We start from the raw sequence: 57,671 nt of genomic DNA on the forward strand, positions 1-57,671 counted from the left end.
AACTTTACACATACCGTCATAAAACTGTCGCAATTCTATAAAATTTTTCTCTTCTGCATATCTGATAATCATAGAAATCTATCCCTCCAACTTCTAATTTGTACCATCCATTTCAAAATAAGCTTTTACATACTCAAGTAGTATTTCATCCGAATAATCGCCCCCGGTAGAATATGCTATATTCATTATTTCTAATGTAGATTCATCTAAATTCTTGTCATTATTTGTAAATTCTGAAACTATTTTTTTTATATTTTCAAAATCATCTTCATTTGCTCCATACGGCAATTTCATCCGGTCATCCTTTCTGCAAAAGCTACCTGCTTTACACTTTTAAATTATACACCTATATGTTAAAATATAACAGGTTAACTTGGAGATTTATTCAGGTTTTATTGTGAATATACTTATTCAAAGCAAAAATATTTTAAAGAAGGTTTTTATATGAAACTAGGAATTGTTGGCTTGCCGAATGTAGGCAAGAGTACATTATTTAACTCATTGACAAAGGCAGGTGCTACTGCCGCAAACTATCCTTTTGCTACCATTGACCCTAATGTAGGTGTTGTAGCGGTACCGGATGACAGATTAAAAGAACTTGGCAAATTATATAATACAAAGAAAGTTACACCTGCACTTATAGACTTCGTAGATATCGCAGGTCTTGTAAAAGGTGCCAGCAAAGGTGAAGGTCTTGGAAACCAGTTTTTATCAAATATTCGTGAATGTGATGCCATCATCCATGTGGTAAGATGTTTTGATGATTCAAATATCATCCATGTAGAAGGAAGTGTTGATCCTATCAGAGATATCGAAACTATCAACTTAGAGCTTATATTCTCCGATATTGAGATTTTGGAGCGAAGAATTGCAAAGACTAAAAAAGCTGCTATGAATGACAAAGCCTTAAAGCATGAGCTTGATATCCTTTTGGAACTCAAGGATATACTTGAAAATGACAATATGGCAAGCAGCTACACATCTTCCGATGAAGAGGACTTAGCATTCGTAAAGTCACTAGGACTTATCACATATATGCCTGTTATCTTTGCCGCAAATGTAGCTGAGGATGACCTTGCTGATGACGGTGCTTCAAATGAGTATGTAGCTAAGGTAAAAGAATATGCCGCAAAATCAAACGCAAAGGTATTTGTTGTATGTGCAGCCATTGAAGAAGAAATTTCACAGCTTGATGATGAGGAAAAAGCTGAATATCTTGATGCTCTTGGAATCTCCGTATCAGGTCTTGATAAGCTTATTGCAGCCAGCTATGATCTGCTTGGACTTTTAAGCTATCTTACAGCCGGTGAGGATGAGTGCAGAGCCTGGACAATAAAGAAAGGCACAAAGGCTCCTGGAGCGGCAGGAAAGATTCACTCAGACTTTGAGCGTGGATTTATCAAAGCTGAGGTTATCAACTATCAGGATCTTCTTGATTGTGGCTCTACATCTGCTGCCAAGGAAAAAGGCTTGGTACGTATAGAAGGTAAAGAATATGTAGTACAGGACGGAGATGTAATACTCTTTAGATTTAATGTGTAAAAAGTTTATATAAAGGGGGTTTATATGAAAAAGAATACATTACCTGTTTTTGGTGTCGGTCCTATTTATGCCGTCAGTTGTTTTCTTCTAACCGCCTTCGGGCTTTTCTTAAAAAAGAATGGATTTCTAAATGGCGGAGACCTTCCGGGCTTAAAGTCTGTAGCGATGATTATAGGCTTTCTGCTTATTTTTATCGGAGTCGCATTGTGGATATATGCTGTAATCATTCAAAGAATCAGTAGAGAGATAAGCAGTGGGAATCTGGTAACAACCGGAATATATTCTATTGTCAGAAACCCTATATATCTTGCATTTTTATGTGTGTGTACCGGTATTCTGGTAACAGCACATAATGTGTACTTGCTTATATTTCCGGTAGTTTTTTATATATTCTTAACTGTACTGATGAAGCAGACTGAAGAAAAGTGGTTGCTTGATAAATTCGGATCGGAATATATAGAGTATTGTAAACATGTTAACAGGGTTATACCTTGGTTTAAACATTAATATATTTATGCCATCACCTGTGATGGCGGAATGGAGATTATTATGGCGTTAATGGATTTATTTAAAAAGGCTTTTATGGGAGCAACTGACGAGGAAAATCGTAAGAACAAAGCCAGAATGAGAGAAATATTTAACAGCAGTGTTGCAAACGGTGATGATTACAAGCTTATTTATTGCCATATGGAAAACTGTACCAATGCTGTTATAGTTAAGGTTACAAGACATAGTAACTTTATTGTAGGGTACAAGGAATGCGAAGTTGTAGTTATTCCTGTAAATGCCGAACTTACAGAGTATGGAGATGCAATGGTATTTAATAAAGCAAATGAAAGCTTTACTAAGACATCTCTAGGCTTTTGTTTTGTAGGAAATTCTGAAGTTTCTCTGCAATTTGTTCCTATGACATATGAACCGGGTATAACTGCCGGTGCAAGACATTCAGTTTCAATCACTCAATCATCTGCAGAAGTGGCCGAGTTTAAAAATTTCTTTAAAAAGGGATTACAGTAATTTGTAAATGTAAGAATTATGAATAAAGAAGATATAATCATCGCACTAAAAGAAGCGGTAATACCAGATGAAGAGTATTATATTGATAATGAAATAATAGATGCAATGCTTGAGTATCCCGACCCGTTCCAATTTGTGAAACCTATCTTGGATATAATATCACAAAACCCGAGTGTCGACTTCGGATCTCCCGGAGAATTGGTCCACTTTGTAGAAAAGTTTTATAAAAAGGGCTATGAAGAAGCACTTATTGAATCGGTAAAGAAAAATCCTACATTTCATAATATATGGATGATTCATCGTTGCTACAATGATGCAAACTGTGCTTTCCATAATGACTTTTTATCACTGATAAATGAGATTAAAGAAAACCCTTCTACATCTGCTGATATTATAAAGGCAATTGAAATGTTTAATTGGTAATTATTTAATAAAAAATCTTGGAGCCGGCAAACGCCGATTCCAAGATTTTTTTGTTTTATCCAACCACTATATTTATAATCTTCTTCGGAACATAAATTTCTTTTCTTATTGTTCCCTCAAGCTTTCCGGCTTCTGATAAAGCTTTCTTACCTGCCTCTATAGCATCTTCCTTGCTTACATTGGCATCAAGCTCAATAACAAGCTTTGTCTTTCCGTTTATCTGAACAGGAACCTCTATTGTATCCACTTCCTTATGGCTCTCATCAAATGTAGGCCACTCTGCATGGAATACCGAGCCGCTTTCTCCAAGCTCTTCCCAAAGCTCCTCACCTATATGAGGTGCAAACGGTGCCAGCAATATGGTAAATGCCTTTAATGTTTCCTTATCCACACCGTTCTTTTTACTAAGCTCATTAAGCTTATTATTGTACTCCATAAAGCCTGCAATAACTGTATTTAAGCTGAATGCATTAAATCTTTGCTCAATATCCGAGATAAGATTTGCGCGAACTCTTAAGAGCTCTCTGTCAGCCTCTACATTCTTATCCTTATTGTCCATTACAAGCTTATAGAACTTATTTAAAAATCTTGAAACGCCCTCAATACCTCTGTCATCCCAGTCGGCATCAAGCTCAGGCGGTCCTACGAAAAGCTCATACATTCTGAGAGCATCACAGCCGTAGTCACGAACAAGATCATCAGGTGAAACTACATTTCCCTTACTCTTACTCATCTTCTGTCCGTCACTGCCGTTTATCATACCCTGATTGAAAAGCTTTGTGAAAGGCTCATCAAAGTCAACTACACCAATATCATGTAAGAACTTTGTATAGAATCTTGAATAAAGCAAATGAAGTACGGCATGCTCAACACCGCCGATATACATATCTACAGGGAGGTATTTATCCGCCATCTCCTTACTTACAAGTTCCTTATCATTGTGAGGATCCACATATCTTAAGAAATACCAGCTTGAACCTGCCCACTGCGGCATAGTGTTTGTCTCACGCTTTGCAGGTCCGCCACATACAGGACATGTTGTATTTACCCACTCGTCAATAGCCGCAAGCGGTGACTCACCTGTTCCGGTAGGCTGGTAGCTCTCTACCTTAGGAAGCTCAAGAGGGAGCTGATCCTCAGGTACAGGTACGTTTCCGCAACATGGACAATGTACTATAGGAATAGGCTCACCCCAGTAACGCTGTCTTGAAAATACCCAGTCACGAAGCTTGTAGTTGGTAGTCTTCTTACCATATCCCTTCTCCTCAATCATCTGCGGAGCTTCAAGCTTTAACTTGGCACTTTCCATACCGTTCCAGTCACCTGAATTTATCATTGTACCTACAGCATCTGTGTAGGCTTCTGTCATATTTTCAATTTCTTCACCGTCTTTTGTGATAACCTGAACTATAGGAAGGCCGAACTTCTTTGCAAAATCAAAGTCTCTGTCATCATGTGCAGGTACACACATAATAGCTCCTGTACCGTAGTCGGCCAAAACATAGTCTGAAAGCCAGATAGGTGTCTTCGCTCCGTTTAGCGGATTGATTGCATAAGAACCTGTAAATACACCTGTCTTTTCCTTTGACTGCATTCTGTCGACATTTGACTTCATAGAGCTGTCAAAGATATACTTCTCAACAGCCTCTCTTTGATCATCGGTAGCAAGCTTCTTTGCAAGCTCATGCTCAGGTGAAAGTACCATAAAGGTAGCACCGTAGAGAGTATCGGGTCTTGTAGTGTAAACAACTATATTGTCATCGCTTCCGTCCACCTTGAAGTTTACCTCGGCACCGTAGCTCTTTCCTATCCAGTCCGACTGCATCTTTTTAACCTTCTCAGGCCAGTCAAGCTTGTCAAGGTCATTAAGAAGTCTGTCCGCATACTTTGTAATTCTAAGCATCCACTGACGAAGGTTTTTCTTGGTAACAGGAGTTCCGCATCTCTCACATTTTCCGTCTACCACCTCTTCGTTTGCAAGACCTGTCTTACATGAAGGACACCAGTTTATCGGGAATTCCTTCTCATATGCAAGGCCTTTTTTGAACATCTGAACAAATATCCACTGTGTCCACTTATAGAACTTAGGATCTGTAGTATTTACCTCTCTGTCCCAATCGTATATTGCGGCAATCTCATTTATCTGTCTTTTGATATTGGCTACATTCTCGGCTGTAGACTTTGCAGGATGAACTCCCATCTTTATAGCGTAGTTCTCTGCAGGAAGTCCGAATGCATCCCAACCCATAGGATGGATTACATAATGTCCCTTTAATACCTGATATCTGCTCCATACATCCGATATTACATATCCTCTCCAATGTCCTACATGAAGTCCCGAACCTGAAGGGTATGGGAACATATCCAAGCAATAGTACTTAGGCTTCTTTCCGTCATCTACATTTATAGGATGCTCTTCCCATCTTTTCTTCCATTTTTTCTCTATTGCACTATGATTATACTGTGCCATAATCTATTCCTTTCGCTACCTGTTTAAAGTTGATTAGAGCTTCCCTCCACAAATGTGAAGTTAAAGCTCTACTCAAAATAAGTTAAATTTTAAAATCTGAATTTGTCCTCAAAATAAGCCTTAAGCTCTGAGATAGGTACTCTTACCTGCTCCATACTGTCTCTGTCTCTTACAGTTACAGCATTGTCATTCTCGGAATCAAAGTCGTAAGTGATGCAGAACGGTGTACCGATCTCATCCTGTCTACGATATCTCTTACCGATATTTCCTCTGTCGTCAAACTCTACATTGTAGTACTTTGACAACTCTTCAGAAATCTTAAGAGCGCCCTCATTAAGCTTCTTTGAAAGAGGTAAAATACCGATCTTAACAGGAGCAAGTGCCGGATGGAAATGAAGAACGGTTCTGGTATCCCCACCCTCCAGTGTCTCCTCGTCATATGCCGCACAGAGGAATGCTAAAGTTACTCTGTCCGCTCCAAGTGAAGGCTCTATAACATATGGAATATATCTTTCACTTGTCTCATCGTCAAAGTATGAAAGATCCTGTCCTGAAACTTCCTGATGACGATTAAGGTCATAATCCGTTCTGTCCGCGATTCCCCAAAGCTCACCCCAGCCGAACGGGAATAAAAACTCTATATCCGTTGTAGCATTTGAATAGAAACTGAGCTCTTCCTTATCATGGTCTCTGAGTCTCATCTGCTCCTCTTTGATACCTAGCGCTATAAGCCAGTCTCTACAAAAACCTCTCCAGTAGTCAAACCACTCAAGGTCCGTACCCGGCTTACAGAAGAACTCAAGCTCCATCTGCTCAAACTCTCTTGTTCTGAATGTGAAGTTACCCGGTGTAATCTCGTTTCTGAATGACTTACCTATCTGTCCTATACCGAAAGGAACTTTCTTTCTTGAAGTTCTTTGTACATTCTTAAAGTTTACAAAGATACCCTGTGCTGTCTCAGGTCTTAAATAAACCACATTTTTGGCATCCTCTGTTACACCCTGGAAAGTCTTAAACATAAGGTTGAACTGACGGATATCTGTAAAGTTGTGCTTACCGCAGGTCGGACAAGCTATTTCGTGCTCGTCAATATACTTTTTCATCTCGTCATTTGACCATGCGTCCACACTTCCTTCTATAGTAATGCCGTTTTCCTGCATATAATCTTCTATTATCTTGTCTGCTCTGAATCTTTCATGACATTCCTTACAGTCCATCAAAGGATCCGAGAAGCTTCCCAAATGTCCTGAAGCAATCCATGTCTGCGGATTCATCAAGATAGCACAATCCACACCTACATTGTATGGTGATTCTTTTATAAACTTCTGCCACCAAGCCGCCTTAACATTATTCTTTAATTCAACACCTAAGTTACCATAGTCCCAGGTATTTGCAAGACCTCCGTATATCTCTGAACCCGGATATACAAATCCTCTTGATTTTGCCAGTGCTATGATTTTTTCCATGCTATATTCCATGAATATCTCCTTTATTTAAAAATGATATAATTAAAGCCATCTACCTTGGCAGTATTATCGTTAAATTCTATGTTGTTTGATACATATGTGATTTTACCGTCTGTATACACATCAGCCTTGCCGTCTATTACAGCAATATAATTGCCTTTGATTCCGTCAGGTATCTCTATTGAATCCATCTTTGATACATCAATATCGCTAAGCTTGTATACCTCTACAGAATTCAAATCAAAGCTGTTATCTTGAGTAAACTTTGCAAATTCCTGCATACACTCAAATGAAGTATATGAGAATACCACCTTTGCAATATCATTCTTTATCCCGGCTTCTTCCAGTTTTACCTGATTTGCGGAATTAAGCTTGTTAAAATCCTCCACTTCCGCATTTGCAAAATCTTTAAGTTCTTCACTTTTTGCCTTAGTATCTATCTTTTGCACCAAAGCCGACTTTAATGTACCGTCTTTAGATATAAATATAGAACTTTCATCAGGATTATATGAATATGCTTTTTTACCACCACAGCCGGATAAAAATAATATCATCATTATAGCTATCAGATATCCCTTTTTCATGAGTACTCCTCTTCTATATAATTTCATATGCCCCAAATCGAAGCAATGTAACAAGTAAAACTACATCAAAAGATATAAACCTGTCCCGGGCTTTTACATTAAGACATCAAAAATAAGTATGCCACAAATGACTGCCATTTTCAAGGTAGGAGAGATTTTTTATTATATTTTGTACGATATAAAAAAGCTCCGAATCAAATGCAATCGGAGCTTTTTATAATTAGTTGTTTATGGCCATATACAACAAGCCATATAATAAATACTGATAAAAAATGTTTTTCATACTATCATATTACTTAACTACCGGTGATGCATATTTACCGGGATCCTTAGCGGGTTTACAGTATTCTCTCCATTCATCAAAGCTATGAATATCATGCTCTTTTCCGTCTACTGAATTTTCAGCATTTATTTTAACTCCTTCAAAAGACACTTCTCTACCCTCAGGCAGTATAATTGACATTATTTCCTCTTCACTTGGATTACCTGTAAGTATTATATCCACAGCCATATTTGCCCTTACTTTATCTTCATTATTTTTCTTTATTTCATCATATAGTATCTTAAGTACAGGGAACATAGTGAACAGCTTTGTATTATTTTCCGTAATGTTTTCTATGTCAGTAAAATGTATCTGCCTACACCCTTCAAAAAAGCTTAATGTTCTTACTGAATTTGTATCAAAATCCGACCACAGCACCCTACCCATATTTTGTTTCATAAACTTACTAAATTGTGATGTGTATATTAAGTTTATTCTGTTTTCATCTTCCAAATCATCTATGATATCCTCATACTCTTTTTCAAACAGCTCTCCTGTCTCCACATCAATATATATCATCCTTTTTGTATTATTGTTCTTATCTTCATTTGACGACACTATATCTTCCGCTCCGAATACAAGGCAGGGCTTATTCTCATACATTCTTGTTGTAAACATAGTATAATCGGTAGGCATTATATTCATATTCTTTTCTTTTAAAATTTCAAGAACATCTATTTCATTTTTTAATTGCTTACCTCCTATACCATAAACCTTTACGTCAAAATTTTCTATATTTCTTTCTAAATATGTTTTATCTGTATTGACATCCCTCATTCTGTTTGAATGTACTGTCATATTCACTTCCACGGCATATTTTAAAGGTATATATAGCATATATCTTATTACAGGGTCTTCACTTTCTTTCATATCATTATCCTGTATCGCACAGAGGGCATTTCCGTCTTCACTAATCCAAATCCTTTGCAGATTATTTTTTATTCCCCATGTCAATGTGTAACCGTCATCTACAATCTTATGGGTTGTATTTTCATCCGCCTTTTTATCTTTACTACTACATCCGATGCAAAACATTATACAAAATACAAATAATAAAACAGCTCTCTTCATCCTTCTACTCCTCTGCCAATATATTTACCTGTTATCAGGTATAGGCTTATATCTCGACCTTTCCATCTCCTCGGGCTCAATATACTTTTTAAAGTCATCAAGGTTATTAATCTTATGCGGTAATCCGTCTACCGAATGCCTGCCGTCTACTACCACTCCGTCAAACGATATATCCTCCCCATTCTCAAAAAACATATCCGCTAATTCCTTATCGCTTATACTGTCAGGTAACATAAAGGTCACTCTGGCCTTCTCTCCTTCAGATATAAGTTTATCAAGGTTCTCCCTTAATTTTGGAAATAATTCATATAGTTTTTTATTATCTTTTGGAATTCTACCTATATCATATATATACACATCCATGAAACCTTCCCAATCTGAGAATGAACTAACAGTAATATATGAATAAAGTGAATTTTGCTTTAAAAGTATCTCATTAAAAATATCCCGTTTACTAACAACCGCTATCTTTTCACTTTTTTTACATCTGTCCCAAACATCTATTATCCAATCTTCAAAATATGTTTCATCTTCAATATTTATAAATACAGCTTTTCCCCTATCTTCATATCCATTTTCTATATCTTTACTTATTTTTTCAGACCACACCATAATGTACGGTTTCTCGTAATATTCTAATGCCATTGCTTTATATGGTTTGTCAGGCTTTATATTATCATCATTATCAAAGATACTTTTCACATCTATTGTTTTGAGCTTTTCCCCTGTTTTAATATCATATATATCAACATTAAATTTATCAAGCTCTGTAGTTTTCAAATTAAATCCCAAAGGATTTCCGTTTTCATCCCAAAAAGTATCCAAATATCTTCCCTGGAGGTCATTATCTGTAGCATATTTATTGGGGATTATATCATCATCCTCACCTCCCCATTCCATATTATCACCTACTCCATTATATAAATACATTACATATAATGCATCGTTATCCTCATTAATTTCACTTGCATAATAGCCGGTTTTATATGTAAGATCATATCCTCCTCTCTCAACCTTATCTGCTTTTTTAGTGCAAGCACATAAACACAGGCAAAGTAATATGCCTATAAAAATTTTATTTTTTCTCATTTATTTACCCCTCTACCGCCTTTTATCCATCATTATAAGCTTCTTAATAAAATTTGCTATTAGCTTTATAGTAAATATATCAAATATTAACAATAGAATCAATATATATTATTTATTCTTAGTTATATACTTACAAATTATTATGATTTATCTACAAAAACAATATTTTATGAAAGTCAGTACGTATGCCACAAATGACTGCCATTTTCAAGGTAGGAGATATTTTTTATTAACTATTTAAAGCTGCTTTATAAGATTTACCATCTCTATTGCAGACAATGCACAATCATATCCTTTGTTTCCTGCCTTACTGCCTGCACGTGCAATCGCCTGCTCTATATTCTCTGTGGTGATAATTCCGAATAATACCGGAACTCCTGTTGCAAGTTCAACCTGTGCGATTCCTTTAGCAGATTCATTGCATACCAAATCATAGTGAGAAGTATCCCCACGAATAACTGCGCCTACACAAATGATTGCATCATACTTTTTTGAAACAGCCATTTTTTGTGCCGTTATAGGGATCTCAAAAGCGCCCGGTACCCATGCCGCCGTGATATTTTCTTCTTTGACTCCATGCCTTATAAGACCGTCAACTGCCCCTCCTAAAAGCTTATTCACAATAATCTCATTGAATCTTGCCGCTACGATACCTACTCTCATTCCCTCAGGTGCTACCAGTTTTCCTTCTAATAAATTGATGTTTTTCATTTTTTCTCCTTAATAATCTTATAAATTAATTTCTTTAAAAATATGTCCCATTTTTTCCTGTTTTGTCTTCATATATTTTATATCGTACTTCTGAGGCTTGATCTCAAGCGGAACTCTTTCCTTGATTTTGATTCCGAATCCTCTAAGTCCGTATACTTTCTCAGGGTTGTTAGTCAAAAGTCTCAAAGACTTTACACCAAGATCTGATAGGATTTGAGCTCCTACCCAGTATTCTCTAAGATCCGGGGCAAATCCAAGCTTTACATTTGCCTCTACGGTATCATAACCCTGTTCTTGAAGCGCATATGCTTTTATTTTATTTATCAGGCCAATGCCTCTGCCTTCCTGTCTCATATAAAGGATAATACCTCTGCCCTCAGATTCCACACGCTTCATAGCTGTCTGAAGTTGCAAGCCGCAGTCACATCTTAGAGAACCGAATGCATCTCCTGTCAAACACTCGGAGTGTACCCTGCAAAGCACATCTTCTCCGTCTCCTATATCACCTTTTACCAATGCAATATGATGTTCTCCAGTAATGTCATTTATATATCCGTGCATTTTAAAATCGCCATACTGAGTCGGAAGGTCGGCAACCGCCTCTTCTTTTACATGTTTTTCATGTATTCTTATATAATCCTGTAAATCTTTGATTGTGATAAATGTAAGATTATGTTTTTTTGCCATCTCCCAAAGTTCCGGCGTACGCATCATATTTCCGTCTTCCTTCATTATCTCACAACATACACCGCATTCTTTCAAACCGGCAAGTCTCATAAGATCCGTTGTAGCTTCAGTATGACCGTTGCGAACCAAAACTCCCCCTCTTCTTGCAATAAGCGGAAATACATGTCCCGGTCTTCTAAAATCTGTCGGTTTTGAGTTCTCATCCACACATTTCATAATAGTAAAGGCTCGCTCCGTTGCCGAAATACCTGTAGTTGTATCTATATGATCAATCGCAACCGTAAATGCAGTACTGTGATTGTCGGTATTTTCGGCAACCATTGGAGGAAAGTTGAGTTTTTCGGCGATTTCTTCACTCATTGGTGTACATATAAGTCCCTTTGCATAGGTCGCCATAAAGTTAATATTTTTTTGTGTGGCAAATTCCGCCGCGCAAATCATATCGCCCTCATTCTCTCTGTCTGGGTCATCCGTAACCAGAATGATTTTTCCTTCTCGCAAATCTTTAAGCGCCTCTTCAACCGTATTGTAGTTATTATTTTGTTCCATAGTATCCTCCTGTTCTAAAACCCGAATTTCTCCAAAAACTCCATTGTAATTTCAGATTCCTTTTTTTCTTTTTTATTTCCAAGTAATCTCTCTACATATTTTCCTATTACATCATTTTCAAGATTAACAATATCTCCCGGATGTTTTGATAAAAGTGTTGTTTCTTCTCCTGTATGCGGTATTACAGATACTTTAAAACCTGTTTCACCAACTTTTGCCACCGTCAAACTTATTCCGTCAATGCAAACGGAGCCTTTTTCCACAATCAGATGCAGTATTTCATGTGAGGTTTCAATTGACACCCAAACTGCATTTTCTTCACGAATCATGGAGCTGATTACTCCGATACCGTCAATATGTCCGCTCACTATATGGCCTCCGAATCTCCCATTTGCGGCCATTGCGCGCTCAAGATTGACCTTACTTCCTCTCTTGCAGTTTTTAAAACTGCTTCTTCTGACAGTCTCCGCCATCACATCAGCCTTAAATCCGTCAGGAAATAAAGATGTGACCGTCAAGCACACTCCGTTCACCGCAATACTGTCACCGATTTTCGTGCCTTCAAGTACTTTCTTTGCTTTCACTTCCAAACTTCCCGATTCCCCTCTTATATTGATATAAGCGATTTCTCCCTGTTCTTCCACTATGCCTGTAAACATTATTCCTCCCCTTCTTTTTCATACAATTTACATGTGATTTTGATATCTTCACCGATTTGACAAATATCGACATATTTCAGTCTCACAGCCTCCGAAGGAAGATTTACACCGATACCCTCTATAGGAGTTTTGCCGTTTGCACCTCCAAATAATTTCGGTGCTATAAAAGCTTGTACTTCTTTTACGATTCCCGCTCTTACGGCACTTTCATTTAATGTGCCCCCACCTTCCAAAAGAATACTGTCAATACCTTCATTTCCAAGATATATCATCAGTTTTTTAAGATCTATTTGATTTCTCTCATCCGGGCAATATAATGTCTCCACCCCTAAGGAATGTAATCTTTCTAATTTTTCCTGAATATTTTGTGAATACGCATATACCACTATTGTTCTTTGATTAAAAGCGGTTTTTACAATTTGACTGTCTTCTTTGATCCTAAGTTTACTGTCACATATAATTCGTACAGGGTTTTTCTTATCCTTTACTCTGACATTTAACATCGGATCATCTGCAAGTACCGTTCCTATCCCGACCATAATACCCATATACCTGTGGCGCATATGCTGTACTTCCTCTCTCGCCTCTTTTCCGGTAACCCATTTTGATTCTCCTGTTTTTGTAGCTATCTTTCCGTCCAGGGTCATGGCATACTTCATCACCACATAGGGTATTTTGGTCTTAATATAATGAAAGAATATGGGATTTAATTTGTCACACTCTTCTCTCAAAAAGTCCTCCACTACACTGATCCCTGCCTCTTTTAAGATTTGTACACCTTTTCCTGACACTTTTGGATTAGGATCTTTAGAACCTATTACAACTTTTCCGATTTTGTGCTCAATGATTGCCTGTGTACATGGCGGAGTCTTGCCATAATGACAACAGGGCTCCATTGTCACATACATTGTTGCCCCTTTTGCAGATTCTTTAAGCGATGCAAAAGCATTTCTTTCCGCATGAAGCTCACCGTATTTTTTGTGATAACCTTCTCCGATTATCCTTCCGTCTCTTACAATCACAGCACCTACCATAGGATTGGGATTTGTCCATCCCTCTCCTTTTTTTGCCAGACTGATTGCTCTGAGCATATATTCTTTATCAGTCAACTCTATCCCTTCTTTCTTTTTAGAGATTTGGGTATAAAAAATCCCCTGAAAATATTTCCAGGGGTGGTGACAACTGTTATTTATGCCGTGTAAATATATTAAAAAGGCTCTGAAATGGTTCACCATCTCAGAGCCTTGATACTACATACATTTATCTACAAATTAACCGTATCAAAATCTTCTTTCATCCAGACTGTACTGTCGGCTCCGGAATCTCACCGGATCATGCCATAGGCTCGCGGGCTTTACCGCCGGTAGGGACTTTCACCCTGCCCTGAAGATATCTTTTCGTTAATCATAATACTTAATTTGGGATTTGTAAAGTATCTGCACTATAATTGTATGTTTTTTCATAGATTTTATATTTTATTTCAACAACTCATCCATTGTATGCCAGCCAAGTACTGCGCACTTTACTCTTGCAGGCATATGTGAGATATCTTTTAAGGCTCCGGCCTCGTCAAGCTCATCTATCTCTTCGTCAGTTGCCTCTCCCTTTATCATACGGAAAAACATATCTGAGAGTCTGATAGCTTCATCCTTTTCAAGACCTATTACCATATCAAGCATTATATCCGCTGAAGCCTGTGATATGGCACATCCGTCACCTACAAATGCTCCGTCTTCTATAATACCCTCGTCATTTACCTTAAGCTTTAAAGTGATATGGTCTCCGCAACTTGGATTCACACCGTCCAGTACAAGGTTTGCATCAGGCAAATCATGCTTGTGATAAGGTCTTAAATTGTGTTCTGTCAGAATTTCATTATAAAAGGCTCTGTTATCACTCATCGTATCCCATCTCCTTTCTTATATCTGATAGAGCTGCTGCGAGTGCATCTATCTCTTCCTTTGTATTATAGAAAGAAAGGCTTGCTCTTGTAGTTGAATTTATCTTGAGATGCTGCAACAGCGGCTGTGCACAGTGATGTCCGGCTCTTACAGCAATGCCCTTTGAATCAAGGATTGTCGATACATCATGCGGATGCACTCCCTCAAGTATAAAGTTAATTATACCGCTGTGCTTAGCAGGATCCTTTGAACCAAGTATTCTGACATACTTGTTCTTTGAAAGAACCTCAATAGCATACTCACTAAGCTCTCTTTCGATACTCTCTATCTTCTCATAGCCTATGCTCTCTATATAGTCGATAGCCGCCGCAAGACCTACCGCACCTTCCGCGTTTACAGTACCGGCTTCAAACTTGTGCGGAAGCTCGGCATATGTTGCCGAATCTCTTGTAACATACTCTATCATCTCTCCACCGCTGAGGAAAGGAGGCATAGCATCAAGCAACTCTTTCTTACCGTAGAGTACACCGATACCCATAGGTCCGCAAAGCTTGTGACCTGAGAATGCAAAGAAGTCAGCATTCAGTTCTCTTACATCTATTTTCTTATGAGGTATGCTCTGTGCACCGTCAACAACCGCTACTGCACCCACACTGTGAGCCTTCTCAATTATATACTCTATAGGTGTAGGAATACCCAGTACATTTGAAATCTGTGTACAAGCTACAATCTTTGTCTTTTCATTTATTTTTGAATCTATTTCAGCCTTTGTGATCTCTCCGTCTTCCTCGCAATCAAGGAATACAAGCTTGGCTCCTGTAGCTTTTGCCACCATCTGCCACGGAAGCATATTTGAATGATGCTCAAGTATACTTACAACTATCTCATCGCCTGCTTTTATATTGTTAAGACCGTAGCTGTATGCCACAAGGTTAAGGCTCTCTGTAGCATTTCTTGTAAATACTATCTCTTCACTTCCTGCCGCGCCTATAAACTTTGCAACCTTGGCTCTGGCATTCTCATAGTCCTCGGTAGCTTCAACACTGAGTTTATACACTCCTCTTAAAGGATTGGCATTGTGATGCTTATAAAACTCATTCATCGCATCAAGTACCACCTGTGGTCTTTGTGAAGTAGCCGCATTATCCATATATATTACATCACTTGATTCCAAAAGTGGAAAGTCGGCTCTATATACGCTCTTGCTCATCTTCGCTACCTCCCAGATAAACATTTATCTTCTCCTCAAGTGCCACATTCTCAAGCTTCTTGCCTATAGCATCTATTCTGGCTCTGGCTACCATCTTTGTAACACTTTCCTTATCCATACCTCTTGAAGTAAGGTAAAAAAGCATCTCTTCATCAAGGTTTCCTATGGAAGCACCATGTGTTCCGACCACATCTTCCTCGGCACAAAGTATTACAGGTATACTCTGATTGTGGATATTCTGACCTAAAAGAAGTACATCCTCACTCTCTTCACCTGTCGCATCCTTTGCACCTCGCTTAAAGTCGATTGTGCCTCTAAGGAGCTTGCCTGAATTGTCATTAAGTACTCCCGAAGCTATCATCTTTGAGTTTGTGGATTTTCCTATATGGTCGGCCACATAGTTAAGATCTATCTGATCCTCGGCCTTACCATAATATCCGAGATCTGATATGAACTCACTTCTTTTACCTACAAGGCTTGCTCTTGCTCCTGCAAATATCTTCTTACCGCCAAGTAAAAGCTGAACAAGTTCAAATGAAGCGTCCTTGTCAACATTTGCACCTATATCGTTAAGTGAGATATCACTGTCTGACTGAAGCCCTACCTGATAAAGCTTCACTTTTGCATTTTTTTCGGCATATACCAATGTCTGTACTGCAAGTGCACCCTCATTTTCATTATTTGATGAGTAATCCATCCATACACTTACATCACTGCCTTCCGCCGCATAGATATATACTCTTACCTTGGCAAGGTTTTCCTTGTCTCTGCATATATTTATATGAGTCTTTGAAACTTTTCCTGTAAGTGTATTTATAATAATATCCTCACTATTTTCACTCATAAGCTCTGACATAGTCTCGCCCATTCCTGTAGGCAGTGCATTCATCTTTTCGATATTTTCACTTGACAGTTCATTATTTGCATTCTCATTTAATACTTTTATATTTGCGCTGCCGGTTTCACTTGGTATTGAAATAGCAGTCTCATTCATCTTAAGCCATCTCCAGGTAAGGACCGGTATCTTATTTAAAACAATATCTTTCATTAACCAATACTTCCTTTCATCTCTAATTGAATGAGATTGTTCATCTCCACCGCATACTCAAGCGGCAACTCTTTTGATACATTGTCGGCAAATCCGCTTACAATCATTGCTCTGGCATCTTCCTCGCTGATACCGCGGTTCATAAGATAGAATACGGCGTCATCACTGATTCTACCTATTCTTGCCTCATGTCCTACATCCGCATTCGCACATCTTATATCCATTGCAGGTAATGTATCGGAGCGTGATATATCATCAAGCATCAACGACTCACATGATACCGACGACTTTGAATTATTCGCCTTTTCAGATACCACTACCGCATTTCTGAATGTAGATATGCCGCCTGCCTTTGATATTGACTTTGTACTTATAACCGACGATGTATCAGGTGCCGCATGTACAACCTTTGAACCTGTATCAAGGTTTTGTCCTTCACCTGCAAATGTGATTCCGGTGAACTCCATTCTTGCACCTCTACCCTTTAAAATACTCATAGGATAAAGATATGATACATGTGAACCGAACGAACCTGAAACCCACTCGATTCTTCCGCCCTCTTCCACAACGGCTCTCTTTGTGTTGAGGTTGTACATATTCTTTGACCAGTTCTCAATAGTTGAATATCTGAGTCTGGCATTCTTTCCTACGTACAGCTCCACACATCCTGCGTGAAGATTGGCCACATTGTACTTCGGTGCAGAACATCCTTCAATAAAGTGAAGGTCCGCACCCTCATCCACGATAATAAGTGTATGCTCAAACTGTCCTGCTCCCTTTGCATTAAGTCTGAAGTATGACTGCAAAGGAATATCCAGATGAACGCCCTTCGGTACATATACAAATGAACCTCCTGACCACACCGCACCATGTAATGCCGCAAACTTATGGTCTTTCGGCTTTACAAGTTTCATAAAATGCTTCTGAATCATATCCGCAAATTCGCCATGCATTGCACTTTCAAGGTCGGTATATACAACTCCCATCTGTGAAACTTCATCTCTTACATTGTGATATACAAGTTCTGAATCATACTGTGCTCCTACACCTGCAAGTGACTTTCTCTCCGCCTGCGGAATACCGAGCTTTTCAAATGTATCCTTTATCTCCTCCGGTACATCCGACCACTTGGTCTTCATATTTGTATTCGGTCTTACATAGGTAACTATATCGTCCATATCAAGACCCTCTATGGACGGACCCCATGGCGGAACTTCCATCTGATTATATATTTGTAATGCCTGTAATCTGAAATTCTGCATCCATGTAGGATCATTCTTTTCTTTTGAAATCTGAGATACAAGTTCAGGTGTAAGACCTGCGGCTATTTTGAAGTTGTCCTTATCTTCATTTCTAAAGTCATAAATACTCCTGTTGATGTCTTCTACATATGTCTTTTCCTTCATCATTTGCTCTCCTGAATATACTTTTCAAATCCATGCTCATTGATTTCATCTACCAAAGAAGCATCTCCTGTCTTTATGATTTTTCCGTCTACCATAATATGTGTATAGTCAACTTTTAATGACTCAAGTATTCTGGTACTGTGAGTGATTATAAGAAGAGCACCGTCTTTTCTCTTTTGATATTCCTTAACACCTTCCGAAACTGTTCTTACAGCATCCACATCAAGTCCCGAATCCGTCTCATCAAGTATTGCAAGCTTTGGTGAAAGCATAAGAAGCTGCAAAATCTCAGCCTTTTTCTTCTCACCGCCTGAAAATCCTACATTCAAGGCTCTGTTGGCATAATCCTTGTCCATATTTAAGACTTCCATGTTCTTTTCAAGTTCTTTTTTGAACTGCATCATCCTTACTCTCTTGCCCGAAACAGCCTCTACCGCATCTCTTATAAAGCTGCTTAGAGGAAGTCCCGGTACCTCAAGCGGATTTTGAAATGATAAAAACATTCCCGCCTTTGCACGCTTATCCGCAGACTCGTCAACTATATTCTTACCGTCAAATATGATCTCTCCGCCCTCTGTGATATATCTTGGGTTACCCATCAGAGCATAACCGAGTGTTGACTTACCGGCACCGTTAGGTCCCATAAGTACATGTGTTTCGCCTTTTTTAATTTCTATATTTACTCCATGAAGAATTTCCTTTAAATTCTCATCATCTTCTATGGAAACTGTTAAATTATTTACATTTAATAATGACATTGTTCTTTCCTTTCACTTATCCCATGAGCATGGGTAATCTTGTAACAGATTATCTTTGTTACCTGCACAATGGGATTTTAAAGCTTAATTCCCAGTAAGTCAATAGGAATTAAAAAAAAACCCTCATAAAAGGGCTTTTAAATGCTTATGTATTTAATTTTGTACAATATATTATACAATTCCCTGTGAGATCATTGCGTTTGCAACCTTCTCAAATCCGGCAATATTTGCACCTGCAACATAGTTGCCTTCCTGATTGTATCTCTTAGCGGCATCGTCAACCTTTGTAAAGATATCCTTCATGATGCCCTTAAGCTTCTCGTCAACTTCCTCAAATGTCCATGAAAGTCTCATAGCGTTCTGGCTCTGCTCAAGACCTGAAACTGAAACACCGCCTGCATTTGAAGCCTTACCCGGCATAAAGAGTACACCGTTTTCCTGAAGATACTTTGTAGCCTCAAGAGTTGTAGGCATATTTGCACCCTCAGCTACAGCAAAGCATCCGTTAGCTACAAGTGCCTTTGCACCGTCAAGGTCAAGCTCGTTTTGAGTAGCACATGGAAGATAGATATCACATTTGATATTCCAGATTCCCTTTCCTTGTGTATACTTTGCTGAAGATACTCTGTTTGCATACTCTGAGATTCTCTGTCTCTTAACTTCCTTGATATCCTTAACAACATCTACCTGGATACCGTTCTCATCATATACATAACCGTTTGAATCGCAAAGTGCAACTACCTTTGCTCCAAGCTGCTGTGCCTTCTCAATTGCATAGATAGCAACATTTCCTGAACCTGTAACTACAACTGTCTTACCCTTAAGCTCCTTGTTGTTTGCCTTAAGCATCTCATCAAGGATATATACAAGGCCGTAACCTGTAGCCTCTGTTCTTGCTAGAGAACCGCCGAAAGGAATTCCCTTTCCTGTAAGAACACCCTCAAACAATGTTGAAAGTCTCTTGTACTGACCGAAGAGGTAACCTATCTCTCTTCCGCCTACACCGATATCACCTGCAGGTACATCTGTGTCTTTTCCGATGTGCTTATAAAGCTCGCTCATAAAGCTCTGGCAGAACGCCATTACTTCTCTGTCTGATTTCCCCTTAGGATCAAAGTTTGAACCACCTTTTCCTCCGCCCATAGGAAGACCTGTAAGTGAGTTCTTAAGTACCTGCTCAAAGCCCAGGAATTTAAGTATAGACTGATTTACTGTAGGGTGGAAACGAAGACCTCCCTTATAAGCGCCGATTGAGTTGTTGAACTGTACACGATATCCTTTGTTTACCTGTACATTTCCCTTGTCATCCACCCACGGAACTCTGAATGAGATAATTCTTTCAGGCTCTACAAGTCTCTCCAAGATACCGTTCTTTCTGTAAAGCTCCTCGTTAGCGTCTACAACCACTTTAAGTGACTCCAAAACTTCCTTAACCGCCTGATGGAACTCCGGCTCATTAGGGTTGGCTGCTACAACTTTTTCTAAAATCTCTTCTACATATGACATAATCTTACCTCCTAGGCTTATATTTTCACAAAGTAAAATATAGCTGTTTACAAAAAATGGCAAAGACTCCCTATATAGGCGTCTTTGCCGAACACAAATCATTCTATCAGATATTTTTCAAATGTCAATACCGTTTATAAAATATCCTTTAAAATATCCAAAGAGTGAAAATGTCTGTCTATATACTTTTTCATCATAAAATCCAGAGTCTTTTCTATCTCAAGCAGCGCCTCCTGTGTTATTACAAAGGTAAAAAGCTTCTCAGGTTTTGTACAGATAATATATTCCCATGTGTATGCTGCGGTCTTATCATTCATCTTCGGATTCGGATCGTAGTCACTGTTTAAAGCCATTATTTTAAGTTCAAATATCCTCCTGACCAGTCTGTTGGGGATGGACTTTTTGGTAAGAGCAAGCAAAGTATAATATATAAGCTTTAAACTCTCCATATCCGCAAGTGCTTCCTTTGTATAATAATCAAGCATCTCCAAAAAATATGTACCGTAACAGGTACTCTCAATATCGTCACTTATCTCTTCAAAGTAGTTGGCTATCTCCGCACTGATGATGTTGTATGAATCTCTGCCCTCAAAAAGCTTAAACTTACCGTAGGCAAATATCCTTGCATACCCCATCATCTGATTGTTGATTCGTCTGGCGCCTCTTGCAAAGGCATAGATTTTACCTCTCTCCTTTGTAAATATGGTGACTCTTCTGTCAAAATCGCCGACAGGCATTGATTTTATCACAATGCCTGTCAATTCTATATTCTCTCTCACATTATAAATCCTTCGGATTGTAGCCGAAGTTTTTCATCTGCACATCAGAGTCTCTCCACTTCGGTCTGACCTTTACCCACACTTTCAAATTCACCTTGCAATCAAGTAAGTTCTCTATGTCTTTTCTGGCGGCGCTGCCTATTCTCTTTAACATACTTCCGCCCTTACCTATAATGATACCCTTATGTGATTCCTTCTCACATACTATGGCGGCCTCAATATCTACAATATCACCCGAGTCTCTGTAGTTGAAAGTATCTATCTCCACGGCGATACCGTGAGGTATCTCATCCTGCAAAAACCTGAGTGCCTTTTCTCTGATAAGCTCTGCGGCTATCTGCTTTATAGGCTGGTCTGTGACAGTGTCCTCATCATAATACATAGGACCTTCATCAAGGTATTTGAATATAACCTTTAAAAGTTCATCCGTATTTGTACCCTTAAGTGCCGACACAGGTACTATTTCCGCAAACTTCATCTTTGACGAGTACTTTGCTATTACCTCAAGCATATCCTCTTTTCGTTTCAAAGAGTCCATCTTGTTGACGGCAAGTATTACAGGTACTTCCACATTTGAAAGTATCTCAAATATATGCTCGTCTCCCTCTCCTATAAATGTACTCGGCTCTATCAGCCAAAGCACGACATCCACATCACGCAAGGTTCTTGTAGAGACCTTCACCATATACTCTCCAAGCTTGTTCTTTGCTTTATGTATACCCGGAGTATCAAGGAACACTATCTGACCTCTCTCATCTGTAAATACTGTTTGTATTCTGTTTCTTGTAGTCTGCGGCTTATTTGATGTAATAGCTATCTTTTGTCCTATAAGCGTATTCATCAATGTTGATTTTCCTACATTCGGTCTCCCTATAAGAGCGACAAAACCTGATTTCATATCTTCTCCTATCAATCCTTAAAAAGGTGCTTTACTTCTTTGAACATTTCACTGTCCTTTTCTATTAAGTCCGCATTTCCGACAGCACAGATAAGATTATCACTGAGTACAGCCTCTATAAGCGGCACCAAGCCTCTTATATCTGCTTCACTTGTATTTAAGACTTCTTCTCTTTCCTTTTGCATATCCTCATGTCTTACCTTTGAATAGTATGCGCTAAGTCCTTTCATACCCTCTCCGGCAGGTGTAAGCGGTGTGTCCATCTCGCTTATAGCACCTATTACGGACTTTGTCATCTCTCTGTCATTTGCGGTGAAGTTCTTTGCATAGTCAACTATGCCCTCATATATTTTATTTGTGTTTGACACATTCGGGTCACGGTATGATACAAATCCCGCATTTCCGCTTCTTGAAAATACCGCACTGCATCCGTATGCTCCGCCCTTTACTCTGATATTGTTCCACAGATAATCATAGCTTAACAACACCTTGAACACTCTCAGTACCCCTGTGTACTTAAAGCCGTGATTTACAAAGTTTCCGAATCTTGCAACATAGTTTACCATTGACGAAGTCTCAAATCCCTCATTCTTTATCTCAGGTAAAAGCTTTGCTCTCTCACTTTTAATATCTTCTTTTTCAAGGCTGTCAATAAGTACTTTAGCTCCGTCAAAGCTGTGCTTATATCCCTTGTCGTCACATATGGTATGTATCAAGAGATTGTTTACATTAAATACCTTCTTGGACAACAAAGTCAACTTCTCATAGAGCTTATCAAAGTCTTTTTCAATATCAATCGACTCAAGGAATTTAAGATATGCAATACCCTTTGTCAAATCTTTAAAAAGCAGTTCTTTTGAAATATATGAACCGGCTCTTGTAAGTGCGGTCATATGACCTGATGAAACCAATCTGTCCTTACCTGTCAGTACTTCCGCTATTATATCCTTGATTCTTTTCTTATCTTCAAGCTTTGATGTTGTAAGCACCTCTGCCACTGTTGAATACAGCCAAGGCTCCTTACCGTACAAAATCTTTGCGTTTACACAAAATCCGAATGTAAAATCAATAGGGTTTGCATTGGTAGCATAAGCCTCAAGCGAGTATGATACACCGCCTGAATTTAAATTTATATTGGTGGCTAATGTGGCAAATGTTTCTTTCTTCGTATCAATATATCCGAGTATCTCCTTTAGCAGTTCCAGGTACTTTATCTCTTCCTCATTTGCAAAATCAATGTTGAAGATAAATTTCATATAGTTGATACCTGCCGTGAATACTTTGGAATGTACCACCTTTATATCTTTGTCACAAACTTTCACACTGTCTTCTTCAAACTCAGGCATCTTCACATCCCTGCTTATATCATCCCTGCTAAGCAGCGGAATCTTTAAGAGAGCTTCTTCACTTGAAGGCTCCGACTGATACTTTTTCAGTGCTATTGTATCTTCGTATATCTTTTTTAACTCTTCCTTTGACAATGTATCTTTGAACTTGGCAAGCTTTTCTTTAAGTTCATTATCCTTCTTTGTGGTAAGTCCCTTTTTCGGTGTCATAGTAACTATTGCCGTGTTCTTATTGTCAAGCAGATGCTTTTTTATTAGTCTCTCAAAGTATCCGTTTTCCACTTCTTCTCTAAGTGTCTTAAAGATATTTTCAAATCTGAGATGCATTGTAGGATCGGCGTCATAAAGCCATGAATCAAAGCTTGAAAGTCCGTACATAAGTCCCTTAGGATATGATCCGTAGTCGGCTTCTCTTGCCTTAAACTCAAATACATTGATAGCCGCCTTTATAGCCTCTTTGTCAAGTCCTTCATATGCAAGTTTTCTTAATGTACCCTCTATTACAGCCAAAAACTCAGGCTTTCTGTCAAGATTGCTGTTCTTTGCGGTCACACCGAAATAAGGAACATATATACCGTTTGCATATCCGCCGTATACATCTTCTCCGATACCTGCATCTATAAGAGCCTGCATAAGCGGTGCACCCGGTGCATCTATCAAAACATACTCAAGTATCTGAAAGCCCATATATACTGTCGGATCAAGCTCACCGCCTACAAGAGTATTCCATGAAAGATAGGTGGCATTTTCTTCAGTCTGATTTTCGGTAATAGGATATTCAAAGTTTCTCTCTCTTACACTCTCAAGCGGCTTTACCTCTTCTATCTTAGAGTCCACAAACTTGTACTCAAACTTGTCAAGATACTCTTTATCTATCAGCTCAAGCTTCTCTGCCATATCCATATCTCCATACAGATAAATGTATGAATTGGACGGATGGTAGTACTTTGAATGCATATCAAGGAAATTCTCATATGTCAAAGTAGGGATAACATCAGGGTCTCCTCCGGACTCCTCACCGTATGAGTGGCCTTCAAAAAGTGTCTTTGTAATGGACCTTTCAAGCACACTGTCGGCAGCCGAAAAAGCTCCCTTCATCTCATTGTATACTACACCGTTTAAGATAATATTTCCGTTCTCGTCAGGGTTTCCCTTATCATCCACCACTTCATAGTGCCAACCCTCCTGCTTAAATATCTTAGGCTCAGTATACACATTCGGGTAAAATACGGCATCCAGATATACCTCCATAAGATTGTCAAAATCCTTGTCGTTGCAGGACGCTATCGGATAGACAGTCTTATCCGGATAAGTTATGGCGTTAAGGAAGGTATTTAACGAGCCCTTTACAAGCTCTACAAAAGGATCCTTTGCAGGGAACTTCTTTGAACCGCAAAGCACGGAATGTTCCAATATATGTGCCACTCCTGTGGAGTCCTTTGAAGGTGTCCTGAATCCTATAGTAAATACCTTGTTGTTGTCATCTGTAAGCAATGCAAAAATTCTTGCCTTTGTCTTCTTATGCTCAAGTATTGCAGCCTTCGCACTGAGTTCATCTATATCTGATATTTCAACTACATTATATGCAGATAATTTCTTAATATTATTTACTTGTTCTTCAATATCGTAAGTTTTCAATCTGTTCCTCCTTATATATATTCAAAAAATTTGTATTTAAAAATTGCAAATGTCTCTCTTACCAACATATGTAAATATAAAACTTTGTTAGATCTTGCACTGATAGGAAAAACTTGTGTGTATCCGATTTTTTTTGCAATTTGCATTGACCTGAAAATATGAAAATCATTTGTCAAAATGCCTATAGTCTGCGGCTTGTCCTCTACCTCAAGCACCGGACCCATATCATTTATTATTGTAATATCTGTACTTCTCTTTATATCGGCACTGTATTTGTCAATAAGCGCCTTTGAATATATTAAATTTTCTCTTGTATTATGTGACTGTGTTTCAACCAAAATATTATTTCTATCTATACCTTTTTGTATAAGATAATCCGCCATCACTACAGATTCCGTTTTACCGTCTCTTCCGATTCCGCCGCTTATAACTATTATGGTATCGGGATTGTTATCAATGTATTCTATAGCTTTATCAAGTCTGTACTTACATTCGCTTCCCTTTTTTTCCAAATCCGGCTTTGTACCCAGAACAATCAAAAAGTCAAGTCCCGGTTCATCGTTATCCGGCAATGAAAGGCTTATAGCTATAGAAGTTATAACAAAAATGAGAACCCCAAGAGTCGCCAAAGTATAGACAGATACCACAGACCACAATGGAATTCTCTTATTTAGATAAAATTTGATCAGTTTGCCTAAAGCAAAAAATACAAATGCAAATCCATACCATATATAACTTTGTAATTCCACAAAGCCTGTCATAGAAATAACAATTGTTCCATATATCCCACATAATACCGCCAGTATAAATGCAAACATTATACCTCCACTACTGTCTTTCGGGATTATAAACTCTCAGTATATCTCCTTCTTCCACTACCTGCTTGTCAAATGTCACCTTCAAAAGCTGTAAAGGATGCGGAGCACTCTCCATCTTCTCATCCTTGTCATTCTCTATAGATTCCACCTTCAGTGATATATTCTCACCGTTTTTCTTCATAACTTCGATATTGTCACCTACAAAGAATCTGTTCTTTTGATTAAAGATTGCTCTGCCCTCTTTATCTACTTCATTCACCGTACCTATATAAATATAGTTTTTTACATAGGTATTGCTGTCATATATCTGTGTATCGCTGTCAGGCTTACCGAAGAAAAATCCTGTGGTAAACTCTCTGTAAGTACACTTTCCTATCTCGGACTTGTACCACTCAAGATTTTCTTTGAAAGTTTCTTCAGACTTAAGGTAGTCGTCTATAGCCTTTCTGTATGTCCTTGCCACTGTAGCCACATAGAGTGCCGTTTTCATTCTGCCCTCTATCTTAAAGCTGTCAATGCCCGCTTTAATCAAATCGGGGATATACTCAATCATACAAAGATCTTTGGAATTGAAAATATATGTGCCTCTCTCATTCTCATATACAGGCATATATTCACCCGGTCTTTTCTCCTCCACAACAGAATATTTCCACCTGCATGAGTGAGTACACTCACCTCTGTTGGCATCCTTTCCTGTAAAGAAATTGCTTAGCAGACATCTGCCCGAGTATGACATACACATAGCACCGTGTACAAATGTCTCTATCTCCATCTGCTCAGGTATATTTTCCCTTATCTTTCTTATCTCCTCAAGCGAAAGCTCTCTGGCTGTAACCACTCTGCTTGCTCCAAGCTTCCACCAAAAAAGATATGTGGCATAGTTTGTATTGTTGGCCTGTGTGGAAATATGTATCTCAACCTCCGGCCATACCTCCTTTGCTATGGTAAATATTCCGGGGTCGGATATAATAAGTGCATCCGGTCCTATTTCCTTAAGCTCGTTAAAGTAAGACCTTGCCGCCTCCAAGTCGTCATTATGTCCGAGTATATTTGCCGTTACATAGACCTTTTTGCCTCTACTGTGGGCGTACTCTATACCGGCTTTCATATCCTCTTTTGTAAAATTCTTTGCCTTTGCTCTAAGGCTGAAAAATTCACCGCCTATATATACCGCATCGGCACCGTAATCTATTGCTACCTTCAGGTTCTCAAGATTGCCTGCCGGTATCAAAAGTTCCAAGTTTCTCAATTTACCTCCTGCTTCTACTCAGTAAAACTCCATCTCCTATTGAAAATATCCATGATTCCAAAGTCTCATCATGCAAAAGAAGATATATATATTCTCTCATTCTCTTATGTATTGTCTTATCTCTTTTTCTTATTGCAAAGGAAGACTCCGCCAAGTCTCCCTCCTGCAAACAATTATCCGAGAAAATCATTCCTGATTCTTTTAAAAGTTTCTTTACCATAGGCAGCCAGGTGATATACTGCGCCTTTGCCGCATCCATAAAGATAAAATCAAACTTCTCACCCTTATCGACCATGCTCTTAAGTATCTCCCCGGCATCACCTTCCAATATACTTGTTCTGCTTTCAAAATCAGCATATTTTATATTTCTTTTAGCTTCTTCCACCCTATCAGGCATTTTTTCAACAGTCACTATATCCGCATCGGAGTTTTCAAGCATAACCGCAGCGGAATAACCGACAGCACAACCGATTTCCAAAATAGAACCCGGATTTTGCATCTTCAATACAAATTTCAAAAAATTTTCGGTATCTCTTTTTATAATCGGTATGTAATTTCTTTTAGCCTCAGCCCTTATCTCTTCCAGTGCCTTGGAGTTCACCGGAGAAATGATATCAAGATATTCCAGTACTTTAGGATTTGTTATCATTTTTATTGTTCTCCGAAACACCGTCGTCAATCATCTCAAGTATCTGTCTGGATGTCTGTGAGGTGTTGAATGTATACTCGCCCGCATGCATTCTGATATCAAAAAATTTGGCCTGTATCTCAAAGGAAAACTTATTTTCGATGACTCCCGCGCTGTATAACTCATCCGCCAGTTTCTTAAAACTCGTCCCTTCTTCCACAGTCACTTCAACATTTCTGCCGGGTGGTGAGTCCACACTTGACGCATAAAATATACTGTGTCCGAACTGATAAGAAAAAGGTATACCTACCAGCATTATCAGCACAAGAATATATGTAACAATTCTTCCCAAAAAAGAAGTCACTCTTTTTTTTGTCTTCCTCTTAGATGTAGTTTCTTTGCTCATTTAGTACCCTTTAATGTACCTCCATTATTATTGGCAATATAACAGGATTTCTCTTCATCCTCTTCCACAAAAACTCGCTCAAAGAATCTCTTACCACATTCTTTATCTTAGCCCAGTCCGTGATTCTGGCGTGAAGGCAATCCGCTACAGCTTCTCTTACCACTGCACTCGCCTCGTTCATCAAATCGGTAGACTCTCTCACATATACAAAGCCCCTTGAAACTATGTCGGGACCTGATAAAAGTCTGTTGGTTCCATGCTCAAGACTCATTGCCACTATTATTATACCATTTTGTGACAAGCTTTGCCTATCACGAAGTACAATATTTCCGACATCGCCTACACCGAGGCCGTCTACAAAGACTCCGCCTGCCTCTACATGGCCTACTATCTTACATGAATCCTCTCCAAGTTCCACAACATCACCGCTTGACATTATAAGTACATTCTCACTTGGGATTCCTACCGCCTCGGCAAGTCCTCTTCCCGCCATAAGATGTCTGTACTCACCGTGAACAGGCAGCGCAAACTTCGGCTTTAAAAGTGAGTACATAAGCTTAATCTCTTCCTGACAAGCGTGTCCGGATACATGAGTATCCTGAAAGATTACCTCGGCACCCTTCATAGAAAGCTCATTTATAACCTTTGAAACAGCCTTTTCATTTCCCGGGATAGGTGTTGAACTCATAATTACAACATCCTCAGGCACTATCTCCACTTTTCTGTGTATGGAAGAAGCCATTCTTGAGAGTGCCGCCATTGACTCTCCCTGACTTCCGGTAGTGATAATAACCGTCTTTTCCTGCGGATAATCTCTCAAATGATCTATATCAATAAGTGTTCCTTCAGGAATATCTATATATCCGAGGTCTGCGGCGGTTCCTATGACATTGACCATGCTTCTGCCTTCCACCACCACTTTTCTGTCATACTTATATGCGGTGTTGATTATCTGCTGCACTCTGTCCACATTTGAAGCAAAAGTCGCTACGATTATTCTACTGTCCTTATGCTCTGCAAATATCATATCAAATGTCTTGCCCACAGTTCTCTCGGACATTGTAAATCCCGGTCTGGTGGCATTGGTGGAGTCACAAAGCATTGCAAGACAGCCCTGCTTTCCTATCTCAGCCATTCTTCCAAGGTCGGCCGGATCTCCGAATACCGGTGTGTAGTCCACCTTAAAGTCACCTGTATGGAAAATCGTGCCTGCCGGAGAGTGTATTGCAAGTGCCGCAGCATCAGCTATAGAGTGATTTGTCTTTACAAACTCGACATTAAAATCTCCCAGCTTTACCGTATCTCCGTACTTTACCACATTCAGCTTTGCCGTATCGTCTATCTGATGTTCTTTAAGTTTCTTTTCAATAAGCGCACAGGTAAGCTTCGTACCGTAGACAGGCACATTAAGCTGCTTTAATATATACGGCAGCGCTCCGATATGGTCCTCATGACCATGTGTTATACAAAATCCCTTTACCTTAAGATAGTTGTCCTTCAGATATGTTATATCAGGTATTACAAGGTCTATTCCGAGCATATCGTCGCTTGGGAAGGCCAGTCCGCAGTCAACCACCATAATGCTGTCATCGTACTCAAATGCGGTGATATTCATACCGATTTGCTCAAGTCCGCCAAGCGGTATTATCTTTATCTTCTTACTTGCTTTCTTTGCCCTGCCCCTTCTTTTTTTGTTGGTATTCTCCATAAGTATATTTGATACCTGCTCCGCCAAAGAAGGTACATTTCTGTCAGGAGCCACATATCTTGCCCCTGTTTTTTTCATTTCTTCGGATACTTCACTTATACCTGCATCTCTCTTGCTTTCGGCAGTCTTTGATTTTCTTGTTCCGGTTCTTCTTACAGGCTTTTTTTCAAGCGACTTTTCTTCTGTAGTGTTTGCCTGACCGGCCTCTGCTGTATTCTCTTCATTTGAAGTCGCTCTTTTTTTGGTACCCTGTTCATGCTTTAATCTGGCGTTAACCGTTCTTTCTTTTTTTACTTTCTTTTCAGGTTTTTCTCCAAATTCATTTGTGCTTGCTTCACTCAGTTCCTTGCTTTCCTGCATTATTCTTTGCATATTCAGCAACGGATTCTTCTCATTCTCGTTCAAAACTTATTCCTTTCTAATTCTAATATATAAACAGATATAAATTATCTAACAATATCTATATCATCCATCATCTTTTCAAATATATCAAATACCGAATCCAGCTCGTTTTCATCTTCTACAAATATATAATTGGCGTCCTCACAATCACCGCTTGAAATATCCTTCATAATATAACATTCGCCGTCTTCGCCATCAAAGCTGTCTGTAACCAGTATATAGCTGATTCCGTTTATCTTGGTTTCTTCCAAAACACTAAGTTTTATATTTTCACCGTCTTCCGATAAAAAAGATACTGTATCGTTTTTCATTTCTTCTTCTCCATATATTCTCTCAAAATAATACCGGCCGCCACCATATCAATGAACTGCTTTCGATTTTCCTTCTTCACACCGGACTCATCCAGTATCTCATCGGCTTCCACCGTAGTCAGTCTTTCATCCTGCATCACAATCGGAACATCCACTCTTTTTTTCAGCTTCTCTACAAACTCCATTGTAAGAGCCACTCTCTCGTTGCTCTTTCCGTTCATATTTATAGGCAGTCCTACCACTATTTCTTTTATATTATTTTCTTCCACTATCTTGGCAATCCTTGCCAAGGATCTTCTGAGCTTATTTTCTTTATCTCTCTCAATGGTCTCAAAAGGCTGCGCCGTAAGCCCCAATGAGTCGCTTATAGCTACTCCGATAGTCTTTGAGCCATAGTCAAGTCCCATGATTCTATCTTTCAAATCCACTTTTTTCTCCAAACTGTAAAAAGAAGCCTACCTCCAAAGCAAACTTCTTCATACATTTTACTCATATTTAAAATATGTTTTATTGTATGACCCAGCCTCAGAAGGTCCATCACGCGGCTTTATGATTCATCTTAAAAAGTTCAGCTAAGATTCTTCTCAATATAACTTTTTAACAACTCTTCCACTATCTCATCACGCTCAACCTTCATAATGAGACTTCTTGCACTCTTGTGACTCGTGATATAAGTCGGATCTCCTGACATCACATAGCCGACTATCTGATTTACAGGATTATATCCCTTCTCTGTCATAGCCTCATAAACCAGCTTCAACACTTCCTTGACATCCATCTTATTTTCTTGTACTGCCCTAAAATATTGTGTATTTTGAACATCCATCTTATCACGCTTCCTTTTCTAATAAGTTTTATTCTATCACGATTGCAGGTTATATTGCAATATTATTTTTAAAGTTCAGAAAATAAAACCTTTATACATTATTTTGTTCTTTTTCCATCAACAATATATCATCAGTCAAAAACCGGGCTATTTTACCTTTTATGATATCGTTTGTATTCAGTCCGTCCTTTAAAACGGCAATCTTTACATATTCCTTTGTATAACCTGTATAATACTCTTTTCCATCCAATGTAAAAGTCTCCTCACAAAGTACCTCATCAACTTTTGTGATTCTTTGACTTCTGAACTCTCTTTGATTGGCCAAATTTATTTCATTCAATATATTTGCCCTTTTTGCCTTCTCATTGCCGTCCACCTGCGGCATATGTGCGGCTTTTGTGCCTTCTCTTACGGAGTAGGGGAAAATATGAGTTTCATAAAACTTTACTTTCTCTACAAAGGCTTTACTCTCTTCAAAATCTCTTTCACTTTCTCCCGGAAATCCCACAATAATATCAGTGGTAATTGCAGGAGAGTCAAAATACTTTCTGATAAGCTCCACTCCCTCATAAAACTCACTTGCAGTATACTTTCTTTTCATACTCTTTAGAGTCTTGTCACATCCGCTCTGTAAACTAAGATGAAAATGAGGGCAAAACTTGTTTATTTCACTAAGGCTCTTTATAAATCCTTCTTTTATAATTCTCGGTTCAAGTGAGCCTATACGAATTCTTTCTATTCCATCCACTTTTGCTATATTTTCTATCAGATTAAGCAGCTCGTTCTTCGTTACAAACTCCTCGTCACTTTCCTCGGTCTGTGTGAGCAACTCCATTCTTTTATTGTATGACTCATCCAAAAAGTCCACTCCGTATGATGAGAGATGTATACCTGTAAGTACCACTTCCTTATATCCTGAAGATGCAAGCTTTTTTACCTCTTCTATGATATTTTCCATCTTCCTGCTTCTCACCCTACCCCTTGTAAAGGGAATAATACAGTATGAGCAAAACTGGTTGCAGCCGTCCTGCACTTTTATAAAAGCTCTGGTATGGTCATTTATCTTACTTATATTGAACTCTTCATACTCGGTATTTTTATTTATATCAATTATGAACCTGTTTTCATTCTTATCCTGCAAATACTCATTTATTATATTTACAATCTCGTTTTTGTTATTGTTTCCGACAATTATATCAATACTTAGGTCCTCATCAATTTTTTCCTTTGCGGACTCCACATAGCAACCTGCCGCTACAACTATGGCATCTTCATTCATCTTTCTCGCCCTGTGAAGCATCTGTCTTGACTTTCTGTCTGCAATATTTGTCACCGAGCAGGTATTTATAATATATACATCCGCTTTTTTACCGAAATCCACACATTTATAGCCTGCAGCCTCCATCAGCTGCTGCATAGCCTCCGTTTCATATGTATTTACCTTACAGCCCAGTGTGTGAAAAGCAACTGTTTTCATAAAAATCCTTTCTAACTTTTCAAATGTCATTGACTTTACTATAAAATTTATATAGGATATAGGCAGAAGCTAATGTGCAAATACTTTTATGTGTTTGTTGCATTCACACAATATTTTTTACAATGGAGGATTATATGAAAACAGTTCAAATTTCCCTTAATTCCATCGACAAAGTAAAGTCATTTGTTAACGAATTGGCTAAGTACGATGTAGACTTTGACTTAGTTTCAGGAAGATATGTTATAGATGCAAAATCAATAATGGGTATCTTCAGCTTAGACTTATCAAAGCCTATCGATCTTAACATTCACGCTGAGGATAATGTAGAGCAGATACTTGAGGCACTCTCTCCATATATCATCAAATAATATTTTTTTAATCCGGCAGATATATCTGCCGGATTTTTTATTACTTCGCCTTTACCAAAATTCTTTCTTTAGTCTCAAGCGCCCTTTCCAAAAGCTCTTCTATCTTTCCTTTAAGGCTCTTTTCAGATCTCTCAATACCTTCAAGTGCAGGCTTTGTCACAGGGTGCTTTGCAACAAATATTGTACAGCAGTCCTCATATGGCTGTATAGAAGTCTCATATGTGCCTATCTTCTCCGAAATTTCCACAATCTCCTGCTTATCAAAACCTATAAGAGGTCTGAATACCGGCAATGTGGCTGCCGCATCTGTGGTAAGCAGCGACTGTATTGTCTGAGATGCCACCTGTCCTATACTCTCACCTGTTATAAGCGCCTGATCGCCGTTTTCCACAGCTATTCTCTCAGCAATCTTCATCATATACCTTCTCATGATGATTGTAAGTTCCTCATGTGGGCAGTTCTCATATATTGCAAGCTGAATATCCGTAAAATTGATTATATGTAAGTTTATAGGTCCGCTGTATCTTGCCACAATCTCTGCAAGCTCTATTACCTTTCTCTTTGCTCTCTCCGAAGTATAAGGCGGTGCGTGGAAATATACCGCTTCCACTCTCACACCTCTTTTTGCAATCATATATCCCGCTACAGGTGAGTCTATTCCGCCTGATAAGAGTAACATCGCTTTACCGTTTGTACCTATAGGCATTCCTCCCGGTCCCGCTATCTCAAGTGAATATATATTGATAAAGGTTCTTATCTCTACTTTGATAAGCACATCAGGCTTTCTTACATTTACTCTTATCTCGGGAAATGCATTTAATATCACCTCTCCAAGGTCTGCATTGATACTCTCTGAAGTACCCGGGAAACTCTTGTCCGCTCTTCTGGTATCCACCTTAAAGGTGAAATTCTTATCCGGATACACTTCATCCACATATTCAACCACACTTTTTTTCAGATTTTCATAGTCCTTTGACTCTATTCTGACCATAGGACAGATGCCGACTATTCCGAATACCTTACTGAGTCTGTCTATGGTGTCCTCGTAGTCATAATCTCCGTCGGTATCCACATATATTCTTCCAAGTTCTTTTGATACAAAGAACTTGCCTTCCACTTCTTTTAATGCAATTCTGATTTGCTTCATCAGGGCATCTTCAAACATATATCTGTTCTTGCCCTTTACACCTATTTCACCGTATTTAATTAAAAATGATTTGTACTTCATTATTTCCTCACAAATTTTCTAAGAAGCGGCAAAAGCTCCTTCAGATTGTCTATAAGATACTTTGCCTCATCCATATTGTTGAGCTCGGATAAGGAAATCCTTATGGTAGCATCCAATAAATCTTCCCTTATACCTACAGCCTTAAGCGTTCCCGATATACCCGGATGATTTGAAGAGCATGCCGAACCGCTTGAAACATATATTCCTCTGTCTTCCAAGGCGTGTAATAAAACTTCCGCACGAATATCCTCAAACGATACACTTATAATCTGCGGTGCGAAGTTATCGCCTCTTCCGGTATTTAATACGGCTCCGTCTATTTTCTCAAGTTCATCCATAATAAAGTTTTTAAGGCTCTTTATCTTTTCAATTCTGTCATCAAACTCGTCATAGGCTTCCTTTGCGGCAACTCCCATTCCGGCAATTCCGGTAGTATTTAATGTGCCGCTTCTCATACCTCTTTGATGTCCGCCTCCGAATATAATAGGATTTATCTTCACATTGCCGTCAATATATAAAAATCCGACTCCCTTAGGGCCGTGAAACTTATGTCCTGATGCGGAAAGCATATCAATTCCCTGTGTTTTAGGATTTATTCTGAGCTTTGTATATGCCTGTATTGCATCTACATGAAAGAGAGTGTTTGCATTCTTACTCTTTATTATCTTTGATATCTCATCAACAGGCTCCACAGCACCGATTTCATTGTTTACATACATAATTGAAACCAGTATTGTATCTTCTCTGATGCTTTCTTTTAGTACCTCAAGGTCCACTCTTCCTGTTTTATCTACAGGCAGCACAGTCAGTTCAAATCCCTCTTCCGCCAAAAATGTCGCCGGCATATATACGGCAGGATGCTCTATTCCCGATATTATTATATGCTTTCCAAGCCTCTTTTTTGCCATAGCGGTTCCTAAAAGTGCCATATTATTGGACTCGGTTCCGCCTGATGTAAAGATTATCTCACTTTTTTTGACTTTGAGGGTCTTTGCTATTGTTTCAGCTGCATCCTTTACATATTTTTCGGCATCTACACCTTTTATATGCTTCGCACTGCTGTTTGCATAGTCCTCCCTCATAGTCTTTAACATTATATCTATGGCTTTTTCGCTTACTTTTGTAGAAGCCGAGTTGTCAAAATATGCGTCCATCTATTCTTCTTCCAATCTGATCATTATATTACTGAGCAATGCAAGTCCGGCTGTCTCCGTCCTTAGGATCCTTTTGCCGAGTGTAATCACATCAAACCCCGAGTCTGTCGCCTTTTTCACTTCAGCTTCCTCAAATCCGCCTTCAGGTCCGATAAAAACGGCTATATTATTTTTGGTATCCAGACTCTCAAGTACACTCCTGGTCTTTTTGATACCTTGTGCATTCTCATAAGGTAATAATTTTACACCATAGTCCTTTACCGTTTCAAGTGCATTTTCGACAGTCTGCGGCTTTAATACTTTCGGAACAATACTTCTCTTTGACTGTTTGGCCGCACTCTCTGCGATAGCATTCCATCTGCTTACTTTAGCGTCGACTTTCTTTTCATCTATCTTTACCACAACTCTTTTTGTCTTTACAGGTATTATTTCACTTACGCCAAGTTCTATCGCCTTTTGTATTATCATTTCAAGCTTGTCGGATTTGGGAATACCCTGCAGCAATGTAATCTTTACAGGCAGCTCTCTTTGTTCCATGCTCTCAAGCACTTTCAAATCCACCCTGTCCGAGCTTGTCTTTTCTATCTTACAAAGATAATCCCAATCTCCTTTTACACTGATTAGAAGTTCTTCTCCGACCTTCATCCTGAGAACATTTACTATATGATTTACATCACTGCCTGTTATATACGCATTTTCGCCGTTTACCTGCTCTTCTTCCACAAAAAAATGATACATCTATCCCCTCTTTTTTGCCACGATACTTACCCACTCTCCAAGGTGGTTTATCTCGATGATTTCAAAATCCTCACTCTTTTTGAAAGCAAGCACCACATCGGCTTCCTTTGTATCTATTATTCCGGATGTTATGAATATTCCGCCTTTTCTCATATGCTTTGCTACAGTCTTTATAAGCTCTATGATAACAGGAGCCAAAATATTGGCTGTAACTATATCAAACTTTTCATAGCCTGCCATATCCATTACATTCTCATCAGTCAGGATATCTCCGCACACCGCTACAAACTCGGTCATACCTATTTCATTGCTTATCATATTTTCCATGACCGCATCTATAGCCATATCGTCAAGGTCCGTTCCGAATACACATTCCGCTCCAAGCTTTAATGCAGCGATTCCAAGTATTCCGCTTCCTGTACCTATATCAAGCACTTTGGCTTCAGGCTTTGTCTTAAGATACTTCTCAAGTGCCAGTATACACAGCTTGGTAGTCTCATGCGAACCTGTACCGAATGCAGTACCGGGATCTATCTGTATAAGTGTCTTATACTTTGCATCCTCAGGTATCTCTTCCCAGGTAGGCTTTATAAGTATATCGCCCACATAAAAAGGCTTAAAATACTGCTTCCAGTTGTTTATCCAGTCTTTATCTTCAGTTTCGGACTTTGTAAGCACGCCGTCACCTATATCGCAAAACTCTTTAAGTTCTTCCAATGTATTATGGATATCCTCCAAAAGCTTTGTATTGTCCGCCTCGGAATCCAGATAAAAGCTTACTTTTGCTACACCTTCATCCTTTGGAAGTTCAGGCAAAATATCTATGAACATTCCCTTTGTCTCTTCGGCTGTAAGAGGTACATTGTCTTCTATCTCAATACCTTCCACACCTATATCTCCAAGCGATGCACTTATAATGTCCACCGCATCGGTCTTTGTAATAAGAGTATACTTCTCCCACTTCATATACTTACTCCTACCTTATATTATTATGGTTGTATTATTATGGTTGCAGCTTACCGTTTCACAATCCTTGTAGCGTTTAGCTGTGCGCAAAAAGCGAGACAGGATTCAGCAGCCGAGGACCTGTCTGAGTGCAGTTCGCTGCTTTCCAAGCGAACAAACGAGTTCCACAGGCTGCGTAAAATCCTGCGAAGCTTTTAAGCACAGCTGCGTTTAGGATTGTGAAACATAAGCTGTTAACTTTATATATAATAGAACAACAGGGCTGCCACCAAGTAGCAACCCTGTTAATCCGATCAGTAGAATATTATTCTACTGTTACTATTTCACGCTTGTTATATGAACCACATGCCTTACAAACTCTATGAGGAAGCATTAACTCTCCACACTTAGGACATTTTACAAGACTTGTAGCTGACATCTTCCAGTTAGCTCTTCTCTTATCTCTTCTACCGCGAGATGTTTTATTCTTTGGACAAATTGACATTCTTTCACCTCCTTATCTCGAGTCACAAAACTTGTTTTATTATAATGGTAAAGGTTTCACTTGTCAATATTATTTTTTAGCCAATCTGTAAGCATCTCTTGCTATAGCCAATTCCTCATTTGTAGGCATAAGAATAAGCTTAACCTTAGAATCAGGGGTTGAAATCATAGTTCTCTTACCGCGAACATTGTTTGCATTATCATCAATCTTTGCACCGAGATATCCGAAAGCGTTTCCTACAATTCTTCTTGTTTCCTTATCGTTCTCGCCTACACCGGCTGTAAAGCAGATAGCATCCACTCCGCCCATTGCGGCTATATATGCACCTACATACTTGATAATTCTGTATCTGAACGCCTCAAGTGCAACTTCGGCAAGCTTATTTCCGTCTGCTGCGGCATTCTCAATATCTCTGAAATCTGATGATATACCGCCGCTCATTCCGAGTACACCCGACTTTTTGTTGAGGATATTTAATACCTCGTCAACGCTTCTGTTCTCCTTGTTACAGATATACTGTACTATTGCAGGATCGATATCTCCCGATCTTGTACCCATGATAAGACCCTCAAGAGGAGTAAGACCCATTGATGAATCTATACATTTGCCGCCTATAGATGCGGATATTGATGCACCGTTTCCAAGGTGACATACCACTACCTTTGCATTGTCTTTATCAAGGTTTGCAAACTCAATAGCCTCATGTGATACATACATATGGCTTGTACCGTGGAAACCGTATCTTCTGATATGATACTTGTCATAGTACTCACTTGGAATAGCATACTTATATGCTTTCTCAGGCATTCCCATACCGAATGATGTATCAAAAGCGGCTACATTTGTAATTCCCGGCATTGCCTTTTCTACAGCTTCAATACCCATAAGGTTTGCAGGGTTGTGAAGCGGTGCAAGATCACAGTACTTCTTTATCTCAGCCTTTACCTCATCGTCAATAACTACGGAATCAGGATACTTAACGCCACCCTGTACAACTCTGTGTCCTACAGCTGCGATTTCACTTGCATCCTTTATTACGCCGTGCTCTTTGTCTGTAAGAGCCTCAAATACAAGCGCTATAGCCTCTGTATGATCTTTTACGTCCTTCTCTATGATATACTTGTCTTTTCCGATAGGCTCATGTGTAAGCTTTGATCCCGGTATTGCTATTCTCTCAAACAATCCCTTTGCTAAAGGCTCTTCATTCTCCATGTTTATAAGCTGATACTTAAGTGATGAGCTGCCACAGTTTATAACCAAAATATTTTTCATAAGAAACTCCATTCCTCGTGTTTAATTTATTTATCTTCTCCCGCCGCCTGAATTGCTGTGATTGCAACTACACCGACAATATCCTCAGCCGAACATCCTCTTGAAAGGTCGTTTACAGGCTTTGCAATACCCTGACACATAGGTCCGTAAGCATTTGCCTTTGCAAGTCTTTGAACAAGCTTATAACCGATGTTTGCAGCATCAAGATCAGGGAATACAAGTACATTTGCATGTCCTGCCACATTTGAACCCGGCGCCTTAGCTTCTCCGACCTCAGGAACGATAGCCGCATCAAGCTGAAGTTCTCCGTCAAGACAAAGATCAGGTGCAAGCTCTTTTGCAATTCTTGTAGCCTCTACAACCTTTGTTACATCGTCATGCTTTGCACTTCCTTTTGATGAGTGGCTGAGCATTGCAACCTTAGGCTCCTTTCCTACAAGGAACTTAAAGCTATCAGCTGATGAGAGTGCAATAGCTGCAAGCTTCTCAGGATCAGGATTTTGCTCAAGTGAGCAGTCCGCAAATACAAATACACCGTCCTCTCCGAATTCACAGTTTGGAACTTCCATTACGAAGAATCCTGAAACAAGCTTTGTACCCGGCTTTGTCTTTATTATCTGTAATGCAGGTCTAAGTGTATTGGCTGTTGAATGACATGCACCGCTTACAAGACCGTCAGCATCTCCCGCCTTGAGCATCAGGCATCCGTAAGTTGTATAGTCGCTTAACATTTGCTTTCTTGCATCTTCATGAGTAAGTCCCTTTGACTTTCTGAGTTCTACAAAGAGGTCCTCATATTCTTGTGTCTTTTCATAAGTATTTGGATCAATTATTGTCGCTCCTGTGATATCAAAACCCTTTGAATACTCCTCCACTTCCTGTGGTGTTCCGATAATTATCAGGTTTGCCAAACCGTCTTTCAAGATTGTTTCGGCAGCCTTGAAGGTTCTCTTATCCATTGACTCCGGCAATATTATAGTTTTCTTACTTTTCTTTGCTCTCTCTCTTAGTTGATCCATCATTGACATATGACATATCCCTTTCTGTTCTTACAGCATATAGCTTATATTTAACCTGTGCTTATTTGCACAACAAAAAGCTCATCCGAGCTCATATATCTATAGTATAGTAAAAAAAAAGACACAATACAAGCTTTAAGATTAGTTAATAAAATAACAAAATGTCTAAAAATCAGTACAATATTTTTTTATTCATTATCCTCATTTATATATTTATCGAAGACCATATTGAACTGACTTGCCTGAAACAAAGATATTCCCGAACCGAGTATCAGCACAAGCATGGACATTACTCCGGGCAGTTTCATTATCAGATAATATACCGCTATGAGTATTATTAAACTTCCCGCCAATATGATTATTGTTCTGACAAGGTGCTTTATAGACATGAAAAGCGCCAGCTTGAAAGTCTGCTTTATCGAATTGATAAACTTTGCCTGTATAGGGAATATATACAGGAATATAAAGAGCCACAAAAGTATCAAAAAGCAGGTAACCGTAAATATTATCATTCTTATTACAGTATTATGTATAGGTGAATAAAAGCTGAAAAATCTTATATCAAAGAACAGTATTCCGCCTATCAAAGCCATTATTATCCAAATGATAGTGGACTGCCCTATATTGTCTTTGAAGCTGTGAAAGAACATCGTAAACATTCCTCCGCTGTCACGGTCCTTTGCTATCTTAAGTGTACAGTAATACATAGCAGTTGTGGACGCTCCGAAAGTTACTATCGGTATGGAGCATATCACCCAAAGCAGGTTAAGAATAAACAAGTCCCATATTCTGCCGACAAATCTCCATACAGGATTGTCATAATTAAAAAATCCGCCCATATATTTCTCCTTGTTATTTTTTATTTCTTGGATACAAGTTTATCTAAATCTTGGATACAAGTTTTTGATTGACTTATTAAAATATCCGTTATATTATGGTCTTATAAACCCGTTAATCATAGCATAAAACAATGCTTGCATACAAGGTTAATTTGTGTCTGAAAGGGGGTATGAGTATTTCTACCGTTCAAAATATTTATTCGGAAATTGAAAACGATATATTGATGCTTAAGCTTAAGCCGGGGCAGCTTATAAGTGAAAACAGCCTTTGCACAAGGTACAATGTTTCAAGAACTCCGATACGCTCCGCTCTCTCAAGACTTGCAGGCGTGGGGCTTGTAGATATAGTTCCAAAGAGCGGTTCAAGAGTATCCATGATAAATATGGAAATTGTAAAGCAGATCATATATGAAAGATTTGCCCTTGAGAGCATGGTACTTAAAGACTTCATCACCATTGCAACAGAGAACGATATTAAAAAGATTGAAAAGAGCGTTATCAAGCTTACAAAAAGCTATGAAAATACCAAAAACTTTAAGCCTGATAAATTCAAGGAGACAGATTTATCCATGCATGAATTGTGGTATAAGAAGACCGGACATACCTATCTTTGGGAACAGATAAGAAAATCCGACTCCAATTACACAAGATTTTGCATGCTGGATATGCTTGAATGTAAAAACTACGAGCAGGTAATACTTGAGCATAAGCAGATGTATGAGATGATTAAAAACAGAGATACCTCAAAGATAGAGGAAGTAGTTAAAAAGCATCTTTACGGCGGTATTGAGAGGGTCAATGCTGCCTTAAGCAACAAATTTGATGAAATGTTTATAGCATATTAAAGGAGGATATTATGGACATTCGTTATTCAGCAAATCAAAGAGACTTTAAATTTTACACCACAGACGAGATAAGAGATGAATTCCTTATTCAGGACCTGTATCAGCCTGATACTGTAGTTGCAGTATATTCACATGTGGACAGAATGGTAACTTTAGGCTGTATGCCTGTAAATGAGACGGTTTCAATAGATAAGGGCATCGATGTTTGGTCAAACTTCGGTACAAGCTACTTTCTGGAAAGAAGAGAAATCGGTATTTTCAATATAGGCGGCAAGGGTGAAATCGTTGCGGATGATGAAACCTTCACACTTGACTATAAAGATTGCCTATATATCACAAAGGGCACAAAGAATGTTACATTCAGAAGTTTTGACAAAAGCAGCCCTGCAAAGTTTTATATGGTAAGCGCTCCGGCACATATTTCATATAAGACAAAATTTATATCAATAAAGGATGCCGCCAAGAAGCCTCTTGGAGATAATAAGACTTCCAATAAGAGAGTTATCAATCAGTTTATACATCCGGATGTCCTTCAGACCGCTCAGCTTTCCATGGGTATGACGGTACTTGACGAGGGTAATGTATGGAATACCATGCCTGCACATACTCATGAAAGAAGAATGGAGATTTATATGTACTTTGAAGTTCCAAAGGACAATGTTATCTTCCACCTTATGGGTGAGCCTAATGAAACCAGACATATTGTAATGCACAATGAAGAAGCCGTTATCTCACCTTCTTGGAGTATACATTCTGCTGCAGGTACATCAAACTATACCTTTATCTGGGCAATGGGCGGCGAGAATCAGGCATTTGACGATATGGATGTTATAAAGAATGAGGATTTGAGATAATGGAGAATGTTTTAAACAGCTTTAGGCTTGACGGAAAAATTGCACTTGTTACAGGTGCATCTCACGGTATAGGCTTTGCAATGGCAAAGGCACTTTTTGGCGCAGGTGCAAAGGTAGTATTTAACAGCAGTTCAGAGGACGGACTGAAAAAGGGTCTTGAAGCATATAAAAAAGAAAATATTGATGCAAAAGGTTATGTATGTGATGTAACCGATGAGGACGATGTAAAAAAAATGGTAGCTGATATTGAAAAGAATATCGGTGAAATAGATATTCTTATAAACAATGCCGGCATCATAAAAAGAATTCCGATGACAGATATGAGCGTGGATGAGTTTAACTCGGTTATAGATGTGGACCTTGTAGCACCTTTTATTATGGCAAAGGCTGTTTTACCTAACATGGTAAAGAGAAGAAGCGGCAAAATAATAAATATCTGCTCCATGATGAGTGAGCTTGGAAGAGAAACTGTAAGCGCCTATGCCGCAGCAAAGGGCGGTCTTAAGATGCTTACAAAAAATATAGCTTCCGAATACGGACAGTACAATATTCAGTGCAACGGTATAGGACCCGGATATATTGCAACCTCACAGACTGCTCCTCTTCGAAAGGTACAGCCTGACGGAAGCAAGCATCCTTTTGATTCATTTATACTTGCAAAGACTCCTGCCAACAGATGGGGAGACCCTGCCGACCTTGCAGGCCCTGTAGTTTTCCTCTCATCCTCCGCATCAGATTTTGTAAACGGACATATACTCTACGTGGACGGCGGAATACTTGCATATATAGGAAAACAACCGTAAAATAAAAACGGCGGCCTCAGTATCTGATACCGCCACATTTTTACTTATTTAACATTTTCCGGTATATCCCCTCTTTTGAAGTGGTACTGTAAACCGCCTCCGTAGGCATCACTTACATCGCTCTTTAGATAGATCAATACATTAAAGTTTACATCCTCATTCAAATCCTCTTTATAAGGGCTGTCACATACTACAACTTTATCAAGTATCTCCTCTATATCCTTGGCATCCGTAAACACCTTGGTTCCGGTTTCATTGTATGAATCATAGTACGTTTCTATTTGCTCAGGATTAAACTCACTTACCTCTATTCTGTCAATATCCTCTACAGACATTTTTTCCTTTAAATCCACTCCCATTGCCTTAAGCATGGCAACAGTCTCTTTAAACTCAGGGTATACCGGATAATATCCGACATCGTCCATCAGATCCGCATATTTGCTGTCAGGTGAATAATCACTGTAGTTTCCTCTGTCCTTATATGCTGCATCCAAAATCTTTTGTGCATCGACATCATTGAATCTTATAGATGCAAAAGGATATGACTTTACCTTTGTATCATATTTAAGGCTCATAAGTTCCTTCTTATAAACTTCTGTAAGCTTAGCCAAATCTCCGTTTTCAGATGTCAGGTGCTTATCATTATCTTTTATACCGTTAAAGTCCACACTTACTATATTTTTTGAGTCTTCCGAGAGTATCGGATACATTCCCGTTTTGTAGCCTTCGTCATCATATATGCTTGAAAGCTCTTTTATAGCGGCATCAAAATCAATATTGTAGACTCTTTGCACCTTTTTACCCGATTTAAGCTTATATGATATAAGTACACGTTCTGATATACTGTCCGCACGCCACTCACTGCTTAAATTGGCTACTCCAAGCTTTGCAAGTGCCACAACCGCTTCCTTATCCTTTATATTCATTTCTCGCATAAGCATAGATTCTATATCATTGTCACTTGCATACTCGATATTTGTAATTGAATCATACCTTGTTTCGTTATGAAAACCCATTTCATTGAAATACTGTGATGCATTGCTCTCCAAAAAATCGGATACTACGGCGGCACTGCTTATATCACTTACCTTCGGTATATATCTGTCGTAGCCGAATATATCAAATTGAAATACCGCAGCAACAAATAAAGAAATAACTATACATATGAGCATCTGTAATTTCTTTGCAAAAATCTTTTTAAAATCCTGATTATATATTATCTCCATTATACAATGTGTGATAATTCCGGCGGAGACTGCCCCGAATACCCCCCATGCAATACTGTTACTCATCATCTCATAACCGAACAGGTACATAAGCATACTCATAAAGATTACAATCATAAACTTTATCGGCAGCTTTATTATATTAAAGCTTATACTCTTACCGGCACTCTCAGATGCTCTCTTCCTATATAGAAGTAAATTTATTACAAGCAAAACTATACTGCCGACTACGGCTATAAGCATTTTTTCACGGAGTCTTCCGTCAAACACTCCGAATATAACCATAATACCTGAAAGTTTAAGTAAAACTTTTTCCGCTATAAACCCAACCTCATAGTATGTATCAAAGAATGTACTTTCATATCCGCTTATCAACTGTGAAAAAGCCGGTGCATAAAAGTTTAAAAATCCGCAGGCCAATATTCCGATAAGCATATTTCCGGTGAGCATTATCGCAAATATTACTATTGTATAATTGAATATAAAAAGCAATATCCACTCTGCCACAGAGAAAAATGTCGTTACAATAATACCGGCATCACCCATATTTACAAGTACAAGTAAGCTTGCAATAAATGAACAGACAATATAAGGCAAAATTACAATAAGTATTCCGTTTAGTATTTTTACAAAGAAAAGCACTTCTCTTCTTACAGGCAGGCTGTGGTACATATCGACTTTCTTTTTTGAATAAAGATATGAAAATCCCGACATAGCCACAATCACCGCCAATACTACAAATATAAATGCAAACAGCGGATTCTTTATCCCAATATAACTGTAGAAAGTTTGTACAAACTCCACCTTATAACTTAACAGATCCGTAGGCTCTGAAAATGCCCTGTTGTATTTGTACATACTTAACATCATTGCGGTTCCCACAATATGTGAAAAGAAGAATATCAGAATGCTGACGGCAAGTGTCCAAATCCTTACCTTGAAATCTTCCTTCAGCAGTTTAAAAAATAAGCTTTTTGATGTCATAACCGTAGACCTCCGTTTCACTTATAAATATTTCCTCAAGACTAAGATCCATAATCTCAAAAAATACCGGATGAAACTCTTCCATCTTAGCCCTTATCTCTTCTTCCTCTCCCTTGAGAGTGATTGTATACACACGTCCGCTGTTTTTCATCTGCATAATATCAAGCGACTTTAACCTGTCCATATCGAAATCAGTTTCAAACACACACTGTATTTTATGAATATTAAGTTTCATATCCGATACATCTTTTGAAAGAAGTATTCCTCCTTTATGTAAGAGTCCTACATGATCACAGATATCCTCAAGCTCTCTTAAGTTGTGTGAGGCTATTATAGGAGTCAGACCTCTCTCATCCATCTCCTTTGCAAAAAGGCTCTTCACCGCCTGTCTCATAACAGGGTCAAGTCCGTCAAAGGTCTCATCACAGAGCAGATACTTGGTATTTGACGCCACTCCGAGTGCAATACAAAGCTGCTTTTTCATTCCCTTTGAAAAGGTATTTATCTTTCTGTTTATACCCAGGTCAAGTGCAGCCAGAAGCTTTTCGCACTTGAGTGTATCAAAGTTTTTATATACGGATGAATAAAACTTCATCATTTCCTTTGCATTGGTATTTGCAAAGAAATACTGCTCATCAGAGATATAAAAAAACTTCTCTTTTGCATTTATATTTTCAAATACGCTCTCGTTATCAATAAGTATCTCACCGCTCTCAGGCTTTAATATTCCTGCAAGTATCTTTAAAAAGGTACTCTTTCCGGCACCGTTGGTTCCTATAAGTCCGAAGACATTTCCGTCTCTTATAGTTGCACTTATACTGTCAAGCGCCTTGATATCTTCAAAGCTCTTACTTAAGTTCTTTGCCTCAATCATACTTCCTCCTTCTTCTTATAAAACTCATCCGCTTTTTTACAAAATTCATCTCTGTCTATAAGTCTCTTTGACTTGTCTACCAGCTCCCGAAGTTCATTGAACAAGACATTTTTCTTATTTTCCTTTATTTTGTCCATATCCGATACAAAGCTTCCGATACCCTTTACGCTGTATACATAGCCTTCTCGCTCAAGCTCGATGTAGGCCTTTTGTATAGTGTTAGGATTTATTGAAAGCTCCATTGCAAGGCTTCTCACAGACGGAAGCTTATCTCCCGGAGACAATACCCCTATAAGCATCAGATCAGACAACTTGTCAACCACCTGCTCATAGATAGGTCTCTTATCCCTTGAGTCAATCACAATCATAGGCTTCTCCTTTAACTGTATTATCTATCATAGTACAGTAAGTATAGCATTATATTTAAGTAATTTCAACATCCAAGTAAAATTTTATATATGGAAAATCCCATAAAACAATGCTATAATAGGTATTTGTAAATTTTTATGAGGAAGTATATATGATAACAACAAGAGAAGATATAAGAAATATTGCCATTATCGCCCATGTAGACCATGGTAAAACTACACTCGTTGACCAGCTTCTAAAGCAGAGCGGTGTTTTCAGAGCGAACCAGGAAGTGGCTGAAAGAGTAATGGACTCAAACGATATAGAAAGAGAGAGAGGAATCACCATTCTCTCAAAGAACACCGCCGTACACTACGGTGATGTAAAAATCAATATTATAGATACACCGGGACATGCGGACTTCGGAGGAGAAGTGGAGCGTGTTCTAAAGATGGTAAACGGTGTCGTTTTGGTGGTTGACGCTTATGAAGGTGCCATGCCGCAGACCAAATTCGTACTTAGAAAGGCTCTTGAGCTTGACCTTGAGGTGCTTTGCCTTATCAATAAATGTGACAGAGATGAAGCAAGACCTGAAGAGGTTGTAGACGAGATACTTGAGCTTTTACTTGATCTTGATGCAAATGAGCATCAGCTTGACTGTCCTTTCCTCTTTGCAAGTGCAAGAGGCGGTTGGGCAAGATACAATGTAAATGACACCAACGAGGATATGAAGCCTTTATTTGAGACTATAATCAAGCACATACCTGCACCTACAGGTGATGAAGATGCGGATCCTCAAGTACTTATCAGTACAATCGACTACAATGAATATGTAGGTAGAATAGGTGTAGGTAAGGTGGACAACGGTATCATCAAAGTAAATCAGGAAGTGGCTTTGGTCAATCACCACGACCCCAATAAGATGAAAAAGGTTAAGATAGGTAAGCTCTATGAGTACGAAGGACTGAACAGAGTGGAAGTAAGCGAAGCAAGGATAGGTTCAATAGTGGCTATCTCAGGTATTCCGGATATACATATCGGAGATACACTGACTTCTATCGACAATCCGCAGGCAATACCTTTCCAGAAGATTTCAGAACCTACCATCTCGATGAACTTTATGGTAAACGACTCTCCTCTTGCAGGAAGAGAAGGAAAGTTCATTACATCAAGACATCTGCGTGAAAGACTCTTCAGAGAGCTGAATACGGACGTCAGCCTCAGAGTGGAAGAAACGGAGTCTCCTGACTGCTTTAAAGTATCAGGTAGAGGCGAACTTCACTTATCCGTTCTCATAGAAAATATGAGAAGAGAAGGATTTGAGTTTGCAGTCAGCAAGGCCGAGGTTATCTATCACTATGATGAAAGAAATCAAAAGCAGGAGCCTATGGAGCTTGCATTTGTAGATGTTCCTGACGAATTCTCAGGTGCGGTTATCCAAAAGCTTACTTCAAGAAAGGGTGAGCTTCAGGGAATGAGCCCTACACATGGCGGATATACAAGACTTCAATTCCTCATCCCGTCTCGCGGTCTTATCGGCTACAGAGGTGAGTTTATGACCGACACCAAGGGAAACGGTATTCTCAATACCGAGTTTGAAGGATATGCACCGTACAAGGGTGATATGTTCTACAGGAAAACAGGTTCCATTATTGCATTTGAGAGCGGTGAGTCCATTACATACGGACTTTTCAATGCACAGGAGCGAGGTACTCTCTTTATCGGACCGGGTGAAAAAGTATATGCAGGTATGGTAATCGGAAAGAACGGAAAATCCGAGGACGTCGAAATCAATGTCTGCAAGACAAAGAAGCTTACAAACACAAGATCGTCAAGTGCCGACGAAGCGCTAAGACTTGTTACACCTAAGGTTATGAGCCTTGAAGAGTCGCTTGAGTTTATTGATACCGACGAGCTTTTGGAGGTAACACCTGAGAATCTACGTATCAGAAAGAAAATTCTTGATCCTACACTCAGAAAGCGTTCAATGATCAAGTCAAAACAATAATTATTTCTAAAGGTATCCGTAAGGGTACCTTTTTATAATTAAAAAACAGCATATAAAAGATAAAGATTATTTAAAGCTGATAGCCTATATTGAACTAATGTTGTATAATCTAGGGTGAGTGCTCTTAATTTAAAATTTGTTTTGAAAAGGAAAAAATAATGAATAAAGAGAATGAAAATAAAGCTCCTGAAAAAAGCTTGAAATCCTCCGGTTCAAAGAAAAGAAAATATATAAATAAAGCCATATTTAAGGCGGTTAAAACATTCTTTCTTTCACTGCTGGTTATAGGCGTTTTGGGAGGCGCAATGGGTATAGGTATGATAAAGGGTATCATAGACAATGCTCCCGAGGTGGACGTAGACAGCATTGTTCCGCTCGGATATGCCACTACCGTATACAATTCGGCAGGTCAGGTAACAGATACACTGGTAATGGCCGGCTCAAACCGTGAAGAAGCCACCTATGATGAACTTCCTAAGGTGCTTATAGATGCGTTTGTTTCCATAGAGGACTCAAGATTTTGGAAGCACAGAGGTATAGACACCAGAGCGATACTTAGAGCGGTCAGCGGTGTTATAACAGGTAACAGCTCTTCAGGCGGCGGTTCCACCATCACACAGCAGCTTATAAAGAACAATGTTTTTAACGGCGGTAGAGAAAGAAGCTTCGGTGAGAAGGTTGAGAGGAAGTTCCAGGAGATGTATCTGGCTGTAAAGCTTGAAAAGCAGATGGATAAAAAGCTTATCCTTACAAACTATCTCAATACCATCAACCTCGGCAGCAACTCCCTCGGTGTAAAGGTTGCCGCAAGAAGATACTTCGGCAAAGACGTATCGGATCTTACATTGTCGGAAGCAACTGTAATAGCGGGAATTACAAAGGGACCTACCAAGTACAATCCTATCACAGGTCAGGCTGCCAATGCCGAAAGACGAAAGATTATCTTACAGTATATGTATGAGCAGGGCTATATCACAAAGGAACAGCAGGAAGAGGCTCTTGCAGATGATGTATACTCAAGAATTCAAAATGTAAATACGATGGCAAAGGAAAAGAACAGCCCTTACAGCTATTTTACAGATGCGCTTATCTCACAGGTTACACAGGCTCTTATCAATGAGATGGGATATACCGAGACACAGGCACATAATCTTTTGTACAGCGGCGGTCTGTCCATATACACCACGCAAGACCCTAACTTGCAGCAGATAGTGGACAGTGAAGTAAACAACCCTGAAAACTATCCGGACACAAAGTACTCACTTGAATACAGACTTACTGTCACAGACAGTGAGAAAAACACACATAATTATTCTGAAAAGGATATTAACAAGTACCACTCGGAAACATTACATGACGGCTTCAATGGATTATATCCGACCGAGGATGCCGCCAAGGCGGATGCCGAAAAATATAAGTCATCTATATTGAAAGACGGAGATACTATAGTAGGCGAAAGCGTAAAGACGGTGTTGGAGCCGCAGGTTTCTTTTGTACTTATGGATCAAAAGACCGGTTCTGTAAAGGCGATAAGCGGCGGTAGAGGTGAAAAGACTTCTTCACTCTCACTTAACAGAGCCACAGACACAACCAGACAGCCGGGTTCAACATTCAAGGTACTGTCTTCCTTTGCACCTGCGCTTGATACAAGCGGCAACACTCTGGCAACCACTTACTACGATGCGGAGTACACATTGGGAGATAAAACCTTCAAAAACTGGTATGATAAGCAAGGGTATCTGGGCTGGTCAAGTATTCGTGACGGTATAGTATATTCTATGAATATAGTTGCCCTAAAGACACTTATGGAGACGGTTACTCCGAGAGTCGGTGTACAATACGTTACAGACTTCGGTATAAGCACACTTACCGATCAGGATTATAATGCTTCACTTGCACTTGGAGGTCTTACAAAGGGTGTCAGCAATCTTGAGCTTACAGGCGCCTTTGCCACTATTGCAAATCAAGGTGTGTATACAAAACCTATGTTCTTTACAAAGATTGTAGACCACAACGGTAAGACAATCCTTGACAACACCACTCCTGCAACACATAGAGTTATAAAGGATTCCACCGCATTTTTGCTTACAGATGCAATGGCGGCATCCACTCAAAACAACAGGAAGTTTGCAAGCAGCGGAATCAATGTAAACTCCACATCTACCAGAGCACATCTTGACAATATGAGCGTCGCCGGTAAATCAGGTACCACATCCAACAATGTGGATGTATGGTTTGTAGGCTTCACACCATATTACACAGCAGGTGTATGGGCAGGTTGTGACGAAAATCAGACACTTTCCGATAACGGAGGAACAAGCTTCCACAAAGATATCTGGAGAAAGATAATGACCAAGGTATCCGAGGGGCAACAAGATATAGGCTTCCCTGTACCGGACTCCGTAGAGACTGCCGTTGTATGCAGGAAATCAGGAAAGTTGCCTATCCCGGGAGTATGTGACCACGACCCCAGAGGGGATTCCACATATACCGAATACTTTGCAAAGGGTACCGTACCTACAGAAGCCTGTGACCATCACACTACAGTTACGGTTTGCAGAGACAGCGGACTTTTACCTACACCTAACTGCCCTACCACTACAAGAGTGGCTCTTATAATTCCAAGCGGACAGTCACAAACAGATGACTCACAATATGCAGTACCGAGTGCCACCTGTAATATACACGGCGGTGTCAACCCTATAATAGGTTCGGAAGCACCTACGGAAGGTGCCACTGACAATCAGGATGTCGGTGTGGCTCCGAACGCTAACCACCCTGTAGTCACGCCAAGGCAAAAAAGTAATGTTTCTGTCGGCGTAGCACCTGGTAGTGAAACTGCCGGAGCAACTCAGGCTCCAAGCCCTGTTATCACACCGAGCAAACCTGACAAAAAGAATAAGAAAAACAAGCCGTCAGAGGTAGTCACTCCTGAGACCACCGCTCCGGCACATATAAAATCAACTCCTCCTACAAAGAGTGATGATGATTCTGATGTACTGCACGGTCCGGGAGTATCCGCTCCGAAAAATGACGGACCTCATGCAAGCCCCGGACCTTCAATCTCAACCGAAGGACCCGGAGGTCAGGCATCGCCTATACTTGTAGGACCGGGAGAATAAAATAAAGGACCGATGTTTCATACAGTAGTGTATGAGACATCAGTCCTTTTTATATATTAACCAAGTATCATCTTATCGCTCAGCACCGCATCGGTTCCCGAATACAACTTCATCACATCCGCGATTGTCATATTCTTTCTCATATCTCCCTCCAATACGGTCAGTATTTTACCGCTGTTCATAACTATAGTCTTATTACCGAAATCCAGCGCATCCCTGATATTATGTGTAATCATCAGCGTTGTAATATGATTTTCTGTAACAATCCTGTTTGTTATCTCCATTATCTTCTTACTGGTCTTCGGATCAAGTGCCGCAGTATGCTCATCAAGTAAAAGCAACTCCGGAGTTTCCATAGTCGCCATCAAAAGTGTCAGCGCCTGTCTTTGTCCTCCGCTTAATCCTCCAACTTCATTCTTTAACCTGTGTTCAAGCCCTATACCAAGCTTTGCACAGACAGATTTGAAATATTCTCTGTCACTTTTTCTTACACCGAATCCGAACCTTATCTTCTTTCCGCGGCTGTAGGCAAGTCCCATATTCTCCTCAATAGTCATATGTGGGGCTGTGCCCTTTAGCGGATCCTGATATAATCTTCCTATAAACCTTGCCCTTTTATGCTCTTTCATATAGGTAATATCTTGTCCGTTATTATATATCCTGCCGCTCTCCACCTCTATATTTCCTGCAACTGCATTCAACATAGTGGACTTTCCGGCTCCGTTGCTGCCGATAACCGTAGCAAAATCGCCGTCATTTAATGTAAGACTCAGATCACACAGTGCTTTCTTTTCATTTACAGTATCCTTATTGAATATAACATTGATATTTTTAATTTCCAGCATGTATCTTCCTCCATCTAAGCAATGTCGGCTTTATCAAAGGTATACTGATTGCAAGCACTACTATCACAGCCGAGAAAAGCTTCAGATATATCGCAGGCAATCCGAGGCTAAATGCAATTGCAAGCATTATACGATATATTATAGCACCTATTACCACCGCAATAAGGTGTCTTAACATACCTCTCTTACCTATAACAGTTTCACCTATTATAATACTTGCAAGTCCCAGTACCAGCATTCCTGTTCCCACACCATGTGTAGCCGTCATATTGTACTGTGCATATATTGCACCTGAAAGCCCTACAAGCATATTGCAAAGTGCAAATCCCAAGACTTTCATAGCATCGGTATTTATACTTGAACTTCTGACCATCGCCTCATTATCACCTGTAGCACGAAGTGACAGACCTATCTGTGTCATCAAGAACAATTTAAGTACTGTCACCAATACCGCCACTATTATCAAAAGCAATACCAGTTTTCCTATATCCACACCTGCAAGAAAGAACTTGCCCTCAAAAGGAGTAAATATCGTCTTCTCGCCATAGAAGAAAACACTCGGCTTATCACCCATTACAAACAGATTTATGGAATACAATCCTGTCATGGTCAATATTCCGGCAAGTATAGCATGTATTTTCAATTTTGTATTAAGTATACCTGTAACAATGCCTGCAAGCATTCCTCCAAGTACTCCCATTATAATTCCCATAAGCGGATTCTTAGCCACCGCCCATACCGCACTGTATGCAAGCCCTGTAACAAAACTTCCGTCTACAGTAAGATCCGGCAAATCCAAAATCCTAAAAGTTATGAACAGTCCCAATGATAATATTGCAAATATCAGTCCTAATTCAATACTGCCCAGTAATGTTGATAATGTCATTTTTTCTCCTACTTATTTGATTTGATTTCAACAAACTTCTTATCATTCTTGATGCTGTCAGGTATCTCTATACCGAGTGCCTTTGCAGTATCTGTATTTACATATATGAAAAGATCATCTTTGAACACCTTTACAGGGATTTCATTTACAGGCTTACCCTTAAGTACTTCATCCACCATCTTAGCGGTTTCTTTTCCAAGGTCCGTATAATCAATACCTACTGTGGCAAGACCTCCATCCATTACCATTGAATCTGCACCTACATATACAGGCTTTTTAGCCTTGATTGCCTCTGATGTAAGTATAGGCATTGCCTCCGCTACCGTATTGTCATTTGAAACAAAGATCATATCCACTTTCTCAAAAAGTGATGCTGCCGCTGTCTGAAGGTCTGCACTTGTTGAGATACTTACTGTTTGAAGTTCAAGATTTTTCTCCTTTGTATACTTCTCAAGTAATCCTAAGTTGGTTACAGAGTTATCCTCTCCCGGATTGTAGATAAATCCTACCTTCTTTACATCAGGAGTAATCTGCAGTGCAAGGTCCATTATCTTATCTATCTGTACGGCATCACTTGTACCTGTCATTCCCTTGTCAGGTGCATTCATATCTGTAAGCACACCTGCACCTACAGGGTCTGTTACCGCTGAGAATACTACAGGTGTTGTTTTTGTAAGGCTCATAGCTCCCTGTGCTACAGGTGTTGCAATAGTAACCACTACATCCTGCTTATCTCCTTCAAATCCCTGCACAATGCTTGTGATATTTGCCATATCTCCCTGTGCATTTTGGAAGGTAATCTTTGCGTTCTCACCGTCCACATAACCAAGTTCCTTTAATTCATCTTTGAATGAATTGTATATTATATCCAGTGACTTATGCTCTACAAGCTGTATTACACCTATTTTTTTCATATCTTTGTTTGTATCTGCTGCAGCCTCTGTTTTAGATGATTCCGTAGCCGAACTCTCTGATACGGTGCTGCCATCACTCCTCTGTGTTACTGCAGACTTCGGTGTACAACCTGCCATAAGTACTGCACCAATTGCAATAATTCCAAGTTTCTTTATTAAATTCATTTCTCCTCCTTAGGCATCCGATATTGGAGTAAATTTACCGACAGTGACTTATGCACTAAAAAAGGCCTTGTCATCCCAAAGGACAAGCAAAGCCTGCGATACCACCTTCATTAGTAAAAATACTCTCTCTACAAAAATGCCGACACATTTTCTGCCCGGTAACGGGAGCACCCGTCTTAGCTACTTGTTTCCTTTCACCTCGCCCTCATGGGTCCATATTAAAATCGTCATCACTATCGGTTCTCAGCACCTCCGACTCTCTGTAAGTAACTAATTTCTTTTCTCCCAATCAACGGTTTTATTCTTTTATACTTTAAAATTTAAAAATTGTCAATATTATACAATAAAATTTATGCATTTATCTTTTTAAAGAACCTTAAAATCAAAGGCATTACAACAACAAACGAAATTACATCCGCCACGGGCTGAGCAAGCTGTATTCCATATATTCCAAAGAACCTCGGAAGTATGGCAACCATCGGTATAAAGGTAATTCCGCTTCTTAAAAAAGAGGCTATTGACGAAGCTAGGTTTTCACCTGCCCCCTGAAACATCATACTTGCGGCCAATGTAATAGGTGATATAAATAAAACTATACATTGTGCTCTAAGTGCAAAAGTTCCAACCCCTATAACATCGGCATCGTCTCTGAACAGCCCTATTATATGACCTGAAAAAATAAGTGAAAGCACACTTAAAACTCCGAGAATTATCATACTGAGTCCACAGCAAAATACAAACGCACTCTTTACACGCTTAAACTTCTTCGCACCGTAGTTGAAAGCCGACACCGGCTGGAAACCCTGTGATATACCGAGCGCGATGGCAAATATAAAATTGCAAACCCTGCTTACAATACTCATGGCTGCAATGGCGGCATCACCGTACGGCATCGACATATAGTTAAGCACCATTGTGGATACACTCATCATTCCCTGTCTGATAAGACTCGGCAAGCCTGTATACAATATATTAAGAATATCCTTTATATCCCATGAAACAGCTGAAAATCTAAGCCTTGATACCGTCCTGTCTCCTCCGAACATTGAAAGCAAAACAAAGAAACTTATAACCTGTGAAACCGCAGTAGATATACCCGCTCCCAAAGTGCCCATATTGAGTCCGAATATAAATATCGGATCACCTATAATATTCAACACACCGCCGAGAGTAAGCCCAACCATTGCAAGAGCGGCCTTCCCTTCATATCTGAGAACATTATTTAACACACAGCTTCCCGTCATAAAAGGAGCTGACAAAAGTATACATATACCGTAGGATTTTGCATAAGGCATTATAGTGTCCGTACTGCCCATTATCCTAAGCAGAGGCTCCATAAATATTATACCGATAATCATTATAAGCACACCCAGAAACAGCGACATAAAAAATCCTGTAGAGGCGAACTTTATAGCTTCATCTCCCTGCTTATTTCCAAGCTTTCTTGATATATTTGAACCGCATCCGTGGCCACACATAAATCCAAGAGCCTGATTTATAGTCATAAGAGAAAAAACTATACCGATTGCGGCTGAAGCACTGGTTCCCAGCTTTCCTACAAAGAATGTATCCGCCATATTATAGATATTGGTAACAAGCATACTTATTATAGTAGGCACACTGAGTCTCAAGATGAGCTTCTCCACGGAAGTCTCAGTCATTTCCTTATATTGTCTGTCCAAAACGCTCATATTGTCCATAACTTACCTACCCTTTTGTTCACAAACAAAAAATATAACCGCCGTTACAATGAAGTAAAACCATGTGGCGGGATTTGAAAACCATGTGGTAAAAAACGACAGCGCCAGATATACAAACCACTGTGCATATATAATATAAAAAACGGCATGCCTTGTACTTCTTATCCACTTTTCAAAGAAAAAACTTACCGCTCCGAGTATGGCTGAAAATACTCCCACGCCGATTATACCGAAATCATAAAAAGCGTCATAAAACAATGTCACCGTAGTAAGCTCGGTCTTATTTACAAAGATTGGAAAGTCCACAAGCTTAGGATATATAAACTTAAGCCCCGAAAGCGCCCAAAGCGGGAAAAGCCCCTTAAGTCCGAAGCTGTGCTTAGGCAACTCCTTAATCAAGGTATCAAGATTGTCATAATTGTTCGCAATATATATATAAGGCTGAGTAATAAAAATAGGCAGATTGTATTTCATCTCAAAGATGCCGTTCAGATACTCCACATTGTGGCTTCTTGCAACTGTCAAAAGCAGATATACAGGTACTATAATCAGTACCACCGCTATAAAATAAAGAGGTTTTATCTTATCTCTTTTTAGAATAAGCAATGTTACAAAGGCCATCAGTACAGCAAACATAAACTGAAATCTTGACACACAGAGTATAGGTATAAACATAGCCACAATATTTGCAAATACAAGAAATACCCATTTTACAGCAGTTAACTCCTTCTCCTCACTTAGATATATTATACTGAGTGAAGGCACAAGAATACAGCTTACCGTAAAATAATGTACTCCCGAGATATGAAAGTATGAATATGCATGAGGTACACCCCTTAAGAAAAAAGGTATAAATCCAAGCTTTATAGCCTCTACATTAAATGCAACTACTGAAATCATTGCAAGCATCACTATACATATATACAGTCTGTTTTCATTGTTTTTTTCTATGACTCTTGCCTCCTTATTTTTATAAGGATTTCCAAGATATCTCTCCAGCCATTCAAACATCATATAAAAGCACCCGAAAGCCATACAAAGACAAATCCATGTAGTATTGCTCCATGGTTTTGCCAAATGTGACAGCTTTATTGCCGAAAGTCCCTCTCCGCCTACAAATGCCA

General features: G+C 39.2%; 54 protein-coding genes, 1 riboswitch and 1 other annotated feature (1 of these 56 only partly in view). Of the genes, 10 read left to right on the forward strand and 44 right to left on the reverse strand.

Translation table 11 applies throughout. The features are described 5' to 3' along the window. Positions 1–93 precede the first annotated feature (93 nt). Positions 94–294 (reverse strand): hypothetical protein, encoded by a 201-nt coding sequence (locus EHW90_RS09315; protein WP_124952479.1) that lies wholly within the window; start codon positions 292–294, stop codon positions 94–96. 150 nt (positions 295–444) lie between these two features. On the opposite strand from EHW90_RS09315, the gene ychF reads away from it, so the two are divergent. Genes ychF through EHW90_RS09335 form a run of 4 tightly spaced genes read left to right on the forward strand, consistent with a single transcriptional unit; the run spans position 445 to position 2,982 of the window. Next, entirely contained in the window at positions 445–1,542 is a 1,098-nt protein-coding gene (gene ychF, locus EHW90_RS09320; RefSeq protein ID WP_009446855.1) for a redox-regulated ATPase YchF, read from the forward strand. Positions 1,543–1,566: 24 nt separating this feature from the next. After that, the gene (locus EHW90_RS09325) at positions 1,567–2,049 is read left to right on the forward strand and encodes a methyltransferase family protein (protein WP_124952480.1); all 483 of its coding nucleotides are present in this window, start codon (positions 1,567–1,569) and stop codon (positions 2,047–2,049) included. 42 nt (positions 2,050–2,091) lie between these two features. Next, a complete protein-coding gene (locus EHW90_RS09330) occupies positions 2,092–2,559 on the forward strand; it encodes a hypothetical protein (RefSeq protein WP_207667040.1) in 468 nt (155 codons plus the stop codon). An 18-nt stretch (positions 2,560–2,577) separates the two neighbouring features. Then, on the forward strand, positions 2,578–2,982 hold the full coding sequence (locus EHW90_RS09335) for a hypothetical protein (RefSeq protein WP_124952482.1): 405 nt from the start codon (positions 2,578–2,580) through the stop codon (positions 2,980–2,982). A gap of 55 nt (positions 2,983–3,037) precedes the next feature. On the opposite strand, the gene leuS is transcribed toward EHW90_RS09335, so the two are convergent. The 27 genes from leuS to EHW90_RS09470 form a co-directional block, all read right to left on the reverse strand. Beyond that, positions 3,038–5,452: a leucine--tRNA ligase gene (gene leuS / locus EHW90_RS09340; RefSeq protein ID WP_124952483.1), complete on the reverse strand. Its 2,415-nt coding sequence runs from the start codon at positions 5,450–5,452 to the stop codon at positions 3,038–3,040. A gap of 89 nt (positions 5,453–5,541) precedes the next feature. After that, the gene (locus EHW90_RS09345; RefSeq protein WP_124952484.1) at positions 5,542–6,930 is read right to left on the reverse strand and encodes a glycine--tRNA ligase; all 1,389 of its coding nucleotides are present in this window, start codon (positions 6,928–6,930) and stop codon (positions 5,542–5,544) included. A gap of 11 nt (positions 6,931–6,941) precedes the next feature. Next, on the reverse strand, positions 6,942–7,502 hold the full coding sequence (locus EHW90_RS09350) for a putative periplasmic lipoprotein (RefSeq protein WP_207667041.1): 561 nt from the start codon (positions 7,500–7,502) through the stop codon (positions 6,942–6,944). Positions 7,503–7,794: 292 nt separating this feature from the next. Continuing rightward, complete coding sequence (locus EHW90_RS09355) at positions 7,795–8,895, reverse strand: hypothetical protein (protein ID WP_124952486.1); 1,101 nt, start codon at positions 8,893–8,895, stop codon at positions 7,795–7,797. A 24-nt stretch (positions 8,896–8,919) separates the two neighbouring features. Then, positions 8,920–9,984 carry a hypothetical protein gene (locus EHW90_RS09360; RefSeq protein ID WP_124952487.1) on the reverse strand — a complete coding sequence of 355 codons (1,065 nt, stop codon included), beginning with the start codon at positions 9,982–9,984 and terminating at the stop codon, positions 8,920–8,922. A 237-nt stretch (positions 9,985–10,221) separates the two neighbouring features. Beyond that, complete coding sequence (ribH, locus tag EHW90_RS09365) at positions 10,222–10,695, reverse strand: 6,7-dimethyl-8-ribityllumazine synthase (protein WP_009446865.1); 474 nt, start codon at positions 10,693–10,695, stop codon at positions 10,222–10,224. A gap of 18 nt (positions 10,696–10,713) precedes the next feature. Further along, positions 10,714–11,931, reverse strand: coding sequence for a bifunctional 3,4-dihydroxy-2-butanone-4-phosphate synthase/GTP cyclohydrolase II (locus EHW90_RS09370; RefSeq protein WP_124952488.1), 1,218 nt, complete (start codon positions 11,929–11,931; stop codon positions 10,714–10,716). Positions 11,932–11,945: 14 nt separating this feature from the next. After that, on the reverse strand, positions 11,946–12,590 hold the full coding sequence (gene ribE, locus EHW90_RS09375) for a riboflavin synthase (protein WP_124952489.1): 645 nt from the start codon (positions 12,588–12,590) through the stop codon (positions 11,946–11,948). Beyond that, positions 12,590–13,699 carry a bifunctional diaminohydroxyphosphoribosylaminopyrimidine deaminase/5-amino-6-(5-phosphoribosylamino)uracil reductase RibD gene (gene ribD / locus EHW90_RS09380; RefSeq protein WP_124952490.1) on the reverse strand — a complete coding sequence of 370 codons (1,110 nt, stop codon included), beginning with the start codon at positions 13,697–13,699 and terminating at the stop codon, positions 12,590–12,592. Before ribD ends, ribE begins: the two co-directional genes overlap by 1 nt. A 172-nt stretch (positions 13,700–13,871) precedes the next feature. Continuing rightward, a riboswitch (FMN riboswitch) is annotated at positions 13,872–13,985 on the reverse strand. Between the two features lie 80 nt (positions 13,986–14,065). Continuing rightward, complete coding sequence (gene sufU / locus EHW90_RS09385; protein ID WP_124952491.1) at positions 14,066–14,491, reverse strand: Fe-S cluster assembly sulfur transfer protein SufU; 426 nt, start codon at positions 14,489–14,491, stop codon at positions 14,066–14,068. Further along, positions 14,484–15,701 carry an aminotransferase class V-fold PLP-dependent enzyme gene (locus EHW90_RS09390; RefSeq protein WP_124952667.1) on the reverse strand — a complete coding sequence of 406 codons (1,218 nt, stop codon included), beginning with the start codon at positions 15,699–15,701 and terminating at the stop codon, positions 14,484–14,486. Before EHW90_RS09390 ends, sufU begins: the two co-directional genes overlap by 8 nt. Continuing rightward, positions 15,682–16,749 (reverse strand): SufB/SufD family protein, encoded by a 1,068-nt coding sequence (locus EHW90_RS09395; RefSeq protein WP_124952492.1) that lies wholly within the window; start codon positions 16,747–16,749, stop codon positions 15,682–15,684. Before EHW90_RS09395 ends, EHW90_RS09390 begins: the two co-directional genes overlap by 20 nt. After that, entirely contained in the window at positions 16,749–18,155 is a 1,407-nt protein-coding gene (gene sufB / locus EHW90_RS09400; protein ID WP_124952668.1) for a Fe-S cluster assembly protein SufB, read from the reverse strand. Before sufB ends, EHW90_RS09395 begins: the two co-directional genes overlap by 1 nt. Further along, entirely contained in the window at positions 18,155–18,913 is a 759-nt protein-coding gene (gene sufC, locus EHW90_RS09405) for a Fe-S cluster assembly ATPase SufC (RefSeq protein ID WP_124952493.1), read from the reverse strand. Before sufC ends, sufB begins: the two co-directional genes overlap by 1 nt. A 171-nt stretch (positions 18,914–19,084) precedes the next feature. Next, positions 19,085–20,419, reverse strand: a complete 1,335-nt coding sequence (gene gdhA / locus EHW90_RS09410; protein WP_124952494.1) for an NADP-specific glutamate dehydrogenase — start codon at positions 20,417–20,419, stop codon at positions 19,085–19,087. Positions 20,420–20,553: 134 nt separating this feature from the next. After that, positions 20,554–21,198, reverse strand: a complete 645-nt coding sequence (recO, locus tag EHW90_RS09415; RefSeq protein ID WP_124952495.1) for a DNA repair protein RecO — start codon at positions 21,196–21,198, stop codon at positions 20,554–20,556. 1 nt (position 21,199) lies between these two features. Continuing rightward, entirely contained in the window at positions 21,200–22,096 is an 897-nt protein-coding gene (era, locus tag EHW90_RS09420; RefSeq protein WP_124952496.1) for a GTPase Era, read from the reverse strand. A gap of 11 nt (positions 22,097–22,107) precedes the next feature. After that, complete coding sequence (locus EHW90_RS09425; protein ID WP_124952497.1) at positions 22,108–25,080, reverse strand: insulinase family protein; 2,973 nt, start codon at positions 25,078–25,080, stop codon at positions 22,108–22,110. A gap of 11 nt (positions 25,081–25,091) precedes the next feature. Continuing rightward, positions 25,092–25,898 carry a YdcF family protein gene (locus EHW90_RS09430; protein ID WP_124952498.1) on the reverse strand — a complete coding sequence of 269 codons (807 nt, stop codon included), beginning with the start codon at positions 25,896–25,898 and terminating at the stop codon, positions 25,092–25,094. Between the two features lie 10 nt (positions 25,899–25,908). Then, positions 25,909–27,147: a peptidase U32 family protein gene (locus EHW90_RS09435; protein WP_040458278.1), complete on the reverse strand. Its 1,239-nt coding sequence runs from the start codon at positions 27,145–27,147 to the stop codon at positions 25,909–25,911. Position 27,148: 1 nt separating this feature from the next. Further along, positions 27,149–27,796, reverse strand: a complete 648-nt coding sequence (locus tag EHW90_RS09440; protein ID WP_124952499.1) for an O-methyltransferase — start codon at positions 27,794–27,796, stop codon at positions 27,149–27,151. Next, positions 27,780–28,127 carry an endolytic transglycosylase MltG gene (locus EHW90_RS09445; RefSeq protein WP_243113953.1) on the reverse strand — a complete coding sequence of 116 codons (348 nt, stop codon included), beginning with the start codon at positions 28,125–28,127 and terminating at the stop codon, positions 27,780–27,782. Before EHW90_RS09445 ends, EHW90_RS09440 begins: the two co-directional genes overlap by 17 nt. 64 nt (positions 28,128–28,191) lie before the next feature. Next, positions 28,192–30,261 (reverse strand): ribonuclease J, encoded by a 2,070-nt coding sequence (locus EHW90_RS09450; RefSeq protein ID WP_408610032.1) that lies wholly within the window; start codon positions 30,259–30,261, stop codon positions 28,192–28,194. A gap of 74 nt (positions 30,262–30,335) precedes the next feature. Then, positions 30,336–30,602, reverse strand: a complete 267-nt coding sequence (locus tag EHW90_RS09455) for a DUF1292 domain-containing protein (protein ID WP_124952501.1) — start codon at positions 30,600–30,602, stop codon at positions 30,336–30,338. Further along, on the reverse strand, positions 30,599–31,030 hold the full coding sequence (gene ruvX / locus EHW90_RS09460) for a Holliday junction resolvase RuvX (protein WP_009446886.1): 432 nt from the start codon (positions 31,028–31,030) through the stop codon (positions 30,599–30,601). Before ruvX ends, EHW90_RS09455 begins: the two co-directional genes overlap by 4 nt. Positions 31,031–31,170: 140 nt before the next feature. Beyond that, positions 31,171–31,428, reverse strand: coding sequence for an IreB family regulatory phosphoprotein (locus EHW90_RS09465; protein ID WP_009446888.1), 258 nt, complete (start codon positions 31,426–31,428; stop codon positions 31,171–31,173). A gap of 91 nt (positions 31,429–31,519) precedes the next feature. Then, on the reverse strand, positions 31,520–32,905 hold the full coding sequence (locus tag EHW90_RS09470; protein WP_124952502.1) for a MiaB/RimO family radical SAM methylthiotransferase: 1,386 nt from the start codon (positions 32,903–32,905) through the stop codon (positions 31,520–31,522). Positions 32,906–33,039: 134 nt separating this feature from the next. Between EHW90_RS09470 and EHW90_RS09475 the strand changes: the two genes are divergently transcribed. After that, on the forward strand, positions 33,040–33,273 hold the full coding sequence (locus EHW90_RS09475; RefSeq protein ID WP_007593716.1) for an HPr family phosphocarrier protein: 234 nt from the start codon (positions 33,040–33,042) through the stop codon (positions 33,271–33,273). A gap of 40 nt (positions 33,274–33,313) precedes the next feature. Here the strand turns inward: EHW90_RS09475 and thiI are convergent, their stop codons facing one another. The 8 genes from thiI to EHW90_RS09515 form a co-directional block, all read right to left on the reverse strand. Continuing rightward, positions 33,314–34,501, reverse strand: a complete 1,188-nt coding sequence (gene thiI / locus EHW90_RS09480) for a tRNA uracil 4-sulfurtransferase ThiI (protein ID WP_124952503.1) — start codon at positions 34,499–34,501, stop codon at positions 33,314–33,316. After that, positions 34,501–35,655 (reverse strand): cysteine desulfurase family protein, encoded by a 1,155-nt coding sequence (locus tag EHW90_RS09485; RefSeq protein WP_124952504.1) that lies wholly within the window; start codon positions 35,653–35,655, stop codon positions 34,501–34,503. The genes thiI and EHW90_RS09485 overlap by 1 nt, the downstream gene beginning before the upstream one ends. Further along, entirely contained in the window at positions 35,656–36,393 is a 738-nt protein-coding gene (locus tag EHW90_RS09490; RefSeq protein ID WP_124952505.1) for a 16S rRNA (uracil(1498)-N(3))-methyltransferase, read from the reverse strand. Then, a complete protein-coding gene (gene prmA / locus EHW90_RS09495) occupies positions 36,394–37,359 on the reverse strand; it encodes a 50S ribosomal protein L11 methyltransferase (protein ID WP_124952506.1) in 966 nt (321 codons plus the stop codon). A gap of 304 nt (positions 37,360–37,663) precedes the next feature. Next, the gene (gene rpmF, locus EHW90_RS09500) at positions 37,664–37,843 is read right to left on the reverse strand and encodes a 50S ribosomal protein L32 (protein WP_124952507.1); all 180 of its coding nucleotides are present in this window, start codon (positions 37,841–37,843) and stop codon (positions 37,664–37,666) included. Positions 37,844–37,912: 69 nt separating this feature from the next. Continuing rightward, on the reverse strand, positions 37,913–39,115 hold the full coding sequence (locus EHW90_RS09505) for an acetate/propionate family kinase (RefSeq protein ID WP_207667042.1): 1,203 nt from the start codon (positions 39,113–39,115) through the stop codon (positions 37,913–37,915). A gap of 26 nt (positions 39,116–39,141) precedes the next feature. Further along, positions 39,142–40,143, reverse strand: a complete 1,002-nt coding sequence (gene pta / locus EHW90_RS09510; RefSeq protein ID WP_124952509.1) for a phosphate acetyltransferase — start codon at positions 40,141–40,143, stop codon at positions 39,142–39,144. Between the two features lie 179 nt (positions 40,144–40,322). Beyond that, entirely contained in the window at positions 40,323–40,973 is a 651-nt protein-coding gene (locus tag EHW90_RS09515) for a YesL family protein (protein ID WP_124952510.1), read from the reverse strand. Positions 40,974–41,143: 170 nt separating this feature from the next. On the opposite strand from EHW90_RS09515, the gene EHW90_RS09520 reads away from it, so the two are divergent. The 3 genes from EHW90_RS09520 to EHW90_RS09530 are packed head-to-tail and all read left to right on the forward strand — an operon-like array spanning position 41,144 to position 43,475. Then, positions 41,144–41,818: a GntR family transcriptional regulator gene (locus EHW90_RS09520; protein WP_167456750.1), complete on the forward strand. Its 675-nt coding sequence runs from the start codon at positions 41,144–41,146 to the stop codon at positions 41,816–41,818. Positions 41,819–41,829: 11 nt separating this feature from the next. After that, complete coding sequence (gene kduI, locus EHW90_RS09525; protein WP_124952512.1) at positions 41,830–42,672, forward strand: 5-dehydro-4-deoxy-D-glucuronate isomerase; 843 nt, start codon at positions 41,830–41,832, stop codon at positions 42,670–42,672. After that, on the forward strand, positions 42,672–43,475 hold the full coding sequence (locus tag EHW90_RS09530) for a gluconate 5-dehydrogenase (protein WP_124952513.1): 804 nt from the start codon (positions 42,672–42,674) through the stop codon (positions 43,473–43,475). The genes kduI and EHW90_RS09530 overlap by 1 nt, the downstream gene beginning before the upstream one ends. Positions 43,476–43,519: 44 nt before the next feature. Here EHW90_RS09530 and EHW90_RS09535 read toward each other — a convergent pair whose 3' ends face one another. Genes EHW90_RS09535 through EHW90_RS09545 form a run of 3 tightly spaced genes read right to left on the reverse strand, consistent with a single transcriptional unit; the run spans position 43,520 to position 46,927 of the window. Further along, complete coding sequence (locus EHW90_RS09535; RefSeq protein ID WP_124952514.1) at positions 43,520–45,685, reverse strand: DUF6449 domain-containing protein; 2,166 nt, start codon at positions 45,683–45,685, stop codon at positions 43,520–43,522. After that, positions 45,660–46,559, reverse strand: coding sequence for an ABC transporter ATP-binding protein (locus EHW90_RS09540; RefSeq protein ID WP_124952515.1), 900 nt, complete (start codon positions 46,557–46,559; stop codon positions 45,660–45,662). The genes EHW90_RS09535 and EHW90_RS09540 overlap by 26 nt, the downstream gene beginning before the upstream one ends. After that, the gene (locus tag EHW90_RS09545; RefSeq protein ID WP_124952516.1) at positions 46,556–46,927 is read right to left on the reverse strand and encodes a GntR family transcriptional regulator; all 372 of its coding nucleotides are present in this window, start codon (positions 46,925–46,927) and stop codon (positions 46,556–46,558) included. Before EHW90_RS09545 ends, EHW90_RS09540 begins: the two co-directional genes overlap by 4 nt. 152 nt (positions 46,928–47,079) lie before the next feature. On the opposite strand from EHW90_RS09545, the gene typA reads away from it, so the two are divergent. Both typA and EHW90_RS09555 read left to right on the forward strand, forming a co-directional pair. Next, complete coding sequence (gene typA, locus EHW90_RS09550; RefSeq protein WP_124952517.1) at positions 47,080–48,915, forward strand: translational GTPase TypA; 1,836 nt, start codon at positions 47,080–47,082, stop codon at positions 48,913–48,915. 158 nt (positions 48,916–49,073) lie between these two features. Beyond that, a complete protein-coding gene (locus EHW90_RS09555; RefSeq protein ID WP_124952518.1) occupies positions 49,074–52,037 on the forward strand; it encodes a transglycosylase domain-containing protein in 2,964 nt (987 codons plus the stop codon). Between the two features lie 56 nt (positions 52,038–52,093). Here EHW90_RS09555 and EHW90_RS09560 read toward each other — a convergent pair whose 3' ends face one another. The 5 genes from EHW90_RS09560 to EHW90_RS09580 form a co-directional block, all read right to left on the reverse strand. Next, positions 52,094–52,882: an ABC transporter ATP-binding protein gene (locus EHW90_RS09560; protein WP_124952519.1), complete on the reverse strand. Its 789-nt coding sequence runs from the start codon at positions 52,880–52,882 to the stop codon at positions 52,094–52,096. Next, entirely contained in the window at positions 52,869–53,768 is a 900-nt protein-coding gene (locus tag EHW90_RS09565; protein ID WP_124952520.1) for an ABC transporter permease, read from the reverse strand. The genes EHW90_RS09560 and EHW90_RS09565 overlap by 14 nt, the downstream gene beginning before the upstream one ends. Positions 53,769–53,776: 8 nt before the next feature. Then, positions 53,777–54,847 carry an ABC transporter substrate-binding protein gene (locus EHW90_RS09570; RefSeq protein ID WP_124952521.1) on the reverse strand — a complete coding sequence of 357 codons (1,071 nt, stop codon included), beginning with the start codon at positions 54,845–54,847 and terminating at the stop codon, positions 53,777–53,779. Between the two features lie 75 nt (positions 54,848–54,922). Then, positions 54,923–55,149 (reverse strand) — a binding site (T-box leader). A gap of 48 nt (positions 55,150–55,197) precedes the next feature. Beyond that, positions 55,198–56,547, reverse strand: a complete 1,350-nt coding sequence (locus tag EHW90_RS09575; RefSeq protein ID WP_124952522.1) for an MATE family efflux transporter — start codon at positions 56,545–56,547, stop codon at positions 55,198–55,200. A 3-nt stretch (positions 56,548–56,550) separates the two neighbouring features. Next, positions 56,551–57,671, reverse strand: partial view of an O-antigen polymerase gene (locus EHW90_RS09580; protein ID WP_124952523.1) — the 3' portion only. Its footprint extends 160 nt past the window's final position; only the last 1,121 of its 1,281 coding nucleotides appear in the window; the start codon falls outside the window, past its right edge — the gene reads right to left on this strand; the stop codon is at positions 56,551–56,553.

Origin of the sequence: Lachnoanaerobaculum orale (assembly GCF_003862485.1) — a bacterium.
Classification (GTDB): domain Bacteria; phylum Bacillota; class Clostridia; order Lachnospirales; family Lachnospiraceae; genus Lachnoanaerobaculum; species Lachnoanaerobaculum orale.

Excerpts from the sequence above, each read along its gene's own strand:
- EHW90_RS09315 (WP_124952479.1), bottom strand. The coding sequence starts at position 294 with ATGAAATTGCCGTATGGAGCAAATGAAGATGATTTTGAAAATATAAAA.
- ychF (WP_009446855.1), top strand. The coding sequence starts at position 445 with ATGAAACTAGGAATTGTTGGCTTGCCGAATGTAGGCAAGAGTACATTA.
- EHW90_RS09325 (WP_124952480.1), top strand. The coding sequence starts at position 1,567 with ATGAAAAAGAATACATTACCTGTTTTTGGTGTCGGTCCTATTTATGCC.
- EHW90_RS09330 (WP_207667040.1), top strand. The coding sequence starts at position 2,092 with ATGGCGTTAATGGATTTATTTAAAAAGGCTTTTATGGGAGCAACTGAC.
- EHW90_RS09335 (WP_124952482.1), top strand. The coding sequence starts at position 2,578 with ATGAATAAAGAAGATATAATCATCGCACTAAAAGAAGCGGTAATACCA.
- leuS (WP_124952483.1), bottom strand. The coding sequence starts at position 5,452 with ATGGCACAGTATAATCATAGTGCAATAGAGAAAAAATGGAAGAAAAGA.
- EHW90_RS09345 (WP_124952484.1), bottom strand. The coding sequence starts at position 6,930 with ATGGAATATAGCATGGAAAAAATCATAGCACTGGCAAAATCAAGAGGA.
- EHW90_RS09350 (WP_207667041.1), bottom strand. The coding sequence starts at position 7,502 with ATGAAAAAGGGATATCTGATAGCTATAATGATGATATTATTTTTATCC.
- EHW90_RS09355 (WP_124952486.1), bottom strand. The coding sequence starts at position 8,895 with ATGAAGAGAGCTGTTTTATTATTTGTATTTTGTATAATGTTTTGCATC.
- EHW90_RS09360 (WP_124952487.1), bottom strand. The coding sequence starts at position 9,984 with ATGAGAAAAAATAAAATTTTTATAGGCATATTACTTTGCCTGTGTTTA.
- ribH (WP_009446865.1), bottom strand. The coding sequence starts at position 10,695 with ATGAAAAACATCAATTTATTAGAAGGAAAACTGGTAGCACCTGAGGGA.
- EHW90_RS09370 (WP_124952488.1), bottom strand. The coding sequence starts at position 11,931 with ATGGAACAAAATAATAACTACAATACGGTTGAAGAGGCGCTTAAAGAT.
- ribE (WP_124952489.1), bottom strand. The coding sequence starts at position 12,590 with ATGTTTACAGGCATAGTGGAAGAACAGGGAGAAATCGCTTATATCAAT.
- sufU (WP_124952491.1), bottom strand. The coding sequence starts at position 14,491 with ATGAGTGATAACAGAGCCTTTTATAATGAAATTCTGACAGAACACAAT.
- EHW90_RS09390 (WP_124952667.1), bottom strand. The coding sequence starts at position 15,701 with ATGAGCAAGAGCGTATATAGAGCCGACTTTCCACTTTTGGAATCAAGT.
- EHW90_RS09395 (WP_124952492.1), bottom strand. The coding sequence starts at position 16,749 with ATGAAAGATATTGTTTTAAATAAGATACCGGTCCTTACCTGGAGATGG.
- sufB (WP_124952668.1), bottom strand. The coding sequence starts at position 18,155 with ATGAAGGAAAAGACATATGTAGAAGACATCAACAGGAGTATTTATGAC.
- sufC (WP_124952493.1), bottom strand. The coding sequence starts at position 18,913 with ATGTCATTATTAAATGTAAATAATTTAACAGTTTCCATAGAAGATGAT.
- gdhA (WP_124952494.1), bottom strand. The coding sequence starts at position 20,419 with ATGTCATATGTAGAAGAGATTTTAGAAAAAGTTGTAGCAGCCAACCCT.
- era (WP_124952496.1), bottom strand. The coding sequence starts at position 22,096 with ATGAAATCAGGTTTTGTCGCTCTTATAGGGAGACCGAATGTAGGAAAA.
- EHW90_RS09430 (WP_124952498.1), bottom strand. The coding sequence starts at position 25,898 with ATGTTTGCATTTATACTGGCGGTATTATGTGGGATATATGGAACAATT.
- EHW90_RS09440 (WP_124952499.1), bottom strand. The coding sequence starts at position 27,796 with ATGATAACAAATCCTAAAGTACTGGAATATCTTGATATCATTTCTCCG.
- EHW90_RS09450 (WP_408610032.1), bottom strand. The coding sequence starts at position 30,261 with ATGCAAAGAATAATGCAGGAAAGCAAGGAACTGAGTGAAGCAAGCACA.
- EHW90_RS09455 (WP_124952501.1), bottom strand. The coding sequence starts at position 30,602 with ATGAAAAACGATACAGTATCTTTTTTATCGGAAGACGGTGAAAATATA.
- EHW90_RS09465 (WP_009446888.1), bottom strand. The coding sequence starts at position 31,428 with ATGGATGTTCAAAATACACAATATTTTAGGGCAGTACAAGAAAATAAG.
- EHW90_RS09470 (WP_124952502.1), bottom strand. The coding sequence starts at position 32,905 with ATGAAAACAGTTGCTTTTCACACACTGGGCTGTAAGGTAAATACATAT.
- EHW90_RS09475 (WP_007593716.1), top strand. The coding sequence starts at position 33,040 with ATGAAAACAGTTCAAATTTCCCTTAATTCCATCGACAAAGTAAAGTCA.
- thiI (WP_124952503.1), bottom strand. The coding sequence starts at position 34,501 with ATGAAGTACAAATCATTTTTAATTAAATACGGTGAAATAGGTGTAAAG.
- EHW90_RS09485 (WP_124952504.1), bottom strand. The coding sequence starts at position 35,655 with ATGGACGCATATTTTGACAACTCGGCTTCTACAAAAGTAAGCGAAAAA.
- EHW90_RS09490 (WP_124952505.1), bottom strand. The coding sequence starts at position 36,393 with ATGTATCATTTTTTTGTGGAAGAAGAGCAGGTAAACGGCGAAAATGCG.
- prmA (WP_124952506.1), bottom strand. The coding sequence starts at position 37,359 with ATGAAGTGGGAGAAGTATACTCTTATTACAAAGACCGATGCGGTGGAC.
- rpmF (WP_124952507.1), bottom strand. The coding sequence starts at position 37,843 with ATGTCAATTTGTCCAAAGAATAAAACATCTCGCGGTAGAAGAGATAAG.
- EHW90_RS09505 (WP_207667042.1), bottom strand. The coding sequence starts at position 39,115 with ATGAAAAATATTTTGGTTATAAACTGTGGCAGCTCATCACTTAAGTAT.
- pta (WP_124952509.1), bottom strand. The coding sequence starts at position 40,143 with ATGTCAATGATGGATCAACTAAGAGAGAGAGCAAAGAAAAGTAAGAAA.
- EHW90_RS09515 (WP_124952510.1), bottom strand. The coding sequence starts at position 40,973 with ATGGGCGGATTTTTTAATTATGACAATCCTGTATGGAGATTTGTCGGC.
- EHW90_RS09520 (WP_167456750.1), top strand. The coding sequence starts at position 41,144 with ATGAGTATTTCTACCGTTCAAAATATTTATTCGGAAATTGAAAACGAT.
- kduI (WP_124952512.1), top strand. The coding sequence starts at position 41,830 with ATGGACATTCGTTATTCAGCAAATCAAAGAGACTTTAAATTTTACACC.
- EHW90_RS09530 (WP_124952513.1), top strand. The coding sequence starts at position 42,672 with ATGGAGAATGTTTTAAACAGCTTTAGGCTTGACGGAAAAATTGCACTT.
- EHW90_RS09535 (WP_124952514.1), bottom strand. The coding sequence starts at position 45,685 with ATGACATCAAAAAGCTTATTTTTTAAACTGCTGAAGGAAGATTTCAAG.
- EHW90_RS09540 (WP_124952515.1), bottom strand. The coding sequence starts at position 46,559 with ATGATTGAGGCAAAGAACTTAAGTAAGAGCTTTGAAGATATCAAGGCG.
- EHW90_RS09545 (WP_124952516.1), bottom strand. The coding sequence starts at position 46,927 with ATGATTGTGATTGACTCAAGGGATAAGAGACCTATCTATGAGCAGGTG.
- typA (WP_124952517.1), top strand. The coding sequence starts at position 47,080 with ATGATAACAACAAGAGAAGATATAAGAAATATTGCCATTATCGCCCAT.
- EHW90_RS09555 (WP_124952518.1), top strand. The coding sequence starts at position 49,074 with ATGAATAAAGAGAATGAAAATAAAGCTCCTGAAAAAAGCTTGAAATCC.
- EHW90_RS09560 (WP_124952519.1), bottom strand. The coding sequence starts at position 52,882 with ATGCTGGAAATTAAAAATATCAATGTTATATTCAATAAGGATACTGTA.
- EHW90_RS09565 (WP_124952520.1), bottom strand. The coding sequence starts at position 53,768 with ATGACATTATCAACATTACTGGGCAGTATTGAATTAGGACTGATATTT.
- EHW90_RS09570 (WP_124952521.1), bottom strand. The coding sequence starts at position 54,847 with ATGAATTTAATAAAGAAACTTGGAATTATTGCAATTGGTGCAGTACTT.
- EHW90_RS09575 (WP_124952522.1), bottom strand. The coding sequence starts at position 56,547 with ATGGACAATATGAGCGTTTTGGACAGACAATATAAGGAAATGACTGAG.